The following is a 57671-nucleotide window of genomic DNA, read 5'->3' on the forward strand; positions in this document are numbered from 1 at the left end:
CTTTTTTGGCCACAACTGCCATAATACCTTTTTGTCTCTTTACGGAGGAATTCCAGATCTAAAACCGATGATAGCCTGCGGTAAAAATTGTCCCGCGGAACCCGAGCGCTCAACTGGAAACTGTTGAACAGCTTTTCTTGAAATATCTTGTTGCCTTGCATATGTTAATATACGAAATTTCTGTATATTTACCAAAACGTTGTGCAACAGGCACACCGTGTAAAAATAATTGCTCGGGCAACTGCATATCTGGAAAATTCCTGCGGAATTTTCTCTGGCTCGATTTTGTTTGCTAAATTAGCGGCTTAATCACGCAACTATCATTACACGCGGCTCGTTCTCTGCAAGCTAAAGCCAGCCGCATATTTTAGCACTTTCGGTTTCTGCCAACGCTAAATTCCAACGCTCTAAAAACCAAAAGAGCTAAAATCCCCAACGCTGAAGGAGTAATATGTACTATATTTTCTATTTTATAGTAAATAATTATATATTTGCAACTATAAAATAACGGAAATCTAAAATAATGGATAATTCTGAACTAAAAAAAGACCGTTTTAAACGAGTTGCATCTCGGAGAGTTGATAATATTCTCAAAGGAATAAGAAGTCTTTCTAAATGTTCGAATACTAATAATTACGAATACAACGAAGAGGATTTGAACAAAATGTTAAAAGCTATTAAAGAAGAAATTAAGACTATGGAAACTATCTACAAGAAAAATTTAAGCAACAATAACGACACATTTAATTTCTAAAAACTATGAAGTGGAATTTTAACGAATTAAGACCTGGAGACGAGAAACAAGGAATTAGAGATGGAGATATGTCTGATTTTAGTAAAACGCACTACAAGTCTGTTGTAAGGGAAAGTATTCAAAATTCTCTTGATGCAAGAAGTGATTATAGCAAACCAGTTATTGTAGACTTTTCGTTTAAGACATACCAAAAAGGATTTCTTGAAAACTTTGCAACTATTGAAGAACATATCAAAGAATGTTTTGAATACGCAAATAATGATGATGATTTAGAGTTCCTATCCACTATGATAGAAAGTTTTCAGAACAAAACTGAATATGAATCTATGGAAATTTCCGATTATAATACACTAGGTATGGAAATAGACAGTTCGTATGATTCATTTGCAAATTCAAGAAATATCTCTAGTAAAAATTCAAAAGGCTCAGCAGGTTCAAAAGGGATGGGTAAGGCTGTATATTTTGCTTCTTCCTATTTGCATTCCATTTTGGTTTCTACCAAGTCAGTTCAAAATGACTTTATATTTCAAGGCATATCTAAAATTGCTACTCATAAGTTGGATGGTGTAGAATATTCGCACAAAGGATTTTTTGGAAATGGAATGGAAGCCACACAAAATGAACTTGATATTCCTAAAAAGTTTCAAAGAAGTGAAACGGGTACATCTATTTATATAATCGGACTTAAACCAGACGAAGATAGAACTGAAGAAATGACCAAAGAATTGTTAGCCAATTTTTGGCTTGCAATCTATGAAGATGACCTTATCGTTAAAATAGATGGCAAAGAATTTAATAGCAATACTATTTATGAAGAAATAAAATTGCGTTATGCAGAATTAGATGAATCTGGTCAGTACAATAAATTTCCCAATCCGCGACCATATTTTGAAACTTTTGAAGGTATTCAAAATACGCAGAAAGAATATACCGATAGCATTGATGTATTAGGTCAAGTCCGTTTGATATTGGCAAGAAATGTAAATTACCCTGGACGAATCGCATTTTACAGGAAATCTAAAATGTTAATTTATAAAGATTCCTCATACATCTACAAGGGATACTGTGGTCTTTTTATATGTGATGATGAAGAAGGTAATGAAATTCTTAAAAAATTGGAAAATGCCAAACACAATGAGTGGAATTCTGGAAATTGGGATAACCCTAAAGCAAATCAAGCTATCCGTTCTTATAGAAGTTTTGTACAAAAATGCGTTAGTGATTTCACAGAGGTTGAACAAGGTCTTGACATATCAATTCCTGAACTTGACAGACTTTTGGGAATAATGGAAACTGGCAAAACCAATGGTGGAGCGGCTTTGGATAATGGAAAGGTTAAAACAAAAGAAAAGCCTAAACCAATTAAACAAAAAACCATTCCTTCTGATAGAATTCCCAAAAACTTTAATTGGCTAAGATGTAAAGTTGAACCTATTCAAAACTCATTTGAATATATGGTTTCTATAAATTCAAAAGTGAAAGATAACAATGTCAGTTTTGAAGTGCTTGTTGGTTCAGATGACAAAAAAGGGAAAAACAAGGTTGACCTACTTTCTATATCAGATGGAACTTTTGAAAAGAACATTATTACCTTAAATTTAAAAAAAGGGTTAAACGAATTGTCTCTCATTCTAAAAGACAACTTAAAACACACCATTCGCTTAAAAGAATATAACAATTAGAGCCTATGAAAATTAGTGGTTACAAATTTGGACATCCCGTTTTTGGTCTTGAAGATTATTATGATTTTAGACCTGAAGTAGCTGTTGAACAAAAAATTGAAGATGGACATCTAATTATTACATCTTCAAATTTTGAACTCGGAGACAACCAAAAACTGAAAGAACTTCTAAATAATGATGTTGCAAGTATTGTTACAGAGGTTTTCTGCACTTACACAATGTATAGAAAAAGTTTCTTTTCTAAAGATGGAATTAATGTTCGTGTTCCTTTAGAAAACCTAAAAAACAAACTAGAAATACTCTATTTTATCATTGCAAATGAACAACTTGATAATTATACCAATGATGCTGTAAAGCCAAGTTTAAGAAACCAATCTTTTTTTGTTGAAAAAGGAGATATTCTTGGGTTGCTTGGAGAGGAAATTCTAACATTAGATGTTTCTACATCTATGGATAGCATTGTAAAAATCAGAAAAAGCGATAACAATCAAACACATACTTTTTCTTGGAATGAATCAAGCATCATAATCAATCTTCCACCTAAACAACATACAAAGCTAAACAAGTTCAAAGCAAGTTTAGAGTACCAAAAAATACTGGTTTCCTCAGTTTTACAATCTGCACTTATTCACGCCTGCTACAAATTAAAGGCAGATAGTCAATATTCAGAAAAAAATTGGCATAAAGCACTTTTAATCCATTGGCAGAATTATAATAAACAAAGTGAATCACCTTCAGTAGAAGAAATTCCAGAATTTGTGGAACATTTACTTAAAAAGCCATTTGGGCTTTTAATTGATACCATTGAAGAAGTTGACCATAAAATTAGAAACATCCAAGAATAACAAATGAATTATAAAATATTTAAATCGAGTTTAGTTGGAGAGTTTCTAGATAAATTAAATCAAGAGGAAACTGGTTTTATACAACTATATGATAATCAAGAAGAATTTTTATATCCTTTTGAGGAATCTGATATTCTAGAATCCAACATTCCTGTACATAATGAGAATTTAGGAGAGAAAATGCTAAACACACTTAACTCTCATCAAAACGATAATCAAACAGCAGATTTTGAGTGTGCTAAAATTCTTTATGAAGATTTAAATTTAACACCTGCACAAGCAGGCAATGCAGATTTCTGGAACTACTTGCATCATTTTGATATGTATAAATACATTCATCAAAGATGGAAAAACCAAGGCAATATTCATACACACATTAAACGTCATTGGCTGTTAAACCTTACTTCACAGAAACACTTAATTAACTTCCCTTTAACTACATTGTGGTGGTCAATACACTTAACGATAGATGAAACAAGAGAAGATAAATATGAGTTAAGCAAAGTTTATTTCAGTAATAACCGTTTCAGAACGGTAAGTCTTGGTGGAATGTCTTTTGTACGTCATAAACCAGCAATCTTGAGCGTTTTGGAATTTATGAAAAACCATCGTGAAGAATTAACAAGGACGACTAATTATACTGATTTAGGAGATGAGATTTCAAAGTTTATAAACCTTTTAGGCGGAACAAAACCATTGTCCTTTTTTGATAGAGAGTGGTTTACAGCAAAATTAAAAGAGAGGTTTAAAATGGGAGAGGAGAGCTCTGAAAACGACTATGGAGAATTGATTAGTGAAATCGAACAAAATGAAAAGGTGCTTTGCTATTATTGCCTAAACAATACAGGAAATCCTAACTATATGGTTGCTGACGTTAAAAGAGATGATTTTGATTATTGTATTGAAATAAATGGAGCAAATCGTAACGGTTATCTTTTACATTTTTATGCTGAAGGAAAAATTAAAAAAACAAAAATTGATTCTGCATTACTAGATAAGAGCCGAAATCAAATGTATTCAAACGGTAAATGTAATAATTTAAATTTGGTCGGAGTAAAAATCGTATCAACTGATGTACTGTTTGGTATAGCCTATTCAAAAAATGGTACTACCAAATTTAAGGCTATGGACGGAAGTGATTCATCTATATTCAGAAATGACAATAACAGCCTTCATCAAGAAGGAAAAAAGATATTATATAGCAGAGACTATCAAGAAATAAAATATAAACTTCTTCCCTATTCTATCAAGGAAGATTTAGGAACTTTAGTTCAAGGCCCTTTAGGTAAAGGAGCAGATATTACAAATAACTATCACTCGGACAAATGGACAGTTTTAAAACCTTTTTGGAAACAATTAATGAAAGATGAGCAACAAGAACTCTTTAAATAAAAAATTCTTTTCCCAAATTGTAGATTTATTACAATCTGCGAGAAACAAGGTAGTGCGTACTGTCAACCAAACAATGGTTCTGACCTACTTTGAAATAGGCAGAATGTTAGTGGAAGAAGAACAAGGAGGAAAAGAAAGAGCAGAATACGGTAAAGAGCTTCTTAAAGGACTTTCAAGAGTACTTACACAAGAATTTGGTAAGGGATTTTCGGTAAAGAATCTTGAACGAATGAGAACATTCTATCAGATTTATGGAAAATCGTCAACGCTGTTGTCGAAATCTGAAAATCTCAAAAATACAGTTTCTGAGACAACATTTCAAGAAGTTAAACAAAATGAATTTGTATTAAGCTGGTCGCATTATCTAAAATTGATGCGAATTGATAATGAAAACGAACGCAAATTTTATGAGATAGAATCCTTAAAAAATAATTGGAGTGTTAGAGAACTAAATCGTCAATACGATTCAGCATTATATACAAGGCTTGTTTTGAGCAGAGATAAAGACAAAGTAAAAGAACTTTCGGAAAAAGGACTTATTCTTGAAAAAGCTAAGGATGCTGTAAAAGACCCATACATTTTGGAATTTTTAGGACTTCCAGAACACACAGAGTATTCAGAAAGTCAACTAGAACAAGAAATAATTGACAAACTTGAGCATTTTTTACTGGAGCTTGGTAACGGATTTACCTTTGTAGCAAGACAAAAGAGAATTTCTTTAGACGACACTCATTTTAGGATTGACTTGGTATTCTATAATCGGATTTTGAAATGTTTCGTGCTGATTGACCTAAAAATAGGAGAACTAAAACATCAAGACCTCGGACAGATGCAGATGTATGTGAACTATTACGACAGAGAAATAAAATTGGAAGATGAAAATAACACAATCGGAATCGTACTATGCCAAAACAAAAGGGAATCCGTTGTTGAATATACTTTGCCTGAAAATAACGAACAGATTTTTGCGAGTAAATATCAAACCGTTTTACCGAGTAAAGAAGAATTGAAATTAATAATAACAGAGCGGAATAGCCAACGCTAAAAGCCATACACATTTGCAATTCGCTACAGCCACCACACAAGCCAAAAATTGCAAAAGAGTATGTCTTTTGCCAACGCTACAAACAGAAGGGAAGAAAGCCAGCAGAGAATCGAGTAGACGGCTCTGCCAGTAACTGACAGAGTGCGCCTCTCACACCACCGAGCGTACGGGTCTCGTACTCGGCGGTTCGCAAAAAGATGGGTTGAGTTCTGTGCAAACATCCAACAATGACCGGTAGCCTCGCCGTTTGAAACGTTTGGGCGCGATAGTGGTTATCAAAATGGGAGATTGGGCAACCGCCCAACCGCCTTTCCGAGTTCTGCTCCACGCATAGGCATGGTCTTGGTCAACTCCCAATCGAATCAGGTTTTTCCTTTTGCGTTCCCTCGCGCCAGCTGGCTCATTCACTAAAATAGTCCACCGTACTATTTCTTAACGTTCTGCCCTCCAATGGTGCCATATACAATAGCGTAAGCGATTGCGCAACCAGCCATCCAGTTCTTTGAGTTTGCCGTAGATATTTGTGCCTCGAAAATAGTTTAACCATCCTCGTTGTACTTCTTTTATCTTGGCTATGCGCTCATTAAATGACATGGGTCTGGTTTTGCAGGTTATCGCTTTTACGTTTGCTTTCAAACGTTTCCATGCTTTTTCTCTTACCACCAATTGATATTTTCCCTTATCGCCCTTTTTATACGTTGGAACGAACCCAAAGCCAAGAATAGTGAATTGAACAGGTTTCCTTATGCCACTCTTCTCTCGATTTATCGTGAGCTTGAGTTTTGTTTTCAGGAAGTCCGCAATGATTTTCATCGTAGTTTCTGCTTCACTTTTCCCTTTCGTATAAATACTAAAATCATCAGCATAACGTACAAACCGAAGCTTTCGCCTTGTTAGTTCCTTATCCAACTCATTGAGAAGGATATTTGATAACAACGGACTGAGTGGAGAGCCTTGTGGCACACCCTTTCTTCGCTTTTGAAGTTTGCCATTGATTTGAATGGGTACGCGGAACCATTTGCGTATAAGGCCAAGCGTGGTTGGGCATTTTACCTTTTGGTAAAGTAAGTTAAGAAGCAAACAGTGGTCTACCTCGTCAAAGAATGTCTTTAGGTCTATATCTATTATAAACGTATAGCCCTCATGGATATATTCCAACGCTTTGCCAACTGCTTGACGGGCGTTTTTATGAGGGCGAAATCCGTAGCTACAAACGCTAAATTCATGCTCGTATTTGGGCATCAGATATTGTGATACCGCTTGTTGGAGTAACCGCTCGGTTACAGTTGGAATTCCTAAAAGTCGGGTTTTACCTTCTCCTTTAGGTATTTCAACACCTAGAATGGGTCCAGGCAAGTACGTGTTTTCCTTTATGGATTGCAGCATGGATAGTTTATGTTCTCGGAAATAATCCGAAAGCCCGTCTGTTCTCTTTCCATCAATCCCTGCGCTGCCCTTATTAGCTATGACTTGCCTAAGTGCTTTTTGCAGGTTGTAAGGATGTAATACCTGTTCTATCATTCTTGGCCTGCTCATAATTTAACCTGTTCTTGTTTCGAGGGGCTATCTACCTAAGTGGGTTCCTTCCCGAATTAAGAACCATTTTACGTTCGGCCCTTCCTCTGTTTGTGGGACCTCCGAGGTTTTTATCGGCTCGTTGCTACAAAGTACTATGACCTCTGCTGACTTCTCCGTTTTGCCAACTCGTGGCTTCGGAGACCTCCCCAGGTAAGAACATCTTCCCCGCCACGCCTTTTGGCGTGGTTTCACTCGATCCCTGCCGTATCTACATAAACGCACTTTTGTAATCTTTGGGCGTTACAATGATCCCGAAAAACGGGACAAGTCGTGCTTGCTTACCCATGCAGTTATGCCTCTTATACGGTTTCTGTTCGTCAGTACCGAGTTTTGTAGTCCTGCTTTCTTCAGTTCCAACCTCACGGTTGACAACCTTGCAGCTTACTAATGGTCCAAGGCGTTACCCATGCCCATAAGGGACTTGCACCCTCTAGATTAATTATTTACCCTTCGGTAAATAAACGATGCCCATAATGGGCACACACAATGGCTATAAGTAATTGCTTGTTCCCGCCTACTTCTGAAAATCCCAGCGGATTTTCAGTTTGGTGTGTACTTGCAAAGTTAAGTGCTAACCCACGCAACTACTCATAGCCGAGACCGTTGGCTTTAATTTAAAGAACAACCATAAGTAAACATTTAAGTTTACTTTTTTATTTTTTTGTAAACTTATATGTTGACTTTTTTATATATTTGTAAACACAAAAGTTTACATTGTTTATGTTTTGTAAACTTAAATATTTACAAAAAATGAGAAATAAGCGAAAACTTTTAATCGAACAATTGGACCAAAAGCTACAACCATTCTCTGAAAGCAGAAAGGTCCTGGTCCCAGAACGTGGATGGATAAATACTATTCGAACTGCACTTAATATGACTATGGCCCAACTTGGTGCTAAACTAAATATTACAAGACAAGGCGTAAAAAGAATTGAGGAAAGTGAGGCTAATGGCACGATAACACTCAATTCTTTAAAAGATGTTGCCATGGCTCTGGATTTAAAATTGGTATATGCCCTGGTCCCAAAAAATGAGACCATAGACGATTTAATACAGAAAAAAGCAGATAAACTGGCCCAAAAAATAGTATTACGGACCAATCAAAATATGAAATTAGAGGACCAAGGGATTGGAGATGACAAGATAGCCAAAACCATAAAGGAACTTGCTAATGAAATAAAACGAGAAATGAGAAAGTCATTATGGGATTAGAATTCGTTTACAAAGATGGACAAACACCTTTAGAAGAAGAAGAAGAAGAAAAGGATGGTCTTAAAATAAAATCAATTACGACTCAAGGAGAGTTGGATGAATTTGAGCAACTGAACATTGAAAAAGCTGTCGAATGGACTATTCACACAAATTTGAAACCTGAAAATATTTTGACAGAAAAGTTTGTTAAAGACTTACATAAAAAAATGTATGGTGATGTATGGAAATGGGCTGGTGAATTTAGAAGAACTGAAAAAAACATCGGAATTCCATGGACAAAAATTGGGCTTGAATTAAAAAATTTACTGGACGACACCAAATATTGGATAAAAAACAAAACCTTTCCACCAGAAGAAATAGCAATTAGATTCAAACATCGAATAGTATCTATTCATTGTTTCCCAAATGGAAATGGAAGACACTCAAGAATGATGGCGGACATAATTATGGAATCAATATTTGGAAATGAAATATTTTCGTGGCATCAGTCTAATATGGTAAAAGCTAACGAAATTAGAAAAGAGTACATTAATGCATTGAAAGAAGCTGACAATGGAAATGTTAAACCACTAATTGAATTTGCAAAGTCGAGTAGGTAAAGGGGAGTCTCACCCCTAAACCTCTCACAGAACCGGATCCCGAAGAAAAATCGGGACAAGCTGTGATAGTCTCCCATCATACGGCTCTTCAAGACCTAAACTTTGTGTGTATCACACAAAATCCGCAGAATTAAGCAAATCTTCCTCCGTAGAGTTGTAAGTATTAATTCTTAAAATGGTCTTGCTAACCCCTTTGCTCGACTAAAGTTTCCTATAGCCTACCTTGGATACTTCTCGCTACTACGGGTTAGTCCGCCACTCCTATTGTGTATTGGTACTCTTGGGCTTGCCCTTCGGGATTATGCCGTTCTTCCTTAACACCACAAAAGAAGTTTCTCCTGTTACGTAATTGAGCCGTAAGCAGAGTTCTTGCCCTCTATATGCCGGTTGCCACTTGACCAATAACCAGGTTACACTCGCCAAGTTTTATCCCGCAAGACCGCCCATCCCTCGATTTTGACAACGCTAAAGTTGTTTACAGCCTGCCCCGTACTTGATACGGGGACACTTCTACAAGGGTTCAATCTCTTCTCTTTCAGCTCCTCTGCTCCCACCATAGCATCCTACTCACAATACAAAAATGGTAGTGCCTTTGACCTTATCGCTCAAGACCAAGCCCTGATAAGCTAAGCACCATAAGGCGGTTTGACCGGTATGCCCATACATCCCAACCGAGAGACCAATTCCCATTCTTTGTCCTTTGCGTGAGACCATCTTGGTTTGCTATACCAAACTCGTTTCTGAACAAAATAATGAGGCCCTCATCTCAATTACAGTTATGTTACTTGTTTGTCAATGAACTTAATCATATCTTGTATCCCCAAGTAACGCAGGACACACAACAGTACAAAACAAACCAATGCAAATCTTGCCCCGTGAGGGACTTGTGCACAACTTCTAAAGTAAATGGAAAGGTGCTACAGCGCAGTGAATTTCAAAAATACATAGAAGAAAATGCGCAACAAGTCTTAAAAAACCCCAAGGCATATAAAAAAAGACAAGCTATTGTAGAGCACCCTTACGGAACCATAAAACGACAATGGGGCTTTAGCTATATCTCAACTAAAAAAACAACCCAAAGAGCAAGTGCAGATGTAGGGTTCATGTTCATAGCATATAACCTGAAAAGAATATGGAACATCCTGAAAACAAAGAAACAAACGCTTTTTAGAGCTATAAATATTCGTATGTTGCCTGTATTAGTTTTTTTAGGAGTTCCAGCTCTTTATTCCAGTCTTTATCAAAAAAAGCAAATTGCTATATAATAGTGTAGTAAAAAAAGTATTTTAGTACAAACTATCAAAAAACACGGAGGTTATTAGACGAACTGACGTTGGCAAACATTTTGAAAAATAAAATTTACAGAAATATTTACCAAAAATAGTGGTTGTGTTTAAAACTATCCATTAGAGAAAACTTTTAATTCCTATAATCAATATTTATTGGCAATCCTTTCTTTAAAGTTTGATATATAATGCAGCTTTTCTTAACAGCATTGACTAACATTTTCAGCCCTTTTGTATCTAAATCGTCAGATTCTAAATTAAAATCGATGTGCATGGACTGAAACTCAACTGGTGTTTCCATATTTAATCTTAGTGTTCCTCTTACATCAACAAAAGCTGATACTTTAACTCGTGTTTTTTTGAGTTTTATATTGTATCGGTTGGCAATCATTCGGGTTGTACTTTCCATACAAGAAGCCAAAGTAGCACAAAGCATATCCCCAGGATTCGGGTAGTCGTGATCGCCACCAACAGCCCTATGAACACCAATTTTAAAAGGCACTTTTAGTTCGGTGTTCATAGTAACAGTAGTTCTGAATGGATCATCAAGATGTTCTCCTAATACTTCGGCAGTATCGGTTATCCACGCTTTTTCTGGGTGCGTTTTATATAAGTCATTTAGCCTTAAATGTCTTTCATTAACCACAGAAGGGTTTTGAATCACCTTCATTTTCCTGAGGATATGCTTTCCAGCAAATTTTACAGTTTTCATTTTAGTTTTTTTTGAATATTTAAATCAATTTAAAATCCTCGTCAAACTTCAAGGTTCTCTTGTTTTTTCCTTTGCAAATCGTCACTTTATAGGATATAGCCGTACCAAAAAACTTAGTATAAGCCACGGTAACTTTGTTGCTTTTAATGATGAATAAAGGATTTTCGTTTAGAATCTTAATTCTAAGTGATAGAGGTAGTTTTATGTTTTTATAAGTCTCTAAGCTTTTGATTACCTCTCCTTTGTTGTTGAAAATAACATTAGCTCGAGAATGTTCTTTTTTGAAAGAGACATCATAGATAGCCTTTTCTGAATTGTCGTAGATGCTGTTTTTAGCAACGTTATATTGGGCAATTTCATTTTGAAGGGCTTTTATTTCTGATGAGAACTTTAGTCCTTTAGTTTCATTTGAATAACTAGCTTCCGGTGTGATATTTTTATCAGTTTCAGAAGAAGGCATAATTGTGTTGAAATCTATGTCACCTATTGTAGCCGTAAAACTTTCCATTTGAGCATTTGTTGTTGTCAATGCTAAGACACTTACGAATGTTAAGATTAAATTTTTCATGATACGTTTTGTTTAATTGTTATATGTCAAAAGTATTGCTAAACAGAGGCTTTGAGTTTTGTTAGAAGTTCAAGTTTTTTGCTTAAAAGTTCAAAGGATTTAAATAGAAGAGACTGTCTGAAAAGTGTCATTCTGAATGAATATGAAGAATCTGTAAAAAGTCAAAATATTGATAATTAGCATATTGAGATTCTTCGCTATCGCTCTGAATGACATTAAAGCCACTTTTCAGACAGCCTCTTTTTTGTAAACAATAGAAAAAATAACTAATTACATACTGTGTTAAAACTTATTTGAGCATCAACATCATCACTCCAAAGCAATGTACTATATGAAGCATCATCTACTTGAATACAAGAGAGTTCTTCATTATTTGTAATAGATAAATGCGTGATATTTTGATTAAATCCGTTTTTAAGATTTAAACTTGTTAACTCATTAAAATCACAATAAATAACTTGTAGATTTGTGTTGTGCGATACATCTATATTGGTTAAAAAGTTTCTATTTACTAGTACATATTTTAGTTCTGGATTATTACTAAAATCAATTGAAGTCAAGCTGTTGTCTTGACAGATAAACTCTTCTAAAAGTGGATTGTTGCTTACATCAACGCTTGATAAATTATTTGAATCCATCTTTATGTATTTAAGCATTGGATTGCCACTAATGTCTATTGTAGAAAGGCTATTATTACCTAGACTTAAATCTTCTAACTTTAGATTATTACTTAAGTCTATGTTGGTTAATTGGTTTTCGTGACAGTATAAAAAGTTTAATTCAGGATTGTTGGAAACATTTATATTGGTTAACTGATTTCCTTTACAATCAAGTTCTTCCAAAAATTCATTTCCAGACAAATCGAGTGTTGTCAAGAGATTGTCGTTACATAACAAGTATTTCAAATTCTTAAATCCTTCTATTCCTTGTAAATTTTCAATACCCTTTTCATCTACGTTTAAGCTTAATACTGCTTCTGCATCAGTTTTAAGAATATTTCCATTTAATCCATTAGTGTCTATACCCAAATCAATTAAGGCTTGTTCAAAATTTGCATCTGGTATTGCAATTTCATTGCTTACCGTTGTGATGTTGTTATCATCATCTTTACTACATGCGCTCATTAATATTGCGCATACCATTAAACCGAATAATTTCACTACTGATTTCATTTTTTTTCTGATTTTTAAATTTAATATTTGAATTTATTAAGAGTAGAAGAAAGCCACCATCATTACAATGATGGCTCTCACAGCTATTAATCGGGCTCTAAAAGCTACTCCATCTTTAAACTAGAGCACTATCTTACAATCAATTTCTTAGTGATTGCTCCTGAATTATTTTGGATATTAACCACATACATTCCTGAAGGAATTTCTTGTATTGAAACTGACTGATTTGGATTAATAGTTTGCCTTTGGATTTGACGACCATTAATATCGTAAACTGTTATTTCGGTGTCTTCTTGAAGTCCTTTTATTTGAAACTGATGTGTTGCGGGATTTGGATACAGCGATACAGAATCAAGTTCAGAAGCTTCACCTATACCGAGCGTAGCTCCACAATCTTCATTGAAGCTTGTTTGAGCGTCAATGTTAACCCAATTGGATTCGCTATAGATAACATCGTCTACAGAGACACAAAATAGCTCTGGATTACTCATAGTGTCAAACGTAGCTATGAGTTCGTTGTTTCCATTTCTAATGTCAAGCTCATTGAGCGAATTGTTTCTACAGTATAAGACTATAAGGTTTGTGTTTTGACTTAAATCCAATGTTTCCAACTGATTATTAGCACAATACAATTCACTCAAATTGTTATTGTTGCTCAAGTCTATGTTAGTTAGTTGATTTGAGGCAAATGATAATGCACTTAAATTAGAATTTTGTGATAGGTCTAAATCTGTTAATTGATTATTGCTACAATTAAGTGCTTGAAGGTTTGTTAAGTTACTTACATCTAACGCGGACAACTGGTTATCTGCACAAAACAAAAGCGTTAGGTTGGTAAAACCTTCAATGCCTTGTAGACTTTGAATGCTATTGGATTCTACATCTAAAACTTCAACAGCTTCAGCATCATATAAACGTATATTGCCTGTTAAACCATTAGTATCGTAGCCCAAGTTTATCAAAGCCTGTTCAAAGTTTACATCTGGTATTGGAATCAATGGTGAACAATCTTCACTAAAACTGGTTTGAACATCAATATTAGTCCAATTGGCTTCGCTATAGGCTACATCATCAACAGTTATACAAGTAAGTTCTGGATTATTTGTGGTGATAAATATATCAATGATGCCATTATTGCCATTACTTACATTGAGCCTGTTAAGTGCATTATTAGAGCATTGTATATTCTGTAAATCTGGATTCTGTACCAAATTAAGTTCGCTCAATTGATTGTTATTACTAACCATTTCAACTAAATCAACACTATCACTTACATCTAAAAATGTCAATAAATTGTTTTGTATATATAATACAAGCAAATTGCTTAGACCGTCAATGTTTACTGAAGTAAGATTGTTACTAGACGCGTGCAACTGTGCTAGACTAGGATTGTTAGAAGCATCTAATGTGCTTAATTGATTGTTATTGCATTCTAAAACGAGTAACAAGGGATTATTTGAAACATCTATATTGGTTAACTGGTTGTTATTTACTCTTAAAAATTCAAGCAAGACATTGTTTTGGTGAACATGCAATGATGTGAGGTTATTATTTTCTGCATTAAGTTCCTTTAGTTTAGGATTGCCAACTAAATTCAAACTCGTTATAGCGTTGAAATTACAATTTAATGTCTCCAAATTTTCAAATGCCTCTATACCTTCTAAGCTTGAAATATTTCTGTTGTTTACAGCTAGATTTATGATGGATTGCGCTTCATAAAGAAACATGTTGCCATTCAGTCCGTTGCTGTCATGACCTAAATCGATTAAAGCTTGTTCAAAATTAACATCTGGAATTGGTACTGTAGAAGTACAATCTTCACTAAAAACGGTTTGCGCATCAATATCTGTCCAGTTGGTTGTACTTGCCGAAACATCATCAACTTCAATACAATGCAAATCTGGATTATTCAACGCACTAAAGAATATCACATTAAAGTTGTTTCCATTCCTTACATTCAATGTGTGCAATTGATTGTCATCGCACAGCAAAGAATCTAATGCACTATTACTACTTAAATCCAGTACTGCAATTTGATTGTTAAAGCAGTTTAAAGATTCTAGTTGAAGATTACTGCTTAAATCCAAACTTGTTAACTGATTGTTACGGCAGTTTAAAGTTATAAGATTTGTATTTGAACTAAGGTCTAAACTAGTTATGTTGTTATCATGACATCGTAAAAGTGTGATATTGATAAATGCTTGGATACCTTCTATACTTGAAATGTTTTTATTGTTTACATCTAACTGAGTGACAGCCTCTGCTTCAAGCCTCAAAATGTTTCCGTTTAAGCCGTTTGTGTCGTAACCTAAATCTATTAAGGCTTGTTCAAAATTTGTATCTGGTATAGGAATAGTGGTACCACAATTTTCACTAAAAAAGGATTGTGTATCAATATTAGCCCAATTGTTATTACTGTATGCTACATCATCGACTTGAATACAGGTTAAATTTGGATTTAAAAGTGCTGTAAAAAACTCAAAATTGCTGTTGTTCCCATTCTGAAGATTCAAATACGTTAATTCATTAGCGTTACAATGTAGTCTGGTAAGTGCGCTATTATTGGCAACACCCAATGTTATAAGATTATTCTCTTGACATTGTAATTCCTCTAGACTTACTACACCATTAACGTTCAATTCTATTAAGTCGTTGTCATAACAATAAAGAACTTCGAGATTAACGTTATTAGTAACATTTAAAGTTGACAACCCATTGCTATGGCAATACAAAGTTTGTAGCTGGATATTATTGCTAACATCTATAGACTCCAAATTATTAAATGGTACTATTAGTGATGTTAATGACAGACAATTGCTTACGTCAATATTTGTTAGTGCATTTGCAGTTGCCAGTATATTAGTTAAGGCAGTATTAAATGTAAGGTCTAAATTTAAAAGTTCGTTGTTTGAAAAATCTAAATATTCTAACAACGTGTTAGCACTTAAATCTATACTCTGCAAATTGTTATTGCTTACTACTAAAGTGTTGAGGTTTACAAACCCTTCAATCCCTGTTAAGTCATTGATGTTTTTGTTATTTAATGATAGATTAATAACGGCTTGAGCCTCGCTTTCAAGAATATTGCCATTAAGTCCGTTAGAGTCAATATTGGCATCAATAAGCGCTTGCTCAAAATTAGTGTCTGGAATGGCAATAGTTTGAGAAAACATATTGCTGATTGATAGTAATAGCACTAAACCTATTAGCGCTGATTTTTTAACTGAATTGTTTTGTAATACTTTTTTCATGACGGAATAGTTTTTAAATTACTCGTCAAAAGTATCTTAGAAATGAAGCTCAGGGTTTTCCTAAAAGTTCAAATAGTTTGTTTAAAAGTTCAAATGTGAAAAGAACTGGTTTTTAGATATTTAAAACCTGCTTTCGGTATTGATTTGGTGGTAATTTATACTTTTCCTTAAAGCTACTATTAAAGTGAGACGCATTTTTAAAACCACTCTCAAAGCATACATCATTAATGTTTAATTCAGGGTTTCCTAATAAGGTTTTGGCGTATTCTAAACGTTTAGTATTTAACCATTTCCCTGGTGTTTCGTTATAAAATTCTTTAAAGTCTCTTTTAAATGTTGAAAGACTTCTACCAGTAAGTCGCGCAAATTCTTCAAGTTTTAAATCACAATGAAAATTTTTCATCATCACAGTATCGAGATTGGATTTTTCAACCTGCTGAAGCGAGCAAAAGTAGTTGATAAGGTCTTTGTTATGAGGGTTCAAAGTAACATTATACAACAGTTCATTGAATTTCATTTCAACTAAACCCTTGGGAATTTCCTTTCCTTGATTCATATAGTTAAATACAGAAATAAACAATGCATTAAGCGAATCGCCAACGTCAATAGTGAAAATCTGGTTTTCCAAAACCTTATCGTTTTGTGGCCTAACAATATGGTCGTGGGTCCTAAAAAATCGTCTGATAAAATCCTCTGTGATAAAAAACAGCATCACGCAATAGTCATCTTCAAAATATTGTTTGGTATTGTAAACCCCTTGCTTAATAAAGAGCGCTTCACCTTGATGGACTGTATATTTTCCCTCAAATGCTGTCCAATCCTTTTTACCACTTATCACATAATTAAGGATTGGTACTTCTGTCCATAACTTAAAATTTTCAACTTCTAGCGGACACTTATATTCAACAAATAAATAATCATCTCCAACAAGTTTGTTATACTTTGGATGTCTACTGAAGTATTTGAATATATCTACTGTCATTCCTCAAATTTAAGAAATTATTAATAATTTAATGAATTGTAAACTTAAGTCGTATATAGCTCATAGCTAATTAGTTGATTGAACGAAGTAAAGGTATATTTGCAAAATAGTCAAATTTTTAAATTTGGCTTGCGCATAACCGAAAAGATAGTATCTTTTTACACGCTACGAGCCATAGACAAGACCGCTGAGCTTAATGTAAAAAAACATTCAGGAAATTGACAGAATTACAGAAATATATTACTTCCTACTTTGGAATTACAAACCAGAATATGGACAAAATCACGTCCTTGTTCACGGAATCTGAACTAAAAAAAGGAGAATATTTTACAAAAACCGGTCAATTTTGCGAAAAGCTGAGTTTTTTACGAAGTGGTTTTATTCGAGTTTTTGCAAACGCTAATGATAAAGAGATAACTCAATGGATTTCTACCAAAGGTTATTTCATAACGGACTTATACAGTTTTACATTCAAACAGAGAGCAAAATGGAATATTCAAGCATTAACGGATTGTGAACTTTATACAATCGATAAAGATAATTACGCACTTCTGAACAATTTAGTTCCAAATTGGTCTGAAATGGAAAAGCAATTTATTGCAGGTTGTTTTGTCCAATTAGAAGATAGGGTTTTCAGCCATTTATCGCTTAGTGCTGAAGAACGTTACGACAAACTTTTTGAGAGTAACAAAGAAATTTTTAATCAAGTTCCTTTGCAATATCTCGCATCAATGCTTGGAATGTCGCCCGAAACGTTTAGCCGAATAAGGAACAAAAAAAAATCTTGATTTTTATCAAGAGCAAAAGCTCAAATTCAAACGAACTTTGTCAAATAAATTAAACATTATGGCAAAGAAAATTAAAACATCGATTACGATAAACGCAAGTAAAGAAAGAATTTGGAAAATATTAACGGACTTTGAGAATTATCCCGAATGGAATTCGTTTATTAAGTCGGTTTCTGGAGATGTAAAAGTTGGAAACAAAATTCGAATAAAGTTACAAGGAATGACCTTTAAACCTGTCGTATTGACCTTGAATGAAAACACAGAATTAAAATGGCTTGGTCATCTTTGGTTCAAAGGTCTTTTTGACGGAGAACATAAATTTAAACTGACTGACAACGGAAACGGAACGACCAATTTCGAGCAAAGTGAAAATTTTAGCGGAATTTTAGTCAAATTCTTTTCTAAGAGTTTGGAAAGGGATACCAAAAATGGATTTGAGCAAATGAACAAGGAATTGAAATTGCATGCGGAAAACACTAAGCAGAACAACGGTAACCGTAGCACAACACCATAGAAACCTGCCGACAGGCAGGAACGCTTCAAAATTGATACAAACCTGACTTTAAGCCCTTTCCGTTTTTAGGGATTTATGTTTTCACTAAAATCAGGGGTGGCTTAAAACCAATTATACGTCTTATTATTTGGCGATTTATGCTACTTTTTAAAACTACAACCTCAGATCCTGGATCTCTGATAAGCTGCTGTAAAAATTGTCCCTCGGGACTCGCGCGCTCAACTGGAAATTGTTGAACAATTTTTCTTGAAATATCTTGTTGCCCTGCAGGTATTAATATACGAAATTTCGGTATATCTAACAAGTGATTGCCCAACAGACACACCGTGTATAATTAATGGCGGTGGCAGTTATGTACTAGGAAAATCTTGGTGTATTTCCCTCTGCTTCGTGATAGTTTACTAACCTTAGCCTGGTCAACGCAACCACCCACAATACGAATACGTTGGCGGTAATTTAAATAACAACGACTAATATTTAGAAATTATGTATCTTTTAACTATCTGCCATTGTTGAGTTAAAGAATAACCTTATAAAAAATAAATCGATGATAAAGCTAGATAATCTCACTTTCCTTATTACTTTATTTGCTTTTTTGATTGTAACGAGTTGTCATAGAGGTCCTGAAAAATCAATCGTTCAATACAGAACCAATCCGTCAAAACTTGAGTGCATAAATTTCATTTTATCACAAGATGATTCTTTGGGTAGAATAAGAAATCACGCTTGTAAAAGCATTTCCTTAAGCAACACCATCGACCAATATGTTGCTTCAATCAATAATCTTGATTTTAAAAATTGTCCGAAAGACTTTTTCCACGCCTTCGAAAATCATATGAATGCCTGGACAGGTATGAAACAAGTAACCGATAATTTTCCAGATTTAAGAGGTGAAATGCACGACTTATTCGATACAATTGCCAAGAGTAAATATAAACAAACATTCGACCCTTTGCTTAAAGATATTTGGGATACTTGGGAATTGGTTGAAGCAGCAGTAAACGATTCAAAAAAATTCAAAATAGCCCATACAATTGATGAGCCAGATTTAATCCCGGAAGGCATTGCGCACAATCCAAAAGACAACTCTTTTTATATTGGAAGTACTTGGAAGAGAAAAATTTTGAAAATTGACTCTGTTGGGAATGTATCAAATTTTGTTCATTCAGGTCAAGATGGTTTATTAGGTGTCATTGGCATGAAAGTAGATGCTAAACGACAAACTCTTTGGGTCTGTACCAGTTCGTCAGGAAGGGGCATGCCAGTTAAAGGCCTAACGGACCCTGTACACAACAAGTCAGGAATATTTAAATATAATTTAAACACAAAAGAACTTACACAACAGTTTTGGCTTGAAACGGATGCTGAGTCATTTTTCTTTAATGATATTACAGTAAGCAGTAAAGGACAAGTGTTCGCCACCGAAATGAGGACAAGAACCATTTATACCATTGTTCCAAATGAAGACACCTTGAGGCCTTTCGCGACACTACCGGAAGAGTATAGAGCAAATGGAATAGATATAGATGAACAAGACAGTAATTTGTATTTGGCTTTATATGCCAAACCCAATGCCTTTGGGAAATTGAATATTGAAACACAGGAGTTAAAGATTATTTCGATTCCGAACGATGAAAAAGTAGGTGCTGATGGACTTTATTTTTACAATAATTCTCTAATTGCAGTACAACCTTTTACGGATAATAGAGTTGTGTGTCAATATGTTTTGAACAATAAATTGGATAGCGTAAAGCAAATAATTGTTTTAGTTCCAGATGATAAAATACTAAACCAACCAACAACTGGTGTGATTTCCAATAATAAATTTTATTTTTTAGCCAACAGCCAATTGCAAAGCTTTTCACAGCTTTGGAAAAAAAATAATGGAGAATTTGACATAAATGATTTACAGCCTGTTAAAATTTTAAAACTTGAGCTAATTGACAATTGATTTGAAAATAAATACCCTTTTTGCTTGGTTTCATTCTCAAGTTCTGCCCACACTTTATAAATCTTCACTTTTTTAGCTTTTTTTGAGCATGTATATGGATACTAAACAAAAGTGTTAAGCATAATAGATGTAGTTATCAATGAGTTGAACGATATTCTGGAGTAATTTACTTGATTTGTTAGAGTTTTGAGTTTTCATGGTTGGTATTTTAAATTGTTAATAGCAAAAGTTTGAACAATACACTCAAATATAATTGCAATTTTTAAAAATCAAATAGATAAACTGTCTGAAAAAGTCAACTATTTTTCTTAATTTTCACAAAATGACTCCCTAACAACTTGTAATTTTTGAAAAAATGCAAGAACGATTCATTAAATTCCTAAAAGAAAAGACTCACGACAACACCTCTTTTGCTGAAGAAATAGCTGGTGTTTTAGATATAGGCTACGATGCCGCTTACAGACGGATTAATTTAAAAACCAGTTTATCTTTAGAAGAAAGTGTAAAACTCGCCAAACATTATAAAATCTCATTAAATAAGTTATTTGAAGTAGGAAATCAAAATACTATTTTAACTGAGTTATCGCCCCAAATTGATAGTCAAGCTGGATTACAAAACTGGCTGATACAATCTTACAAAAACGTATTTCCCTTAACAAAACTAAAGGGCTCTACCATAATTTACTCCGCTAAAGACATTCCTATTTTTCATACGCTTAAAGATTCTTACCTATCCAGGTACAAACTCTATGTTTGGCTAAAAGATATTGATAATACTATGGCGAAAAACAAAGTCTCATTTGAGGAATTTCTAGAAACCATCCCGCCATCTTTATTGGATAGCGCGTTTAATTTAGGAGAAATTTACAAAAATGTCAATACCATAGAAATTTGGAATAACACGACTATTAACGGAACTTTGCAACAGGTTATTTATTATTTCGAATCTGGTTTGCTTACCAAAGAAATGGCACTTCATATTTGTGATGACATTGAACATGTTTTTCAGGATATTGAAAAACAGACTATTCAACAGACCATGATAGGCTCTAAAAATCATGCCTCATATAATTTATACTTAAATGAAATTCATACATTAAGCAATACAATTATGATTAAAACACCTTACCAAAAAGTGTTTTTTGCCCCTTTTACCGTTTTAAGTTATTTTAAAATTGACCATCAGTTAACTTGTGATATCATGTATGAGTTCTTACAGAATTTTATGAGCAATTCCAAACTACTTGTTAATGCTGGCGAAAAGGACAGAACACTCTTTTTTAACAAAATGCATCGAAAAATCCATAGATTAAGGGATCAGATAAATGCGAATGAACCTTTTAGCTTTGAATAGGGCTAACCATCAAATACTGTTAAGTTATTCAACACTACTATTCTATTGGAATTGTGACTACTAAGGCTTTTTTGTGTCTAAAAATCAAAGAAGTTGAAAATAGTTTCGCTTTTTTGTAACAAAATGTAACATTTGAACGTATAACTATTGAGCGCCCTATTTATTCACAATTAAATTCAGGATAACATTAGATGAGACAACTTAAAATTACGAAGCAGGTTACCAATAGAGAAACCGCTTCGTTAGATAAATATCTACAGGAAATTGGTAAGGTTGATTTAATTACAGCCGACGAGGAAGTTGAATTAGCACAACGTATTAAAGCTGGCGATCAAATCGCTTTAGAGAAGTTAACGAAAGCTAATTTACGTTTCGTGGTATCGGTTGCAAAACAATACCAAAACCAAGGACTTACTTTACCCGATTTAATTAACGAAGGTAATTTAGGTTTAATTAAAGCTGCACAACGTTTTGATGAAACACGTGGTTTTAAATTTATATCTTATGCTGTTTGGTGGATTCGTCAATCGATTTTACAAGCTTTGGCTGAACAATCGCGTATTGTACGTTTACCGTTAAACAAAATTGGTTCTATTAACAAGATTAATAAAACATTTGCTTTCTTGGAGCAAAGTCATGAACGTCCGCCTTCAGCAGAAGAAATTGCAAAAGAGTTGGACATGACGATCAACGATGTTAAGGAGTCTATGAAAAACTCTGGACGCCACGTAAGTATGGATGCGCCTTTAGTTGAAGGTGAAGATTCCAACTTATATGATGTATTAAACTCTGGAGAATCTCCAAACCCTGATAAAGAATTATTACACGAATCATTACGTACTGAAATTGAGCGTGCTTTAGAAACATTAACACCTCGTGAGGCTGATGTTATTCGTTTGTACTTTGGTTTAGGAAACCAACACCCAATGACTTTAGAAGAAATTGGAGAAACGTTCGATTTAACTCGTGAGCGTGTAAGACAGATTAAAGAAAAAGCTATTCGTAGATTAAAACATACGTCTAGAAGTAAAATATTGAAAACATATTTAGGATAGTATCGCCTTGGCGTTACGACTAAATTAAGGTAACAACAGTTACAAAACATAACTGTTCGTTTTTTGATTGATGAAAGAACCCTCGGCTGATTACCGGGGGTTCACTTTTTATCCCCACCCTAAAGGAAGGGGCTATTAATATATTCTCTTTATTCTATTCTCTTTTCTCCACCGGTCTCCCGTCTCCCGTCTCCCGTCTCCCGTCTTCTGTCCCCCGTCTTCCGTCTCCCGTCTCCCGTCTTCTCTCTTCTGTCAAAAAAAAACAATTAATCCTCACATTTTAATTACATTTGCAAAAACTTAAAAAACTTTAGATTAATGGCTTCAAAATTAATTGCACCTTCAATGCTTGCTGCCGATTTTGGCAACCTGCAACGCGATACAGAAATGGTTAACAATAGCGATGCGGATTGGTTTCATATCGATGTTATGGATGGTCATTTTGTGCCTAACATTTCATATGGCATGCCAGTAATTCAAGCGATTAAAAAACATGCCACAAAACCTTTGGATGTGCACTTAATGATTGAAAAACCAGAGCGCTATATTGAAGAATTCGCAAAGGTTGGTGCAGACATTATTACTGTTCATCATGAATCTACTGTACATTTGCACCGTACTTTAAGACAAATTAAAGATGCTGGCTGTAAAGCAGGAGTGGTACTTAACTTAACAACGCCTGTATCTGTTTTAGAAGATATTTTACCGGAATGTTTTATGGTATTACTAATGTCTATAAACCCTGGTTTTGGAGGTCAAAAATTTGAGGACATCACTTATAATCGCGTAAAAAAATTGCGAAAAATGATAGATGAGCAAGGCTTGGATACACGCATTGAAATTGATGGTGGTGTTACAGATAAAAACATTAAACAATTGGTTGACGCAGGCGCGGATGTTTTTGTAGCAGGTAGCCATGTGTTTAAAAGTAGCCATCAAACAGAAACGATAAAAAACCTAAAAACAATAGCTAATTCTTAAAGCTGTTTTACCAAGTATTTCAATAAATCCCTGGTTGTAATAATCCCAACTAGTGTACCATTTTCAACGATTGGAAGCGCATGAAACTCTCGGTTTGACAATATTTTTGCTGCTTCTTTGATAGTTGTATCCGTGGTAATTGTAACGATATCTTTTGCCATTACCTGTTCTATGGTATAAGTGTTTTGTACTATGGTATTTATTGTTTTTCCGTTGAAAGTATCAGGAGCCTCTACTTGACTTATTCGCATTAAATCAGTAAAACTCAACAAACCAATAATCGACTCGCCAGAAACTACGGGAATATGCTTGATTTTAAATCTATTGAAAAGAACATTAGCTCTTTCTAAAGAATCCGAACGGGTTAAACCAACTACATTTTTTGTCATTATTGTCGAAACAAGTTCTGGCTCTCTCATGGTTGATAATTTTAAATTATTAAACAAAATTAGTGCTATTTTAAAGTAGATTTTATGATAAAGATCACTTTTAAAAATATTTTGAACACGGAGCTTTATTGGTTAAAATTGAGCAAGCAAGTATTTTATCAAATCTGTAGTGGTAACAATACCTACTAACTTATTATTGTCCACTACAGGCAGCGCATGAAATTCTTTAGTTGCTAATATCTCCGCTACTTCTTTAATAGAACTTGATGAAGATACAGACACTACCCTTCTATTCATAACCTGATTGATAGTAAACATATTATACACCAAAACATCTGTTCCTTTCTCAGTATTATCAGTTAAATCACCAAAACTTAGCCTTAAAAGGTCGGTATAACTTAACATCCCTATAACAACGTTTTCATTAACAACAGGAATATGCCTTATTCTGTGATGCTTGAACAAATGTTCTGCTTTTTCTAAATTGTCGTCTTTTTTTAATGTAATGACATTATGGGTCATTATCATCGAAATTGGTGCTTTTCTTATCATGATGCTAATTCTTTAAGTTTAATTACCCTAAATTTATGAATCAAAAAAAATAAAAATTATGATAAAAGTCATGCCAAAATATTAATATCCTGAAAAGTTGAAATTCAGCATTTGTTTTACTTTACCGTAAATCTCTGGAAATAGTTTTTTAAACGTTTTGGGCGACTCAATAAAAGTTTCTATAATAACCGCCAACAGTTCAGAATCATTGGTAAAGGCATAACTTCTAATGAATTCTGAAGCCACCAAATCTCTTTTTAATTGTTCGTTCGAGGACAGCATAGTTCTTAATTCATTAAATGTATCCACAAATAATATAGCATTAATATCCTCTTGTTTTATGCTATTAAAATGAATGGCGTGCGCAAACTCATGGATGCCTAAATTGAGTTTATCATTTTTAATGCGATGTCCCTCAATGAAATTATCCCATGATAACACCAAGGTTTTAAGTCTGGGGTTAAATTCTCCTTTATGGGATGCTTTAGAAAACCTTGAATAATAAGCCGTAGGGTATATTATGATGGTTTTTATGTACTCAATGATGTAATTTCTAAAACCAAAAGTGAGCATTATGGCCGTAGCCGAAATTAAGACCTTTGCTTCTTCCGTGACCACAAAACCTTCTTTTCCTATAAATTTCTTTCTTTTGATAAACGTTGCGACGCGATGTCTAAAATAGGTTTGGTGCTTTTCATTTAAACGATTGTAAAAAGAAAATTGTGCTTTTAAAATATGAATTTGATATCGGTTTAATTTTCTTTTGAAAAGATAAAAATGAATAAATATGGGACGCTTTGTAAATAGCGCATAACCCATTTCTAAACCATCTAAAATAGTTGTGATAATTTTTCGTATAAATAAAAATATTAGAAAAACAACACCGCTTAAGAGGATCCCAAGAATTATAGTTCCAATATAGGAATAGTCGTTTTCTTGTAATATTAGGGTTAAGGGCATTTGAAGTGTTTTATGAATCAGCAAACTGACAAATCTAGAATTTAATTGAATTGGTATTTAAACAAAGTTTTAATTTATTTTAAATCAACCCGCAATAAATAATCATCACAAGTAATAAAAAGCGTTTTGCCGTTATTTGCAAACTCACAATTCCCTGTGGGCTTATCTAATCTGATAGTTCCTAAATGTTTCCCGTTTGGGTTTATAATTAAAACACCTCCAGGGCCCGCAAAAAATATGTTGCCTTTGCTATCCAACTTCATACCATCGGCTTTTTGCTTATCTATACTTTTATGTAAAGCTTTTGTAGCATCAAATAAGCGTCGTTTGTTTTTCACTTTCCCTTCCGAAATAATATCGAATGCCCAGATAGATGGTCTTTCAGAATTAGAATCTGAAACATAAAGTATCGTTCCGTCATTGGAAACTGCAATGCCATTTGGTTTATCTATAGTTTTATTCACTAAAAGGAGATTTCCATTCTTGCTAAAAAAGTAAACACCGTTGAATCCGATGTCACTCTTCTCCTTACCCAATCCAAAAGAAGGATCTGTAAAATACATATTCCCGTTTCTATCAAAAACAGCATCATTTGGCGAGTTGAACTTTTTACCATTATAATTGGTAACTATTTGTTCAAACTTTGGACTGATTGAATCTTTTAAAGACACTAATTTACTGATAACTCTATCCCCTTGTTGGCAAAGAATTAAATTTCCATTTAAATCTAAGGTTAGTCCATTAGAGCCTATACCTCCAGATTTTGGTGCTTTTCCAGTATATCCTGAAGGCATCATATATAGACTTAAACCGTCTTTTTCACGCCATTGAAAAATCTTATTTTCGGGCACATCAGAGAATATAATTTTTTCTTCTTCCGCCAGCCAAACAGGCCCTTCAGACCAATTAAATCCAGTTGCCAATACTTCTATTTTCGCGTCTGTACTAATTATTTTTTCGAGTGCCGGGTCTAGCTGTTCTATAAATCCATGTGTTGGATATTTACCCGACATTAAACTAGAACGAGAAGAATAGCGTGCTGTACAAGTGGCGTTTGTTAATTTAGTGCCATTTTCAACCAATCTATCTACATTAGGTGTTTGGTACAATTCACTTCCATAGAAAGACAAATCTGTCCGCCCTAAATCGTCCACAACAAAAAGCACACTATTCGGGTTTTCAGTTTTATGGTTTGAATTACAAGCAAAAAAAGCAATACCTACTAATACTAAAAAACACCTCATACAGTCTTATATTTTACCACTCACTAAAATTACCATCTTTACCTCTCCAAATAGGATTAGACCAATAATAACCGATTTTTTGAGCTTCTTTTAATTTATCCTCATTAATTTCAACGCCCAAACCCGGTTTGGCAAATAAGTTAATGTAACCGTCATGAATATCAAAAACTTCTGGGTTTGACACATAATCTAAAAGATCATAGCCATTATTATAATGCATACCGATACTAGTTTCTTGAATAATAGCATTGGCCGAAACGAAATCTACATGTAAAGCAGATGCCAAAGAAATTGGCCCTAACGGACAATGAGGTGCTAAAGTGATATCATAAGCTTCAGCCATGGTTGCAATTCGTCTTACTTCTGAAATCCCACCGGCATGACTTAAATCTGGTTGAATAATATCAACAACGCCTTGATGTAAAATGTTTTTGAAATCCCATCTGGAAAACATACGCTCCCCAGTAGCGATAGGAATGTTGGTGTAATTGTAAATAGGTTTTAAAGCTTCATTATTTTCGCTTAAAACAGGCTCTTCAATAAATAGTGGCTCGTAAGGCGCAAGTTCATCTATTAAGCGCTTTACCATGGGTTTATGCACTCTCCCATGAAAGTCTAATCCGATATCTAAATCGAAACCGAATTCTTCCCTTAACAGTTTTATGTTTTTTGATACTTTTTTGATATCACTTAATGATGCTATCCAATCCATTGCTCCAGTAGCATTCATTTTAACTGCCTTAAAACCAGATGTAACTTTTTCGTGTGCTTGTTCTAGAACCACCTCCGGGTTGTCTCCCCCAATCCAACAATACATTTTCATTTTGTGCCTAACAGCACCTCCTAACAATTCATAAACAGGAACATTTAAATACTTTCCTTTAATATCCCATAAGGCTTGATCTATTCCAGAAATGGCACTCATCAATATAGGGCCGCCGCGATAAAAACCACCGCGATATAAAACTTGCCATATATCTTCAATATCATTGGCATTTCTGCCAATTATAAACTTTTCTAATTCTTTGACACATGCTGCAACTGTATCTGCTTTACCTTCAACTACCGGTTCTCCCCAACCAATAATTCCAGATTCAGTTATTATTTTTAAAAACAACCATCGTGGTGGTACTTTAAATAATTCAATGCCCACAATTTTAAGCTCATTCATTATATGTCTTTTAATAAATTTATAAAGTTATTTGCATTTTTCTCAATAGCGATATAGTCTTCTTCATTTTCAATAGGCTCCTTCAAGACGCTGACAATTCCAATACCATAAGCACCTGCATCCATCCAATCTTTCACACGATGTAACTCTATGCCTCCAACCGCTAATATCTTCACATTATCAAGTGGTCCGCTAATCGACTTAAAATAAGGAATCCCCATGATATCCGCTGGAAAAAGTTTTACAAAATCTGCTCCTGCGTTCCAAGCTTCACAAATCTCAGTTGGTGTTAATGCGCCCATTAAGATGGGAATTCCATGTTGATGTGCTATTGTAACCAATTCAATACTGCAATTGGGACTTACTAAAAATTGTGCTCCAGCTTTTATGGCCTCAATTGCAATTTTCGAGTTAATGACTGTTCCCGCTCCAATTATTACATGTGGATATGATGCGCGTGCTTTTGAAATCTCTTCGGAATAATTTGGGGTATTGGATGTAATCTCCATCACTTTTGCACCTCCTTTAATTAAAGACGCAATAACTAACTGAACTTTTGTTGCATCTTTTAGACGCGTTACAAAAACAACTTTTTCTTGTTCAATTATAGCAACAATTTCCTTTCTTGTCATCTCGTTTTATTAGAAAATTACCAATTAGTCAAAGAACCATCATTTCTTCTTAACCTAGGAATCTCAACAGGCACAAACTTACTCTGCTTAGCCAATTCTTCATTAACTTCTACTCCTAGACCCGGCGTATTTAAAACTGGATATCTTGCGCCTGCAAGTTTAGGTTGTAATGGGTAGAATTTAGGATCGTTTGTAGATACATGAGCCCCAGTATTTACCTCTTCTAACCAACTAAAGTTTGGACTTGCTGCTGCCACATGAATTGAAGCCGCTGTACAAATAGGGCCTAAAGGGTTATGTGGCATGAGATCTATATAATGTGCTTCTGCCATTGAGGCTACTTTCATACTTTCGGTAATACCACCGACGTTACAGACATCAATACGCGCAAACTGCGTAATATTGCGTTCTATAAATGGTAAGAATTGCCATTTACTGGAAAATTCTTCTCCAATAGCAAATGGAATATCAATTAAGCTTCTTAAACTTTCGTAAGCTTCTGGGTTTTCATCCCGTATCGGTTCTTCTATAAAATCTAATGTACCCGGAGGCATTCTCTTCATAAAAGAATAGGTTTCTGCAGCGGTCAATCGCGTATGGTAATCAATTCCAATGGTAACTTTACTACCAACTTCTTGTCGCAAAGCAATCATCCATTCCGCCATTATAGCGATAGATTCCCTAGGTTCAAATCGTGAAATATCTTCTTGATTTTCAAATTCGGCGGGTGCTAACCTGATCATGTTCCAACCTTCACTTATCAGCTTTTTAGATTGGTTTAACAATGCTTCTAAAGTTGAAAACCGTACAGAAGCGAAACACTCCACAAAATCGCGTTGTTTTCCTCCCAATAATTCGTAAACTGGAACGCCGAGCGCCTTTCCTTTAATATCGTGAAGCGCAATATCAATAGCCGATATGGCGGCTGTTAACACACGGCCTCCTTCAAAATACTGTCCGCGATATAAATCTTGCCAAATAGCGCCGATTTGCATCGGATTTCTTCCAATAATTAGTGGTTCAAAATGTTTAAGAGCACCAACAACAGCTAGTTCTCTTCCTGACAAGCCAGAAGCGCCCCATCCGTAAATACCAGAATCTGTTTCAACCTTAACAACTAACTGACTGCCAGAACCGACATTGATTGGATATGGTTTTACCGCCGTTATCTTCATTTTATATCATGTTTATTATTATGTCTTCGGAATGATGCGTTCTACCTTGCCAACTAGAAAGGTATATGAGAAAAAGCCCAAAAAGGCTATTGCCGCAATACATATAAGTGCGGGACTAAAATCCCCATCTCTCACCAAATAACCAATAACTATTGGAATTACAATACCTGATAAACCACCTATAAAATTAAAAGCGCCTCCTACGAGTCCTAAATTTTCTTTAGGTGCTATTAAAGATACAAATACCCAGGCTATACTGGCTAAACCTGTACCAAAAAAAGCGATAGCCAAAAACAGAATAATAAAAAAAGTATCATCTGTATAGTTAGCTCCAATAATACATGTTGATAGCAACATTCCTGTAATGATAGGTGCTTTTCGAGAAATTTCGTTTGAAACGCCTTTCTTAATTAAAAAATCTGATGTAAAACCAGATAATAAAACCCCAACAAAAGCTGCTAAAAAAGGAACTGATGCCAAAAATCCAGATTTTATAAAATCTAGACCTCTAAATTCTACGAGATATGTTGGAAACCATGTTAGGAAGAACATTGTAGTAGCTCCTAAACAAAATTGCCCTATGTAAATACCCCAAAGTTTTCTGTAAATGAATGCTTGTTTAAAATCAGACCATTCAAATTTTTTCATAAGCTCATCCTTTTTTTTAGAGCCAACCAAGCCACCTCCGTCTTCAATGTATTGTAATTCTGAATCACTCACACTTTTATGATCTCTTGGATCTCTGTAAAAGAAATACCAAACTCCAGCCCAAATAAGCCCAATAACACCTGAAACGACAAAAAGTCCGCGCCACCCCAAAGCATCTTGAATTAATGCTAAAACTGGCATTAAAAATGCTAAACCAAGAAACTGACCAGAAGTATAAATCCCAATTGCCGATGCTCTCTCATGTTCTGGAAACCATCTACTTACGACTAAATTATTGATGGGATACGAAGGTGCCTCAAACGCTCCTATACTTGCCCTAAGTCCTAATAAAGCTGTAAAAGAATTTACAACGCCCTGTAATAACGTTGCAACAGACCATAATGCTAAAATAACAGTGTAAAGTATTCTAGATTTTACTTTATCCGCAACTATGCCGCCTGGAATTTGTAAAAGTGCATAAAACCATCCGAAAGCTGAAAACACATATCCCATTTGTACGGTGTCTATTCCCAACTCTTTTCTAAGAGCAAAAGCTGCTACCGATATATTTGTTCTATCCAAATAATTTATTACAACCGTAATAAATATCATTGTAAGAATGTTGTAACGTTTTCTAGTCTTGGGTTTAGTAATTTTAATGCTCACTTAGTTTATATATGGTGGTTTAGAATTTAAATATATCATATTTAGAACTAACATGCTATCCACCTATCAAACAAAACTTGACATTGACCTGAAATTACTGTAAAGTCGAGTTATAATCAAGTTGTTTTGAAAATCAATATCAATTAGAAAAAAACTAATTTGGTAGCTGAAGTTAATTTCTGAATTATTAAATCTTACAGAAAAAAATACTACCAAAATGAAACGAAATATCTTTTAAGACAACACTTTAAAATCAAGAAAAAGGCTATCGCTATGTTTTATTCTGTAATAGTGATTCTAGATTTTAAGGTGTCTTTTGAATTACCTCCAATGAAAATATCAAAATCACCGGGCTCCACTTCCCATTTTTTATTTGCCGTATAAAACTGAAGCATTTTAGCATCAATAGTAAACGAAACGGTTTTAGTTTCTCCAGATTTCAACATGATTTTTTCAAAGGCTTTAAGTTCTTTTATAGGCCGTACCAAACTACCCACCAAATCTCTGATATATAACTGAACCACTTCTTCCCCGTCTCTATCGCCAGTATTTAAAACGGCAACGGACACTTTAATACTTCCATTTTTATCAATTTCAGTTTTATCAAAATTCAAATTATTATATTTAAATGATGTATAGCTCAAACCAAAACCAAAAGGATATAATGCAGATTTTGGCGCATCTCTATACCCAGAATACGTAACATGTTTGCTGCTCCAAGGACGTCCCGTATTTTTTTGATTGTAATATAATGGCTCTTGTCCCACATGATGAGGAAACGACACAGGCAGTTTTCCAGAAGGATTATAATCTCCAAAAACAACATCGGCAATAGCATTTCCAGATTCTGAGCCTAAGTGCCAACATTCCAATATGGCAGGAGAGATTTCCGAAACACGACTTAAATCCATTGGCCTGCCATTCATCAACACAATCACAATATTTTTGTTCACTTTATAAACAGCTTCCAACAATTCATTTTGAAGTCCTAAAAACCCAATATTTGTTTGACTTCGCCCTTCTCCTGTTTGGTACGCATTTTCTCCGATAGCCAATAACACAACATCCGATTTTTTTGCCATGGCAACAGCTTCCGCAATCCCAGAATTATCGGTTGTATTAAATTTTAAAGGATATAAAAATTGGTTTTTACCGGGTTCTAAAGTAGGTATGGTCAAATCTACACCTTTTGCATAGTTTATTTTAGTGGATGTTCCAACGGCCGATGTCACACCTTCCAAAAGAGAAACCGCCGAATTATAGTCTCCCTTTCCTCTCCAATTTCCTAGTGGAGAATCTTTATCATCCGCCAAAGGCCCAATAACAGCAATACTTTTTAGCGATTTTGAAAGTGGTAGAACATCATTTTCATTTTTCAACAAAACAATGGATTTTTTTGCAACATCTCTGGCTATAGCTAAATGTTCATCAGTATAAATCTCCTCTTTTTCACGTTGTTCATTGCAATATTTAAACGGATCATCAAATAATCCCAATTCAAATTTAATTCTTAAAATACGCTTAACTGCTTCATCTATTTGGGCGATATCAACTTTGTTTTCTTCAACCAGTTTTTCTAAATAGGCTTCGTATGCATAAGATTCCATGTCCATATCACTACCTGCATTCATAGCGATTTGGGCAGCATGTTTTTTATCTTCGGCATAACCGTGGGCAATCATTTCGCCTATGGAACCCCAATCTGAAACTACAAATCCGTTCCATCCCCATTTACCTTTTAAAATATCTCTTTGCAAAACTTTATGCCCTGTTGCAGGAATACCATCAATATCGTTGAACGAATTCATAAATGTGGCAACACCTGCTTTGGCAGCGGCTTTAAAAGGTGGCAATATCGTATTGTGCAACTCATTATCGCCTATATTTACGGTATTATAATCCCTTCCCGCTTCTCCAAAACCATAACCTGCGAAATGTTTAGCACAAGCTGCAATGGTATAAATATGAGATAAATCATCGCCTTGAAATCCTTTTATTCGAGCCACACCAACAACAGAATTTAAGTAGGGGTCTTCACCAGCGCCTTCCATAACCCTACCCCAACGTGCATCTCTAGAGACATCTACCATGGGCGCAAACGTCCAGTTTAAACCAGAAGCAGCACTTTCCTTAGCCGCGATTGCTGCCGATTGTTTGATGACATCTAAATCCCAACTAGCCGTTTCCCCTAAAGGAATTGGGAAAATGGTTTTATAGCCATGAATAACATCATACGCAAAAATCAATGGGATTTTTAACCGTGAATGTTCCATCACAATTTTTTGGGTTTCACGAATCGACGCCACAGAAGTAACGTTCAACATAGAACCTACTTCCCCTTTTTTAAGTTTGTCCAATTTATGCTGATCGCCATTTGAAGATGAAGGTCCCGTTGCGTTCCATTTACCACTATACTGCACTAATTGTCCTATTTTTTCATTAAGATGCATTAAGCTTAAAACCGAATCTACCTTGGTTTCAATATCCTCATTCAAATTTAATTGCCTGGTATCAGGTGCTTCATTTGAAATGGTATTGAAAGCAAAAGCAGTTAGCAATACTACTAAAATGGCACCGTATGTTAAAAGTATGGTAGATATTCGCTTCGTCATAAAATTAATTACAGTTTAATTCAACATATACTGGAAAATGGTCTGATGGATATTTTAAATCTATCGAACTGGAAAGCACGCCATATTTTTCAACTTCCAAATTTGGAGATTTAGAAAGCATGATGTAATCAATTCTTCTGGTAACACGCTCATGAAACTTAAAACCATTAAACGTCCCGTTTGAACCAAATGTTATTTTTGCGTGCTCTTTGGAGTCGTTCATCTGTTCTTTAAGGTTTGTAATTAATTGACTATCTGGCTCTACATTAAAATCGCCCATCACAATTACTGGATGGTTTTCGGTATTTAAAGATTTTATTTTTTTGAGGATTAATTCCATGCCTTGTAATTTTGCCTCTTCGCCAACATGGTCTAAATGTGTATTGAATACCCAAATTTTCTGATTGTTTTCTAAAATAGTAAACAACCCATAGGTGCAAATTCTCGGGTAAGCTGCATCCCAACCTTTGGAGATTTCATTTGGGGTTTCCGATAGCCAAAAGGTATTTTCATTTTCAACTTTTACTTTTTTTGAATTGTAAAAAATAGCTGAAAACTCGCCCTTATTTTCGCCATCCCGTCCTATTCCGATAGTTTTATAATCTTTAAGGGCAGATTTTAAATCTTCCATTTGATTTGGACGCGCTTCTTGAACACCCATAATATCCGGACTGTAAAATTGCACCTGTGAACTTAAAAAATCTTTTCTATGAGACCATGCGTTTTCACCATCTGAAGCTACATCCAACCGAATGTTGTAGGTCATGACTTTTAGGTTGCTATTCGCTTTTGATATTTTATTATCGGTTTTAGTCTCGTTATTACAACTTGTAAAAACCAAACTTAATAGTAAAAATAGTGTTGAAAACTGTTTCATTCTTTATTTTTTTTCTGAAAAACCCTAACGTAATCTATCAACATTTTCTGAGGAAAAACGGAGTCGTCAATTCCCTTTCTTCCCCCAAGCATACCACCAACAGCTATATTTATTTTTAAATGGAAATCTTGATCAAATGGCCATTCGTGAGTCGTTTTATGTTCGTTTTCTATATGGTTATAAACTACATCATCTAAAATAAAATCCATCTTTTCCGGCGTCCATTCCAGAGAAAAAACATGAAACGTATCGTATGGTTTATCTATATATATACTTTTGCCTTTTTGAGTACCTCTCATGTGGTTGTATGCTTTTGTATGAATGGTTCCAAATATGGAATCTGGATCAAAACCTACATGTTCCATGATATCTATTTCACCACACTCTGGCCAACCCACTTCGCTGTAATTTTCCCCTATCATCCAAAATGCTGGCCATAGACCAACACCTCTTGGTAATTTCGCTCTAATATCGATGCGTCCATAGGTCCATGCTGCTTTACCTTTTGTGGACAAACTCGGTGCTGTATAGTCGGCATATTCCCATTTTTTTCTCCAATTTTTAGCATCTTTAGAAACAAAAGCTTTATTTTTTATTTTTTCTTTATGGGTTTCTAAAACAAGGAATCCATTTTCTACTCTAGCATTTTTTAAGCTATCGCTATAATATTGTTTTTCTTGATTTCTTTTTAAACCGAGTTCAAAAGTCCATTTGGTGCTATCGGGTTTACCCTTATAATTGAATTCATCGCTCCACACTAATTCATAACCATTTTTAATAGGGCTTTTTTCTATTTGTTGAAAAACAAGTTCGGGTTTATCTGTCGTGATATAATCAAAATCATGAGCCAATAACCAGTCTATATCTTCTACTTTATCGGCCACCCATGCATTTAATATCAAGCCATTTTCTTTTGCTTCCGTAATCCATTCAGGTTTTCTTTTGTATCTGAACAATGCGTAATCCAATCCTGAAATACCATCTTCTTTTAAGCGTTCCGGTGACTTAGACCCGTCCAAATATTGTGTTTTTGCATTCGGATCTAATTCTTTAATTCGCTTTAAAATGTCATAACTAAAACTGAGGTATGATAGAATATAAGGTTCTGCTTTTAATTCTTTTATCTGATTTATGACTTCCTCTGCAATAATGATATTTCTTCCTTCTGTTTTTGAAGGTTTTATTTCACATACCAAACCCGTGGAATCGTTATTTTTTAATCCAGCTAAAATGTAATCTTTTAATGTGGGCAGGGTTTCTCCGTTAGGTAATTTTAATTTCGACAATTCTGAATAGGTAGATTGATCAACCTCCAATCCATTATATTTTGCATCGTGGGTTACAATAAGTACGTTATCTGATGTCATTCTTACATCAAATTCAGAGCCTGTGCAGTTGAGTGTTATTGCCTGATTTAATGAAGCTATGGAATTTTCTGGAAGGTTATTTTTTTTCCATGCGCCACGGTGTGCGATTACAGGGTTATCTGCAAAAGATATCTTATTTTGTGTATTGAAATTACAAGCACAAAAACTGATAATTATAAAAGCTAAAAATAAGTAACGTATATAAATTGGCATCAACGGTAATTAAGATTTTTAAGGTTTAAAGTTATAACTTCTAAAAGTTAATCAATTTCTGTTAAAAACCTAAGGGCAAAAATTTGCCCCTAGGTCATAAATAAACAAACTAAACTAATTTAAAAAAATGCTATTAATCAAATTCCTAGCTTGTGTTATTCAGGGTAGCCATCGTTTTGGGGGTAATCTGGACCTAAGAGCAATAATTCTGCAATTGGAATTGGCCAATTTTCGAGATGTGGCTCCACTCTACTTCTCGCTTGGTTATTCGATTTATCGTTACCAGCATAATTTTTAATTTGTTCGAAATATTTACCAATACGTTTTATAAAGTAAAAACGCTGCCCCTCAAAAGCTAATTCTCTAGCACGCTCATCCATAATGGCCTGCATATCTACAGCAGCTGTTCTAGGTGCTGCTTTAGCTCTCGTTCTTATAGCGTTCAAGTAACCCAGTGATTTTCCTGGATTAGTCAACATATAAGCTTCGGCCGCAATTAAATAGGTTTCTGCCAATCTATAAACCATAATATTAGAAATCATGCTGGCTTGAGTTGGGTCGCCATCTTCTTGGCGAAACTTAATACATCCAGGATTCAAATTTCTGTAAAATTCATTCCTTTCTTTGGTTGGACCAAATTCGCTTGGAGAATCTACAGGATCTCCTACGTTTTTTCCTGGTGGTAAATTATCGACATCATTATATCTGTAAGTTGTAATGTAGTAGTTACCATCGTCTCTATCGTCGTTAGGATCTTCTTTTAGTAAATTACGTAAGTACTCATTCATCACTAATGTTGAAAGCCCTCTTCCTCCGTTTTCAATGGAGAGCTTAACACCATCCACATCATTATACCTAGGTAGTAAAGCAAAATTCATTAAATTTCTATCCCCACCTCCAATGGCATCTTCTTCAAACTGTACAACAAAAAGACTTTCTGTATGGTTTAAATCGCCGTCAAATACAATACTCGTATTTGGTACTAACTCATAGTTTGAATTATTAATGACCGCATCAGCGTGAATAGCTGCAATATCTGGTTTTTTCTCCCAAATTGCTACTTTCGCTTTTAAATGGTGAGCAGAAGCTTTTGTCCATCTACCAAATTGATTTGTAGTCCAATCTAAACTTGCTATAGCATCATCTAAATCGCTATTTAAAAGTCCAAATATTTCAGCTTCCGAAGATTTGTCATTTGGTTTATCGAAAGCATTTTCAGGAGTGGTTGGAGTTGTGGTTACAAAAATATTGTTGAACATGCGGTATAGTGTAAAGTAAGCGTGCGCTCTCCAGCACTTAGCCTCACCCACTATTCTTTTTTTAGTAGCTTCATCACTAAATTCTACATTATCTGCAGCGGCTATAATAGCATTACTACGATCTATTAAGCGGTAATAATTCTGCCAGTAGTGATCTGTTCTTCTAGTCCCAAAACTAGTTTGAAGCACTCCCCAGCCTAATCTTGCAAAAAATGAAAGATGCCCACTAGTAAAACCTAAAACTAATTCTGATCTTGCTTGTGGTACTAATGCCAAAGCATCATTTTCTAATGGTCCTTTTGTATATATATCTCTGTTTATGGTATATAATCCAACCACGGCATTCTCCAAACCCTCTTGAGAGCTATAAAGAAAATCTACAGAAATATCGGATAGTAATTCATCTTGAAGATATTCTTCACAAGACGACACAGTCATGAACAGTGCGAACATGAACACCGTTGCATATCTTATTTTTAATAACTTTTTTATATTTTTCATAATCTCTATTTTTTGTTTTTAAATACCAATTTTTATACCTACGGTTAAACCTTTAGTATCGGGAAAAGATCCTGGATTAGTCTCTGGACTATAAGATTTATAGTCTGTTGAAGTAATTAGATTTGTACCAGTAGCATAAACATTTAAACTTCTTAAACCCAATCTTGTTAAAACATCTGATGAAAAGCTATAGCCTAAAGACAATGTTCGTAATCTTACATAAGAAGCATCAGCAACACCTAAAACACGTAAGAAGGGATCTGCAGTTACATTTGGTCTAGGGAACTGATTTGATGGATTTTCGGGAGTATAATAATCTACCTTAATACCATTTGCATTCCCTTGAAGTCCTGCTCCGCTATTCGACTCCCCCTGATAAGGATTAAATCGAGTTGAGCCATGATCAATATAAACATCTGCAAACAATTCAAATCCTTTATATTCAAAGGTTGTATTTATTGAGCCATACCAATCTGGATTTTGATCAATTATTATTAAATCTTCTTGACCAATATTTGGAACTTCAGGATCTTCATCTGTTATATTAACAACTCTAATTTCACCTGGCATTGCGTCAGGTTGTGCGGAGTTCGCTATGTCATCTCCTTCTTGCCAAATGCCATCAAAAATCTGAGTTCTTATAATATCTATAGATTCACCAATAAATAAACCATCATTAACAAAATCTATAGGATTGCCGTCTTGATCTAAAGTTCCATCTAGGGATAAAATCTCATTGCTGTTTGTAGACCAGTTAACTCCAACAGTCCACCTAAAATCTTCATTTCTAATAATTTTAGCATTTAAAGATACTTCAAAACCTCTATTTTCTACCTCTCCAATATTAAATCGGGTTACTGTATAACCAGAAGTACCACTTAAATCCCTATCAAAAAGCAAATCTGTGGTATTCGTTTTATAATATTCTAATGTACCTGTAAGCCTGTTTTTTATAACACCAAAATCCAAACCTACATTTAAAGCTCTAGTCGTTTCCCATTTAAGGTTGGGATTTGGTAATCGTTCAATACCTGCAAAACCCCCTGTGGAAACGCCCCCAAAAACATAAGGTAAAGCACCTGCAACACCTAAAGATTGTCTTGGGTCTATGCCTTCATTACCAGTATCACCATAACTTAATCTAAATTTCATTTGATTTATAACTTGGGAATCCTTTAAAAATGATTCTTCATGCATTTTCCAAGCAAAAGCTGCGGCTGGAAAGTAACCCCATTTGTTATTTTCAGCAAATACCGTAGAGCCATCTGCTCTTGCTGTAAGTGTAAATAAATATTTATCAAGTAGGTTATATCTAACCCGACCCATAAAAGAAACCAGTTTACGTTCTTCTACATCCCTGGTAGGCTCTCCAACTACAGCTGTAGCATCTCCATTAAAACTTAATGCATCATTTGCAAAACCAGACTTAGTTATTTCTGTTTCCTCTGTTCTTCTTTCGTTTATCGCATGGACAAAAGTGAAGTCCAGTCCATGATCCTCATTAATTTTTGGTTTATAATTTATAATGTTTTCAATAAGTTGTTCTCTATAGTTTTTAGTCCCTAATGTTGCCAAACCATTAACATCGCCATCTCCAGAGCTGTGCAGTCGTGTTCTATATATTCCTTGATCTGCATTTCTATGTCTTAAAAATGTATTTAATTTATAAGAAAGTGCCGATGTAATTTGATAATTACCTACAAGGTTAATATCTGTTAATCGTGTTTTTATTTCGTTCACAGACTCTCTAATATTCCACAACGGATTAAAACGTGTTGTAGTAGGTCCAAATGGAAGTTGAAGTAAATCTCCATTATCGTCAAAAGCTTTAGCCAAAGGAGAAATATTAATAAAATCTATATTGTTGCTTTCTCGATCTTGATTGCTAGTCTGAAAATTAATATTGGCCTGTACACTAAATTTATCAGTAATCTTTTGATCGATATTTGTTCTAAAAGTACCTCTATCAAAACCCGAAGACGGAATTAAACCATCTTGCGTAAAATAACTTATGGAAGAAAACACCTTAGTGTTTTCACCACCACCAGAAACATTTAATGAATGACTGGTTAGTAATGCATCACGCAACACTATATCTTCCCAATCTGTATAATTCCCAGTTTGAATACTTTCCAATTCTAAAGGCTCAAAAATCACATCGTCATCTAAATAGACGTTATTGTTTCCTGTTCTTTGTGCTTCTCTTCTTAATTGTGCAAATTCTGCGCCGTCATAAATCTCAAAATTTCGAGTTAAGGTTTGCACCGTAGTATAGCCGTGATAATTTACATTTATTTTACCTTCTTTACCACGTTTGGTCGTAATTAAAATCACACCATTAGAGGCTCTAGAACCATAAATAGCTTGAGAAGAAGCATCTTTTAATATTTCAATAGATGTAATATCTTCTGGAGCAACATCATTAATACTATCGTAAGGAATGCCATCTACGATGATTAGTGGGTCATTCCCAGCGTCTAACGAAGCTTTACCTCTAATAATAATGTTAGAACTTCCGCCCGGTCTGGCATCAGCCAGATTTACTTGAACACCTGCCGCTCTACCTCTAAGCATTTCAGAAACGTTAGTAGTTGGAATAGCGACTGCTTCTTCAACATCTACACTAGCTACAGAGCCTACAACATCGCTCTTTTTTATGGATCCATAACCTACTACTACTACTTCATCAAGTACATTCTCATCTACTTTCAATAATACGGTCATTGGAGCACTTGAAATTGCAAGTTCCTGAGTTACATATCCTATATAAGATACAATTAGTGTAGTTGCACCACTATTTACAGTCAAGGAGAAATTCCCATCAAAATCTGTTGATGTTCCGTTTGTAGTTCCTTTTTCTATTACAGTTGCTCCGGGCAGAGGCATATTATCTGCCGCTGATAGCACAGTTCCGGTAACTGTTTTTTGAGATTGTGCCATTACTGTAATTGATAGAAACAAAAACAGAAGTGAAAACACAACCTTCATTTTTTGATAATGTTGTTTTACTTTCATAAAGTGTCGTTTTAAGTTTAGTTTAAAATAATTGAGTTTAGTTTCAAAAGCATCATTGAGTTTACGTATTGAAAAGACTTCAAATCAAGTATATGTAAATTTACCCTCTAATTTTGAGAATTCCATAATTTTTATGCCGATAAAAAACGAACATCGCATATATAGCACAAAAAAACTAGCAATAATTAGCTACAAACCCTGTAAACACTATAAAATAAATTCAATACAAAAGTTCGCACTTTCTCATTAAAGCATTAGGAATTTTGCCGTTGTCGTGGTAATGTCGTGGTAAAAAAGCCCTTTGTCGTGTTGCTAAAACTTTAAGATGTAGTCAACAAGTCCACTATCATGCTCCAAACCTAATTTCTTGCGCAACCTGTAACGCTTAGTTTCGACACTTTTTACAGATATATTAAGGAGCGGGGCCATTTCTTTTGATGATAAATTCAACCTTAAGTAGGCACAAAAACGCAGATCGTTGGGTGTTAAATCTGGATGGGACAACTTGATTTTTTCTAAAAAATCCTTATCTGCATTGTTAAAAGCTTGCTCGAAGAAAGACCAATCTTTGGAATCATTTAAATTATTATCAATTAATTTTAAAGCGACACTATTATTGGTGCTTTTATTTTTTTTGAGCTCCTTTTTAATTTTATTTAAAACTCTATTTTTCTTTATGATACTCATAGTTGAGATGGCCAATTCTCGATTTTTATTTTCTATATCCTGATTTAGTTTTTCATTATTAATTTGCATTAGCGCCTGTTCACTCTCCAATTGATCGCGAGAAAACTTTTTTACATAATGGCGCTTATATGCCCTATGGGTGATTAGTATGATTATCAAAAGTAGCAACGCATAAAAAAACAGGGCTGCATTGGAAATATACCATGGCCTCTGGACATAAAAGCTATAAGACGCTATGTTTTCGGATAATTTATCGCCAACCTTTGCTCTTACATTAAAGGTGTAATCCCCAAAAGACAAATTTTCGAAGGTAACCTGTGATTTCTCAGTCCATTTACTCCATTTATCTAAACCCCCTTCGAGTTTGTACTGGTATTTTACATCTAAATAATTATCATATTCCGGAACGGAATACTCAAACAATAAGATCCCAGCCTTATGGTCAAAAGCACCCTCATCACTAATTGCATATTTTAAAATTTCGTCATCATCATTTTTTAAAGACACCGAGTTTAGATAAATTGAATACGTTTCTTCCTTGTGTATTTTAGATACATCTAAGGTAATATAGCCATTTGCAGTACCTAAAACATAAGTGCTATTTTTTATAAGCGAAATATTTTCATACCCTAGAACACCCTTCCTTAATTTTGAAGGAATTGGAATATTATTAATGACAAGCTTGTTGGTAATAGCGTCATTATTTATATAGCTTATGTAGTCTTTTGAAAAGGTCCACAATTTTTCTTTTTTATCGACAACAAGTTTACCTGAAATATAATCGCCGTTTTTAACGGTCTTACTTAAAACAGAATCTCTCTTAAAACTCTTATACGCTTCATTATATTTAAAAACACCTCCCTCAGAGGCATAAATTATGGCATCTTTATATTTAATTAAACTGGAGTTTTTCCCTAAGGGCAAACTTGTTTCTATTTCAAGTTTTTCTACTTTAGCAAAGCTATCGTTTAGTTTCAATTTAAAAACTCCTTTGTATTCATGACTTACCCAGGTTTCGTATTTACTATTAATTTCGACGTATCTCGATGAATTATTAAAACCTTCAATTTTGTTTCTAACTTTCCATAATCCATTTTTGTTTTCCAGGATGAATAAACCCGAATAATTTCCTTGTAATAATAAGTTTTCTTGCTTCGGAATTTCTTTAAACGTCCAAGCACCTAATTCATCACTTATTTTATTGGCTTTCTTTCCATCAATTACAAATGTCCCTAAATGATGTCCGCAAAATAGATTTTCATCTTTATAATTGAACAAATCCCACACCTGACCTGCCGTACCTTCTATAAACTCAAACGATTCATTTCCTCCATTTAAAGTTCTGTAAAACAAACCTTGATTAGAACCAATGTACAAAACATCTTTAAAAACCTGTGTGGTATAGACCGTTCCCAAAACACCTTCGTAATCAAAAAAAGTTTTTATGGGGGATGTTACATTTATACAGTTTATGCCATTATCCAACCCTAGCCACACATTGTTGGCTTCATCCTCAAAAAGTGATAAAACCGTGTTATTGCTCAATCCTTTTTTTTGAGTAATTTGATATTTAATGTTGCCTTGTTGGTCTAGATGTATTACACCGTCCGAGATAGTACCTACAACAAAACTGCCATCCTTAAGCTGAATACCACTAAACACATTTGTTGCTTTTAATACAGTATCTGCTGGTATCTGCCATGGTTCTATTTTGTTATTTTGAAATTTATAAAACCCATAATTTCGAGTAAGAACGATGAGGCTTTCCTCATTTTCAAAAAGACTGATGACCCTACCTGATTTTACAACTGGACTATCTATAATTAATTTAGGCTCTCCATTTTCAATAACATACAACCCCTGGTTTGCAACATGATAATAAATACGGTTTTTTACCTTGAAAATTTTATAAATATTATCCGAAGCTGGAATAATTTTGAAGTTTTCAGTTTTGGTATTGTAGAAATAAATTTTATGGCTCGACTGAAATATAACCCACTCATTATAATCTATGATATTCCAAATTTGCTCATCTTCTATAATCTTTTTGTCCTGTTTTGATGGCAATGAAACGTATTCCAAAACACCCAATTCGTTTTTTATCCAATACCCAAATTCGGCATAACAACCGGTGTAAATTTTATTATCGATCACATTTACGGCTCTAATAATTGTATTGTTTGGCGAAGTATAGGTTGTCCATTTTGCACCATTATATTCTAACAGCCCCCTATTATTTGCAACATAAACGTACTTATCTAGATTTTGGGAAATCATCCAGTTTTGGTTGTCTGCTTGATAATCTTCGGGGGTAAATTTTTCAATAGGCGGCAGTTCCTGACAAAAGGATATCAGGCACGAAAGCATGAAAAAAAGTGGTATTAAAAATTTCATTTTCTAATTATAATTGAAACAAATGCACATTTGCACAACATGACACTAAAGATAGTTTTAGAAAATGATTAAACAAAATGAACTGCTTCTCTTATTAAAACCTGAAAAAATTTAAGACAATGAAAGCATTAACAATGCAGCTAAACACCCTCCAACAATAGGTCCTAATACAGGAATCCAAGCATAGCTCCAATCACTTGATGTTTTATTTTTTATAGGTAAAATAGCATGCATAATTCTAGGTCCTAAATCACGAGCAGGATTAATAGCATAACCAGTAGTACCTCCAAGTGACAAACCAATAGACCATACTAGAAAAGCGACGGGTAACGCACCTAAAGAACCCAAACCAATTACGGTATCTGTATCGTTTATTGTGGCGTTCGTAAAATATAAAATAGTAAATATAAGAACGAATGTCCCCATGGCCTCACTAAAAAAATTGGAAAAGGCATGTCTTATAGCAGGAGCAGTACAAAACACCGCTTTTTTACTATCCGCATCTTCGGTAACATCAAAGTGGTTTTTATAGACTAGCCAAACCGTTGACGCTCCTAACATAGCTCCTATCATTTGCGCTAAAACATACATTGGCACATCATTCCAAGGGAATTTACCAGCAACAGCTAAACTAACACTAACAGCAGGGTTGATATGCGCACCGCTATAAGGCCCTGCTATAACTACACCCACATAAACCGCCAAGGCCCAACCTGTGGTAATCACTATCCAACCGCTATTATTACCAATAGTTTTGTTTAACACTACGTTTGCAACAACACCTCCACCTAATAAAATAAGCATGGCTGTCCCTATAATTTCTGCTATAAATGGTGTCATAATGATTTACTATTTTAGATTTACGATTTACGGTTTTTGATTGAAAGATTTAGGACCCTGCCTGCCGGCCAGGCACTTCGCTTTATGCAAAAGAGGTATTTGGGACTAATTTATAATTTATTTCTTTCGATCTAATCTAGATCCGTGGTTTTTGTTATAATTCATAGGTGTTCGATTGTAAGTTACCTCTCTTTCGGAGAGGGTGGAAATAGGGACTTAATCGTCTTTCGACCAATATTCCAATGCATCAATGGCTTTGTACCAACCTTTGATGTTTTCTTCAATTGTTTTTCTGTCTTCCGTTGGTTTAAAATGTGTATCGGTTTGCCAGATTTCTTGAATTTCTTCAGGACTTTCCCAATATCCTACCGCTAATCCTGCTAAAAATGCTGCTCCCATCGCAGTCGTTTCTACAACTTTAGGACGTACGGTTACCGTGTTTAATACATCGGCTTGAAATTGCATGAGCATATTATTTACAGTAGCCCCACCGTCCACACGCAATTCTTTAATGGAAACTCCAGAATCGGCTTCCATAGCTTTTAAAATATCCATAGTTTGATATGCAATGGATTCTAAAGCAGCCCTAGCAATGTGTGCATCTGTACTTCCTCTTGTTAATCCGAAAATAGTCCCTTGCGCCTGTTGGTTCCAATGTGGCGCTCCCAATCCTGCAAACGCAGGTACAAAATAAACACCTTCTGAATCTTTAATGGAATTAGCAAGAGCTTCAACTTCCGAAGAATTTCTTATAATTTTTAAACCATCTCTCAACCATTGCACTACCGCTCCTGCAATAAAGATACTGCCTTCAAAAGCATAGATAGTTTTTCCGTTTATTTTCCAAGCTACCGTGGTCAACAAATTATTTTTAGAAACGATAGGTTTATCGCCTATGTTCATCAACATAAAACAGCCTGTTCCGTAGGTGTTTTTAACCATACCCTTCTTGGTACACATCTGTCCAAATAGTGCTGCCTGTTGATCTCCAGCAATTCCAGAAATAGGAATATTGGCATCGTAAAACGTGGATTTTGTGTTTCCGTAAACTTCGCTAGATTGTTTTACTTCTGGCAGCATACTTTTAGGAATAGTCAATAATTCGAGAAGCTCCTCATCCCAATCCATAGTATTTATATTGAACATCAAGGTTCTTGAAGCGTTTGTTGCATCGGTTACATGTGTTTTTCCCTTTGTGAAATTCCATATTAACCAGGTATCGATGGTGCCTAGAATTAAATCGCCACTTTCAGCTTTTTCCCTAGCACCTTCAACATGGTCTAAAATCCATTTTACCTTTGTTCCCGAAAAATAGGAATCTATAACCAATCCTGTTTTTTCCCTGATACTTTTTTCGTGGCCTTGTTTTTTGAGTGCATCACAATAAGAAGCTGTTCTTTTATCTTGCCAAACAATCGCATTATAAATAGGTTTTCCTGTGTTTTTATCCCAAACAACAACTGTTTCACGTTGATTTGTAATACCAATTGCCGCAATGTTTTCTACATTCAAACTTTTATTTGCAATGGCTTCGGCAGCAACACCTGCTTGCGTTGACCAAATCTCAATAGGATCGTGTTCTACCCATCCTGGTTTTGGAAAATACTGTGTAAACTCTTTTTGGGCTACAGATATGATACTGCCTTTTTTATTGAAAACAATGGCCCTGGAACTTGTCGTTCCTTGGTCTAATGCTAAGATGTATTTTTCCATGATAGAAGCCCCCTCTAACTCCCCCAATCCAGATAACTATCGGGAAGGAGAACACTTACTCGGGGTTGTTTTTAGTTAAACATTAATTTTTAATGACATAGTGATTAGCAATTTCTATAAAATCAGAAATTTGTCGCTGTGTCCAATCTTCATTTTTATTGAGTTCATTAGCCAATATTGTGGCTACCGTTGGTGCAGCTTCTATCGCAGCTTTAGCGTCTAAAAAAAGCATTCTAACGCGTCTTGCTAAAACATCTTCAATAGTTCTTGCCATTTCGTGTTTTACTGCCCAAACCACTTCGGCTTTTAAAAACTCTAATCTAGGGTGCAATTTTTCTCCCAGTTCAGGAGAGTCCTCAATAAGTGCCTTTATCGCTTTTTTATCGGTGCCATAAATATATAAATGATTTGATGTATCTACCGTACCATTGGCCCCGTGAATTAACAAATCTTTTGTTTTACAAGATGTATTTGGCAGTTTTCCTAATTCAATAACTTTACCTAAAGTATCCTGTGCCATACGTCGGTATGTGGTCCATTTACCTCCAGTAATAGTAATCAACCCAGAATCTGACACTATAATTTTATGACTTCTGGAAATCTCTTTTGTCTTTTCCGATTTGTCTTTTGGAGCTGCCAATGGGCGTAATCCAGCGAAAATGCTTAATACATCATTTTTGGTTACGGTTTTTGTTAAATATCTGTTGGCAGTTGACAAAATAAAATCTACTTCTTTATCCAATGCTTTAGGCTCTAAACTATGACTATCTAAAAGCGTATCTGTAGTTCCAACGACTACTCGATTATGCCAAGGCACTAGAAACAACACCCTGCCATCGTCTGTTTTGGGAATCATAATCGCATCTTTTCCCGGTAAAAATGATTGATCTAAAACCAAATGCACACCTTGACTGGGGCGAATTATATTTTTAGCAGCTGCATTATCCATTTTTAAAACTTCATCTGTAAAAACACCAGTTGCATTGATTACTACTTTAGCGTTAATAGTGTAAGTTGAATTGGTTTCTTCATCTTTCGCAACTACACCACTTACAGCCCCATCATCGCTTTTCAGCAATCGTTCTACCTTAAAATGATTTAAAACCGTAGCACCCTGTTCAATTGAAGTCTGTGCAATATTTACAGCCAATCTTGAATCATCAAACTGACCATCTTGATACACAACACCTCCTTTAAGACTTTCATCCTTTATAGTTTCTAATCGTGATTTTGTTTCGTTTTTGGATATTCTGGTAGATTTACCAAAACTTAATTTACCGGCAAGTATATCATATATTTTTAAGCCTACTGTGTAGAACAAGTTATCCCACCATTTGTAATTCGGAATAATAAATGACTGATTACTCACTAAGTGAGAAGCATTTTTCAGCATTAAACCTCTTTCATATAAGGCTTCTTTAACTAAATCGATATTCCCTTGCGCCAGATACCTTACACCACCATGCACCAATTTTGTACTTCGACTCGACGTTCCTTTGGCAAAATCTACCTGTTCCAGAAGCAATGTTTTATAACCTCTAGTTGCACTATCCAATGCAATACCTAAACCAGTGGCACCTCCACCAACAATGACAACATCCCAATATAGTTGGGCCTTCAACTGTTTAACTAATGTGTTTCTATCGAACAAATGAACTTTTATTTAGTTTTGATTAATTTTATTTCTCTTCAAATCTACAAAATATTATTTTAAAAACGAAACTAAATGAAACTAAATTATATTTTAGTAGTGATAAATTGCTTTTTTTACACTTCATTTTCTTTCATTTAACTATATTTGTTTTTATGCAAAGACATGAAACCATCTTAAATATTTTGGCAAAAGAAAAACACGTTGAAGTTTTAGACTTGTGCGAACAGCTTGACGTCTCCGCAGTTACCATTCGAAAGGATTTAAAGTTTTTAGAGGAAAAAGGTCTGCTTTTCAGAACTCACGGAGGTGCTTCTTTAGAGAACCCCTACATCAATGAAAAAGCTGTTGTTGAAAAAGAAAAGATTTCAGTTGAAGAAAAAAACGGTATCGCACAAGCAGCCGCAAAACGCATCAAGGAAAATGACTCTATAATGATAGCCTCCGGAACTACTGTCCAAGCATTTTCAAAATTTATAAAACCGAAAAACAAGTTAACGGTTATCACATCGTCCCTTTATGCGGTGTTACATTTAATTCACGATAAAAATATTGAGATTTTGCAATTAGGCGGTTATATTCGTCATAGCTCTGCTTCTGTAATAGGGTCTTATGCGGCTCATATTTTAGAAAATGTATCTTGCAGCAAGCTTTTTCTGGGTGTTGACGGCATTGATTTAGATTATGGTTTATCAACCACAAACTTAGAAGAAGCCCAATTAAACCAAAAAATGCTGGCATCGGCTCAAAAGACAATTGTTTTAGCCGATTCTTCAAAATTTGGCAAAAAGAGTTTTGCCAAAATTTGTGATTTAAGTGCGATTCATGAAATTATTACAGACAATAATATCTCTGCATCTTATAAGCAAAAACTAGAAGAAAAAGGCGTTAAAGTTACTATTGTGTAACACCCAAAATTTCTTATTTTCTAACATTTAAATCTATCCAATTTTTATAGCTCGCCTCAAGTTCTTTTACTTTTTCTGGATGTTGTTCAGCTAGATCGATACGTTCCCCTGGGTCTTTTGAAATATTAAATAGCTTTAATTCCATATTGTCAACTATTGGCGCGATATACTGTGCAGATGGTTCGCTTTTCCAATGATTTTCTTTAGCGTTGGTTAATTTCCAATCGCCTTGTCTAACTGCCCAAGTTTTTTGCCATTTCCACACTAACAATCTATCAGCTTCTGGCTTTAAAAGATTTTCCCCGTCAATAGTTGTATCGGCAACTTCAACACCAGCTATATTCGTCAATGTCGGCAAAATATCGGTTGCTGAAACATATCTGGTTTCTACTTTACCAGCGTCTATATTCCCGGACCAACTTATAGCTAAAGGCACACGAATACCGCCTTCCCAAAGGGAATATTTACCACCCGTTAATGGTGCATTATTTGCTCCTGTAAGCGGGGACCCCCCATTATCTGAAATGAACACAATTATCGTATTTTCATCGAGATCATTCTCTTTCAAGGCATCTAGAACACGTCCGATATTATCATCCAAACAATTAAGATTCGCCAAATAGTATTTCCGTAAATCTTCATGCTGAATGGCGCCCACACGAGAATATTTGTCATAATAAGCAGAATATGTCCCTGGTTTATGCTTGCCATAAGCCAACATAGCATCTGGATCATAATTAGGGATTTCCTTGACATCATATTTATCTAAATACTTTTTAGGAACTTCATGAATTAAATGATGAACCGCACTATAGGCTAGCGTTAAAAAGAAAGGCTTCTCTCTATCCCTCTTCAAATAATCGACAGATTCATCGGTTAAAATATCGGTAAGATAACCTTCATCATAACTCTTTTCCCCCATGTTATGCATGAGCGGCCCTAAAAGCGCACTTGTACCGTACGGATCTGGAGTACGGTCTTTAATGTCCTGGGAATTCAACCAATAATCATGGGCATGTGCACTAAACCCTAAAAACTCATCGTAACCATGATTTAGCGGATATTCACGGACATCGTTTTTATGAAAATTTCGTCCTAAATCATTTTTACCAATACGTGCGGTTTCGTAACCCGCTTCCTTTAAATATTCAGGTAAAGTTTTCACATTATCAGGAAGTCCAGGCCCCCAACTTGCTGGCTTGTCCCATCTAAATTGATTTTTCCCTGTTAAAATTCCAGCTCTCGACGGACTACAAACTGGTGCCGTGACATAAGCCTGCGTAAATACTGTACCAGATTTTCCTAAACGTGTGATGTTTGGCGTAGAAACACTAGTGTCATAGTTTTCAAAGGGTGAAAAATCGGCATAACCCAGGTCGTCTATAACTATTAGTAGAATATTTGGTTTTTTATCAACCTCTTTGGAATTTGATTTAGCGTCTGATTTGCAGGATACCGCCAACAAAGACAAGAATAATACAATGAGATATTTCATAAATAAGAATTTAGTAATTATCATTTTGAATTAAAAACAACTTACACATCATTTAGCTTTAGTTGTTTTTATCTTCAAATATACTAATTTTTTATTAAACCGAAATAAAATGAAACTAAGTGAAATAATACTGCACTCTTTTACAGAAATGCTAACAAATGTTTATTAGTGCAATTATAGAGGAATTAACAACAATATAGAAAATAACATATTCCTTATAAAACAAAAAAATCCCTTACACCAAATTCAATTGCTTGAATTCAACATAAGAGATTTTGTTTTTTTTGTGACCGCGAAGGGATTCGAACCCCCAACCCTCAGAGCCGAAATCTGATATTCTATCCAGTTGAACTACGCAGCCTTATTCAGTATTCAGTATTCAGTATTCAGTATTCAGTATTCAGTATTCAGTATTCAGTATTCAGTATTCAGTATTCAGTATTCAAAGTTAATTTTTTGAATTTAAAATCCTTAAAAAACATTAAGACAATTTCGCCTTCACAATATTAGAAATGGTTTTACCATCTGCTTGTCCCGCTAATTCCTTACTGACCATTCCCATGACTTTACCCATATCCTTCATACCTTCTGCACCAGTTTGTTCAATAACAGCAACTACTACTTTTTCAATTTCCTCATCTGTTAATGCTTCTGGTAAAAACTGACTTATCACTTCTGCTTCAGCTAATTCTGGGGCTGCTAAATCCTCACGTCCTTGCTCTAAATATATCGCTGCACTATCTTTGCGCTGCTTCACCTGCTTTTGAAGTATTTTAAGCTCTTGCTCTTCAGTTAAGTCTTCTTTTGCGCCACTTTCTGTTTGCGCTAATAGAATAGCAGATTTCACAGCACGTAATGCGGTTAAAGCTGTTTGATCTTTAGATTTCATCGCTTCTTTTAAAGCCGACATAATATCTTGTTGTAAACTCATAATCTATAGTTTGAAAAGAAGTGCGAAGATAGGAAAAAGTTGGAAGCGTGAAGTTAGAAGTTAGGAGAAAAAAAAATCCCGAAAAGAATGAGGGTTGCTTTTCGGGACATCACTAAAGTACGGTTAAGCACAGAAGTATTTTTACTAATCTACATTATCGTGCAAAAAAGAATTATTTGTTCTTAATTGAATATCATCATTATCATCCACCCCAACACTTGTTCTTGACAAATCAGTCTCTGATGAATGTCTGCTTTGTTCCAAACTTACGCCTTGACGTTTGTACGCAGGTATTTTTTCTATATCATCAATTTTTGAGGTATTGAATTTATAATTGAAATCTTTCATTTTAAGGCGACGTTCTGCGGTGCGTTGTTTCAAAATTTCAGAAATAGGCAAATCCATAGGATCAAATTCCTCATCAACAGACTGTTCAGCCACATCTTCTTTGATCACTTTCTTTTCAAACACTAAATCCTCTGGAATCTCCTCTACTAATTCATCCGTATTTGTTTGTGATTTATTCATAGATGATTCTGCTTCGATATAATCATCTAGTGCATAGCGAATATCGCCACCTTCTTCACTCGTTTCCGTTACAGGAATAAGCTCTACATAATCATTTACAGGGATATCTTTTGCTTCATCATCATCCAAATTAAAAGTAACGGTATCTTCCTCTTTTTCTTCTTCATCTTGTGAAAATAAAGGCAAATCAAAAGTCAAGGTAATTTGTTGTTCTTCCTCAGTTTCTTCAATCGCTGGATTCTGAACTTCCATTTTAGTTACTGGCTTAATGATAAAGTCATCTTCTTCCTTTATATTGCCCCTAACATTTTCATAAACAACATCGATATTTTTTATTAATTCTGACGTTGGAATTAAGGTAATATCATTAGGCAGCTGTCCTGTTTTTGGCTTTTCAACAACAATTTTTTCAGAAGAAATCACTTCTTCTTCAACCTCTTCAATATCTAAAGTATGTCTTACAACTGGAGTTTCTTCTTTTTTCTCCAACTCAACAATTGGCTCAATAATTTCTGGTTCTTTAGCTTTTGTTTCAGCAGCTTCTCCTAATGCATGAACTACTTTCTTCGTTTCCGTATTAGAAATTTCATCTTGCTGTTCGATATTAAATCCAGTTGCTATAATTGTAACGGAAATCGATTCTTCCAATGTTTCATCCTCACCAACACCCATGATGATATTTGCACCATGACCTGCCTCCGTTTGAATATGATCGTTAATTTCCCCTATTTCATCAATGGTAATTTCTTGTGAACCAGAAACGATAAGCAGCAACACATTTTTGGCTCCTGTAATTTTATTATCGTTTAATAACGGAGAATCTAAAGCTTTGCGAATGGCATCTTGAGCTCTATCTTGACCTGAAGCCAACGACGATCCCATAATTGCGGTGCCACTATTACTCAACACCGTTTTAGCATCTCGTAAATCTATATTTTGTGTGTAATGATGCGTAATAACTTCTGCTATTCCGCGAGCAGCAGTAGATAGCACTTCATCAGCTTTAGAGAAACCAGCTTTAAAACCAAGGTTTCCATACACTTCACGAAGTTTGTTATTATTTATTACGATTAGAGAATCTACAACACTTCTTAGTCTTTCAATGCCTTTTTGAGATTGTTGTAATCTCATTTTTCCTTCAAACTGAAAAGGCATGGTTACAATCCCAACGGTTAGAATATCCTTGTCCTTAGACATTTTTGCAATAATTGGTGCAGCACCTGTACCAGTACCACCGCCCATTCCTGCGGTAATAAAAACCATTTTGGTATTACTATCCAGCATTTGGGAAATCTCATCAAAACTCTCAACAGCAGATTGCTCACCAATTTCTGGGTTTGCGCCTGCTCCTAAACCTTCTGTTAAGTTTAGTCCTAGTTGTATTTTGTTAGGCACACCACTACTTTGAAGCGCCTGAGCATCGGTATTACACACATAAAAATCCACACCTTTAATACCTTGCTGGAACATATGGTTGATGGCATTGCTACCACCGCCACCAACGCCGATGACTTTTATAACATTTGATTGATTTTTAGGCAAATCAAATGCAATGCTTTCGAATTCGTTTTTACTGCTCATAAATCCTTTTTTTTGGGGTTCTAAATTTTACTTTTAATTCAATGGTTAATTTTTCAACTACTCGGCGTTATCTAAAAAATCCTTAACGCGTTCAGTTAATTTGTCTAGAAAAGATTTGCGTTCTTTTACAGGCTTTTCTATGTGTTCTTCGCTAACAGTTTCGTCTTTTATTTGTTCTTCATAGACTTCTTGCTCTTGCGCCTCAAACTTTTTACGCTCATTGCGTTTTAGTCCGTCAAGCACCAATCCAACAGCTGTTGCATACAATGGGCTCGTAACATCACTATCACTATCACCGGCTAAATGTTCGTTAGGGTAGCCAATTCTAGTATCCATTCCTGTGATGTATTCCACCAATTGTTTCAGGTGTTTTAACTGGCTTCCACCACCAGTTAATACAATACCTGCAATTAATTTTTTCTTTTGCTCTTCGTGACCATAATTTTTAATCTCTGCAAAAATTTGCTCCACAATTTCAACCACACGGGCGTGGATAATCCGCGATAGGTTTTTAAGCGTTATTTCCTTTGGCTCTCTTCCTCTTAATCCGGGAATTGAAACAATTTCATTTTCTTTATTTTCTCCTGGCCATGCAGAACCAAACTTTATCTTCAACAATTCAGCTTGTTTTTCTATAATCGAGCAGCCTTCTTTGATATCTTCTGTAATCACGTTTCCTCCAAAAGGAATGACTGCGGTATGACGGATAATACCATCTCTAAAAATGGCCAAATCGGTTGTGCCGCCACCTATATCAATCAATGCAACACCTGCTTCTTTTTCTTCCTGACTTAAAACAGCATTTGCCGATGCCAGAGGTTCAAGCGTGATACCTTCCAAATTTAAGCCTGAACTTTGAACACAACGCCCAATATTCCTGATAGACGACACTTGCCCAACCACTACATGGAAATTGGCTTCTAAACGTCCACCATACATGCCAATAGGCTCTTTTATTTCGGCTTGCCCATCAATTTTATATTCTTGAGGCAACACATGGATAATTTCTTCACCGGGCAGCATTACCAGTTTATGCACTTGATTGATGAGTCTATCTATATCATCTTCATCTATAACCGTTTCAGAATTTGGTCTAGTGATATAATCGCTATGTTGTAAACTACGGATATGTTGACCTGCAATACCAACGGTAACTTCTTCAATTTTAAGTTCGGCAGTAGCTTCTGCTTCTTGAACAGCTTGCTGGATAGATTGAATTGTTTGCGTAATATTATTAACAACGCCACGGTGCACTCCTAAACTTTTAGATTTACCAATACCTAAAATTTCAAGTTTGTCGTACTCATTTTTACGACCAATCATCGCCACAATCTTTGTGGTTCCTATGTCTAAGCCTACTGCTAAATTATGTTCCATTTGTTACGTTTTGGTACACACCACTTGATTATCAAATTGCAAATTCACTTTACTATACTTGTCCAACGTTTTTTCTTTTAAACTCTTTTTATAAAACGCTTTCAAGTTATTTATCTTTTTATCCAACAACTTTAAACTTCCCAAATTCACAGTAAAACTGCATTGCCTCAATTTTAAGGCAATGCCTCCATTTTCACTTTGATGAATCTCTACAACATGTTGCTTTAAAAAATCATCCGTTTCTATTTTACGTGCAACCTTAAAAAGGTGTTGCAAATTATTTTTTTCAACATAACCCGTAACCAAAGGCACCCTAGCGGTATAATTAGACGACAACGGCATGAAATTACCCTTATCATCTATATAATAAGATGCGTTTGTGCTTACTCTCGCAACAGGTCTTTTTTGTTTAATTTCGGCGTTAAGTGTTCCATTTACAGCAACATACACTTCAGCCGATTTTATCATGGGATTAGATTTCAGGGCAGATTCTAATTCGTTCAAATCTAAAGTTTCTTTAGGCATTTTTTTAACACTCCCCTGATTTTGTATTAACAATTTACTAACAGCCTCATGGGTTATAAAAAGATTGTTATCGCCTAAAAACGAAATATTAGGTTTTGATATTTCCCGCGCTTTATTTTTAACAGAAGTAAACGCATACAAAACCACCACAAATAGTAGCAAACCCAACATTTTTATATAATTCCAATTAACTCGCACTACTTAATTCTTTTTTAATATGTTTTACTTCTTCGCCTATATCTCCAGCCCCTATGGTTAAAATAGCTTGAGCTTCACTTTTATGTATTTCTGAAATTAAATCAGATTTATTGACTAATTTTTTATTAGGATTCTCAATTTTATTTAACAACCAAGTTGATGTCACGCCTTCAATTGGCAGTTCTCTTGCTGGATAAATATCTAACAGTAACAATTCATCAAACTGTGATAAACTTTTAGCAAAATCATCTATAAAATCTCGTGTTCTACTGTATAAATGAGGTTGAAATATGGCTAGTACTTTTTTATCTGGATACATTTCCCGAACCGCACCGTGAACTGCATTAATTTCTTCAGGATGATGTGCATAATCATCAATAAAAACCAAATCATCCGTTTTAATATGATACGTAAAGCGACGTTTTACACCTTTATAAGTTTCTAATGCTTCGGAAAGTTGTTGATAAGAGCACCCAAATTCTGAAGCCATTGCAAAAGCGATTAATGCGTTAGACAAATTGTGTCTTCCTGGTAAATTAAATTTTAAATTCTGGAGAACTGTTTTCGGCGTTTTAATATCAAAAATATAACTCCCATTTTCTATTTTTATATTTTGAATTGAATAATCTGCATCATCTTCAATACCATAAGTAATGCCTTTTAAAGGCAAACCATTTTTAACAAATAGCTTTCCGTTAGGTTTTATTTTTTTAGAAAAGTCTTCAAATGATCTTTTTAATTCCGAAGCATCTCCATAAATATCCAAATGGTCTGCATCCATTGAAGTGATGCATGCCAAATTTGGGGATAATGTCAAGAATGACCTATCGAATTCATCGGCTTCAACTACTGAAACCTCATCGCCATTCAATATTAAATTAGAATTGTAATTTTCACTTATGCCACCTAAAAAAGCGGTTAGCTTCACATTACATGCATACATTATATGTCCTAATATACTTGTCGTTGTCGTTTTGCCATGCGTTCCTGCAACTGCTAAACAAAAAGTGTTTTCTGTAATTAAGCCTAAAATTTGAGAACGTTTCATCACCTTAAAACCATGCGACATAAAATAGTTTAACTCTGAATGTTGCTTTGGAATTGCTGGCGTGTAAATGATTAAGGTTTCATCACTATTTAGAAACGCACTATCAACCTTATCAATATCATCTTCAAAATGAACCGAAATACCAAATTCTTCTAACCCTTTGGTTATTTCGGTTGAAGTTTTATCATAACCCGAAACGTTTTTGCCAATAGATTTAAAATAGCGCGCCAAAGCACTCATACCGATACCACCGATACCCACGAAAAAGACGTTATGTACACTATTCAAATTCATTTATTAAGCAATATTTCTACTTCTTCAACTATATCTTTTGTTGCATTTACCAATGCTAATTTTTTAATATTTGCTCCTAATTCTTTTTGCTTTTCCCGTGACGCGATTAATTGTGAAAATTTGTTTTCAAAATCCACATCCAAATCACTTTCCCTAATCAATAACGCTGCGTCTCTATTTACAATTGCCATTGCGTTTTTGGTTTGATGATCTTCAGCTACGTTTGGCGATGGCACAAAAATAACCGGCTTACCAACGATGCATAATTCCGACACCGAACTTGCTCCGGCTCTCGAAATAATAATATCTGCGGCTGCATAAGCTAAATCCATTCTATTTAAAAACTGGTGCACTTGAACATTTTTGGTATTGCCATATAATTTATACTGCTCATAGTAAAGCTTACCACATTGCCAAATGATTTGCACATTTTGAGTATCAAAATAATCGAGTTCTTTTTCAATCAATTGATTGATACGTCTTGAACCCAAACTTCCGC

The 57671-nt window shown here is 34.8% G+C and carries 43 protein-coding genes, 1 tRNA gene and 1 pseudogene (1 of these 45 running past the window's edge); 14 read left to right on the forward strand and 31 right to left on the reverse strand.

The window, feature by feature from the left end; genetic code table 11:
• Positions 1-759: 759 nt before the first annotated feature.
• Genes ABXQ82_RS07820 through ABXQ82_RS07835 form a run of 4 tightly spaced genes read left to right on the forward strand, consistent with a single transcriptional unit; the run spans position 760 to position 5718 of the window.
• Positions 760-2436 (forward strand): hypothetical protein, encoded by a 1677-nt coding sequence (locus ABXQ82_RS07820; protein WP_367057419.1) that lies wholly within the window; start codon positions 760-762, stop codon positions 2434-2436.
• Between the two features lie 5 nt (positions 2437-2441).
• A complete protein-coding gene (locus ABXQ82_RS07825) occupies positions 2442-3281 on the forward strand; it encodes a hypothetical protein (RefSeq protein ID WP_367057422.1) in 840 nt (279 codons plus the stop codon).
• Between the two features lie 3 nt (positions 3282-3284).
• Entirely contained in the window at positions 3285-4673 is a 1389-nt protein-coding gene (locus ABXQ82_RS07830; RefSeq protein WP_367057425.1) for a DUF6339 family protein, read from the forward strand.
• Positions 4648-5718, forward strand: coding sequence for a PDDEXK nuclease domain-containing protein (locus ABXQ82_RS07835; RefSeq protein WP_367057428.1), 1071 nt, complete (start codon positions 4648-4650; stop codon positions 5716-5718). Before ABXQ82_RS07830 ends, ABXQ82_RS07835 begins: the two co-directional genes overlap by 26 nt.
• A gap of 150 nt (positions 5719-5868) precedes the next feature.
• Here the strand turns inward: ABXQ82_RS07835 and ltrA are convergent.
• Positions 5869-7239, reverse strand: a pseudogene (gene ltrA, locus ABXQ82_RS07840) (group II intron reverse transcriptase/maturase).
• 807 nt (positions 7240-8046) lie between these two features.
• Here ltrA and ABXQ82_RS07845 point away from each other — a divergent pair.
• From ABXQ82_RS07845 to ABXQ82_RS07855, 3 genes are all read left to right on the forward strand, one after another.
• The gene (locus tag ABXQ82_RS07845) at positions 8047-8508 is read left to right on the forward strand and encodes a mobile mystery protein A (protein ID WP_144118200.1); all 462 of its coding nucleotides are present in this window, start codon (positions 8047-8049) and stop codon (positions 8506-8508) included.
• A complete protein-coding gene (locus ABXQ82_RS07850; RefSeq protein WP_367057432.1) occupies positions 8499-9107 on the forward strand; it encodes a mobile mystery protein B in 609 nt (202 codons plus the stop codon). The genes ABXQ82_RS07845 and ABXQ82_RS07850 overlap by 10 nt, the downstream gene beginning before the upstream one ends.
• 752 nt (positions 9108-9859) lie before the next feature.
• Positions 9860-10372: a transposase gene (locus ABXQ82_RS07855; protein ID WP_367057435.1), complete on the forward strand. Its 513-nt coding sequence runs from the start codon at positions 9860-9862 to the stop codon at positions 10370-10372.
• 154 nt (positions 10373-10526) lie between these two features.
• Here ABXQ82_RS07855 and ABXQ82_RS07860 read toward each other — a convergent pair whose 3' ends face one another.
• The 5 genes from ABXQ82_RS07860 to ABXQ82_RS07880 all read right to left on the reverse strand — a co-directional run bounded on the left by ABXQ82_RS07860 (position 10527) and on the right by ABXQ82_RS07880 (position 17078).
• The gene (locus ABXQ82_RS07860) at positions 10527-11105 is read right to left on the reverse strand and encodes an OsmC family protein (protein ID WP_367057438.1); all 579 of its coding nucleotides are present in this window, start codon (positions 11103-11105) and stop codon (positions 10527-10529) included.
• Positions 11106-11124: 19 nt separating this feature from the next.
• On the reverse strand, positions 11125-11673 hold the full coding sequence (locus ABXQ82_RS07865; protein WP_367057440.1) for a hypothetical protein: 549 nt from the start codon (positions 11671-11673) through the stop codon (positions 11125-11127).
• Positions 11674-11939: 266 nt separating this feature from the next.
• A complete protein-coding gene (locus ABXQ82_RS07870) occupies positions 11940-12845 on the reverse strand; it encodes a hypothetical protein (RefSeq protein WP_367057442.1) in 906 nt (301 codons plus the stop codon).
• Between the two features lie 128 nt (positions 12846-12973).
• On the reverse strand, positions 12974-16096 hold the full coding sequence (locus ABXQ82_RS07875; RefSeq protein WP_367057444.1) for a T9SS type A sorting domain-containing protein: 3123 nt from the start codon (positions 16094-16096) through the stop codon (positions 12974-12976).
• A gap of 112 nt (positions 16097-16208) precedes the next feature.
• Positions 16209-17078: an AraC family transcriptional regulator gene (locus tag ABXQ82_RS07880; protein ID WP_367057447.1), complete on the reverse strand. Its 870-nt coding sequence runs from the start codon at positions 17076-17078 to the stop codon at positions 16209-16211.
• Between the two features lie 218 nt (positions 17079-17296).
• On the opposite strand from ABXQ82_RS07880, the gene ABXQ82_RS07885 reads away from it, so the two are divergent.
• From ABXQ82_RS07885 to rpe, 6 genes are all read left to right on the forward strand, one after another.
• Complete coding sequence (locus ABXQ82_RS07885; protein ID WP_367057449.1) at positions 17297-17866, forward strand: Crp/Fnr family transcriptional regulator; 570 nt, start codon at positions 17297-17299, stop codon at positions 17864-17866.
• A 58-nt stretch (positions 17867-17924) separates the two neighbouring features.
• On the forward strand, positions 17925-18380 hold the full coding sequence (locus ABXQ82_RS07890) for an SRPBCC domain-containing protein (protein WP_367057452.1): 456 nt from the start codon (positions 17925-17927) through the stop codon (positions 18378-18380).
• Positions 18381-18927: 547 nt separating this feature from the next.
• Positions 18928-20331, forward strand: a complete 1404-nt coding sequence (locus ABXQ82_RS07895; RefSeq protein ID WP_367057454.1) for a hypothetical protein — start codon at positions 18928-18930, stop codon at positions 20329-20331.
• A gap of 355 nt (positions 20332-20686) precedes the next feature.
• A complete protein-coding gene (locus ABXQ82_RS07900; protein WP_367057457.1) occupies positions 20687-21685 on the forward strand; it encodes a hypothetical protein in 999 nt (332 codons plus the stop codon).
• A gap of 191 nt (positions 21686-21876) precedes the next feature.
• Positions 21877-22740, forward strand: a complete 864-nt coding sequence (locus ABXQ82_RS07905; RefSeq protein WP_019387909.1) for a sigma-70 family RNA polymerase sigma factor — start codon at positions 21877-21879, stop codon at positions 22738-22740.
• Positions 22741-23058: 318 nt separating this feature from the next.
• Entirely contained in the window at positions 23059-23721 is a 663-nt protein-coding gene (rpe, locus tag ABXQ82_RS07910; RefSeq protein WP_367057460.1) for a ribulose-phosphate 3-epimerase, read from the forward strand.
• Here rpe and ABXQ82_RS07915 read toward each other — a convergent pair.
• The 17 genes from ABXQ82_RS07915 to ABXQ82_RS07995 form a co-directional block, all read right to left on the reverse strand.
• Positions 23718-24140, reverse strand: a complete 423-nt coding sequence (locus ABXQ82_RS07915) for a CBS domain-containing protein (RefSeq protein WP_367057462.1) — start codon at positions 24138-24140, stop codon at positions 23718-23720. The genes rpe and ABXQ82_RS07915 overlap by 4 nt on opposite strands.
• A gap of 102 nt (positions 24141-24242) precedes the next feature.
• Positions 24243-24662, reverse strand: coding sequence for a CBS domain-containing protein (locus tag ABXQ82_RS07920; protein WP_367057465.1), 420 nt, complete (start codon positions 24660-24662; stop codon positions 24243-24245).
• An 81-nt stretch (positions 24663-24743) separates the two neighbouring features.
• Positions 24744-25622: a zinc-dependent peptidase gene (locus tag ABXQ82_RS07925; RefSeq protein WP_367057467.1), complete on the reverse strand. Its 879-nt coding sequence runs from the start codon at positions 25620-25622 to the stop codon at positions 24744-24746.
• A 74-nt stretch (positions 25623-25696) separates the two neighbouring features.
• Positions 25697-26866, reverse strand: coding sequence for an SMP-30/gluconolactonase/LRE family protein (locus ABXQ82_RS07930; RefSeq protein WP_367057469.1), 1170 nt, complete (start codon positions 26864-26866; stop codon positions 25697-25699).
• Between the two features lie 13 nt (positions 26867-26879).
• Positions 26880-28037, reverse strand: a complete 1158-nt coding sequence (dgoD, locus tag ABXQ82_RS07935; RefSeq protein ID WP_367057472.1) for a galactonate dehydratase — start codon at positions 28035-28037, stop codon at positions 26880-26882.
• Positions 28037-28669, reverse strand: a complete 633-nt coding sequence (locus tag ABXQ82_RS07940; protein ID WP_367057474.1) for a bifunctional 4-hydroxy-2-oxoglutarate aldolase/2-dehydro-3-deoxy-phosphogluconate aldolase — start codon at positions 28667-28669, stop codon at positions 28037-28039. The genes dgoD and ABXQ82_RS07940 overlap by 1 nt, the downstream gene beginning before the upstream one ends.
• Before the next feature lie 17 nt (positions 28670-28686).
• On the reverse strand, positions 28687-29844 hold the full coding sequence (locus ABXQ82_RS07945; RefSeq protein ID WP_367057476.1) for a mandelate racemase/muconate lactonizing enzyme family protein: 1158 nt from the start codon (positions 29842-29844) through the stop codon (positions 28687-28689).
• An 18-nt stretch (positions 29845-29862) separates the two neighbouring features.
• Complete coding sequence (locus ABXQ82_RS07950) at positions 29863-31104, reverse strand: MFS transporter (protein ID WP_367057479.1); 1242 nt, start codon at positions 31102-31104, stop codon at positions 29863-29865.
• 332 nt (positions 31105-31436) lie between these two features.
• Positions 31437-33770, reverse strand: coding sequence for a beta-glucosidase BglX (gene bglX, locus ABXQ82_RS07955; RefSeq protein WP_367057481.1), 2334 nt, complete (start codon positions 33768-33770; stop codon positions 31437-31439).
• 4 nt (positions 33771-33774) lie between these two features.
• Positions 33775-34647 (reverse strand): endonuclease/exonuclease/phosphatase family protein, encoded by an 873-nt coding sequence (locus tag ABXQ82_RS07960; protein ID WP_367057484.1) that lies wholly within the window; start codon positions 34645-34647, stop codon positions 33775-33777.
• On the reverse strand, positions 34644-36227 hold the full coding sequence (locus ABXQ82_RS07965) for a family 16 glycosylhydrolase (protein WP_367057486.1): 1584 nt from the start codon (positions 36225-36227) through the stop codon (positions 34644-34646). Before ABXQ82_RS07965 ends, ABXQ82_RS07960 begins: the two co-directional genes overlap by 4 nt.
• 155 nt (positions 36228-36382) lie before the next feature.
• Positions 36383-37987, reverse strand: a complete 1605-nt coding sequence (locus ABXQ82_RS07970; protein WP_367057489.1) for a RagB/SusD family nutrient uptake outer membrane protein — start codon at positions 37985-37987, stop codon at positions 36383-36385.
• 18 nt (positions 37988-38005) lie between these two features.
• Complete coding sequence (locus ABXQ82_RS07975) at positions 38006-41002, reverse strand: TonB-dependent receptor (protein ID WP_367057491.1); 2997 nt, start codon at positions 41000-41002, stop codon at positions 38006-38008.
• A 312-nt stretch (positions 41003-41314) separates the two neighbouring features.
• Positions 41315-44083 (reverse strand): triple tyrosine motif-containing protein, encoded by a 2769-nt coding sequence (locus ABXQ82_RS07980; RefSeq protein WP_367057494.1) that lies wholly within the window; start codon positions 44081-44083, stop codon positions 41315-41317.
• A 111-nt stretch (positions 44084-44194) separates the two neighbouring features.
• Positions 44195-44923: an MIP/aquaporin family protein gene (locus ABXQ82_RS07985; RefSeq protein ID WP_367057496.1), complete on the reverse strand. Its 729-nt coding sequence runs from the start codon at positions 44921-44923 to the stop codon at positions 44195-44197.
• Positions 44924-45139: 216 nt separating this feature from the next.
• Positions 45140-46636 carry a glycerol kinase GlpK gene (gene glpK / locus ABXQ82_RS07990; RefSeq protein WP_367057499.1) on the reverse strand — a complete coding sequence of 499 codons (1497 nt, stop codon included), beginning with the start codon at positions 46634-46636 and terminating at the stop codon, positions 45140-45142.
• An 82-nt stretch (positions 46637-46718) separates the two neighbouring features.
• Complete coding sequence (locus tag ABXQ82_RS07995; protein ID WP_367058014.1) at positions 46719-48299, reverse strand: glycerol-3-phosphate dehydrogenase/oxidase; 1581 nt, start codon at positions 48297-48299, stop codon at positions 46719-46721.
• A gap of 143 nt (positions 48300-48442) precedes the next feature.
• Between ABXQ82_RS07995 and ABXQ82_RS08000 the strand changes: the two genes are divergently transcribed.
• Complete coding sequence (locus ABXQ82_RS08000; RefSeq protein ID WP_367057501.1) at positions 48443-49195, forward strand: DeoR/GlpR family DNA-binding transcription regulator; 753 nt, start codon at positions 48443-48445, stop codon at positions 49193-49195.
• A 13-nt stretch (positions 49196-49208) separates the two neighbouring features.
• Here the strand turns inward: ABXQ82_RS08000 and ABXQ82_RS08005 are convergent, their stop codons facing one another.
• The 8 genes from ABXQ82_RS08005 to murG all read right to left on the reverse strand — a co-directional run.
• Entirely contained in the window at positions 49209-50690 is a 1482-nt protein-coding gene (locus ABXQ82_RS08005) for a sulfatase-like hydrolase/transferase (protein WP_367057504.1), read from the reverse strand.
• Positions 50691-50977: 287 nt separating this feature from the next.
• Positions 50978-51051: transfer RNA gene (locus tag ABXQ82_RS08010), tRNA-Arg, on the reverse strand.
• Positions 51052-51171: 120 nt separating this feature from the next.
• The gene (locus tag ABXQ82_RS08015) at positions 51172-51621 is read right to left on the reverse strand and encodes a GatB/YqeY domain-containing protein (RefSeq protein ID WP_367057507.1); all 450 of its coding nucleotides are present in this window, start codon (positions 51619-51621) and stop codon (positions 51172-51174) included.
• Between the two features lie 144 nt (positions 51622-51765).
• Complete coding sequence (ftsZ, locus tag ABXQ82_RS08020) at positions 51766-53730, reverse strand: cell division protein FtsZ (protein ID WP_367057509.1); 1965 nt, start codon at positions 53728-53730, stop codon at positions 51766-51768.
• A gap of 57 nt (positions 53731-53787) precedes the next feature.
• A complete protein-coding gene (gene ftsA / locus ABXQ82_RS08025) occupies positions 53788-55107 on the reverse strand; it encodes a cell division protein FtsA (RefSeq protein ID WP_367057512.1) in 1320 nt (439 codons plus the stop codon).
• Between the two features lie 3 nt (positions 55108-55110).
• Positions 55111-55803, reverse strand: a complete 693-nt coding sequence (locus ABXQ82_RS08030; protein WP_367058017.1) for a hypothetical protein — start codon at positions 55801-55803, stop codon at positions 55111-55113.
• Between the two features lie 16 nt (positions 55804-55819).
• Positions 55820-57172 carry a UDP-N-acetylmuramate--L-alanine ligase gene (gene murC, locus ABXQ82_RS08035; protein ID WP_367057515.1) on the reverse strand — a complete coding sequence of 451 codons (1353 nt, stop codon included), beginning with the start codon at positions 57170-57172 and terminating at the stop codon, positions 55820-55822.
• Positions 57169-57671, reverse strand: the 3' end of a protein-coding gene (gene murG, locus ABXQ82_RS08040) for an undecaprenyldiphospho-muramoylpentapeptide beta-N-acetylglucosaminyltransferase (RefSeq protein WP_367057518.1). 601 nt of this gene lie beyond the right edge of the window; only the last 503 of its 1104 coding nucleotides appear in the window; the start codon falls outside the window, past its right edge; its stop codon occupies positions 57169-57171. Before murG ends, murC begins: the two co-directional genes overlap by 4 nt.

Origin of the sequence: Algibacter sp. 2305UL17-15, assembly GCF_040720935.1 — a bacterium.
Classification (GTDB): domain Bacteria; phylum Bacteroidota; class Bacteroidia; order Flavobacteriales; family Flavobacteriaceae; genus Jejuia.

What these genes read in the sequence shown, in the direction of transcription:
- ABXQ82_RS07820 (WP_367057419.1), top strand. Translation starts at nt 760, where the DNA reads ATGAAGTGGAATTTTAACGAATTAAGACCTGGAGACGAGAAACAAGGA.
- ABXQ82_RS07825 (WP_367057422.1), top strand. Translation starts at nt 2,442, where the DNA reads ATGAAAATTAGTGGTTACAAATTTGGACATCCCGTTTTTGGTCTTGAA.
- ABXQ82_RS07830 (WP_367057425.1), top strand. Translation starts at nt 3,285, where the DNA reads ATGAATTATAAAATATTTAAATCGAGTTTAGTTGGAGAGTTTCTAGAT.
- ABXQ82_RS07835 (WP_367057428.1), top strand. Translation starts at nt 4,648, where the DNA reads ATGAGCAACAAGAACTCTTTAAATAAAAAATTCTTTTCCCAAATTGTA.
- ABXQ82_RS07845 (WP_144118200.1), top strand. Translation starts at nt 8,047, where the DNA reads ATGAGAAATAAGCGAAAACTTTTAATCGAACAATTGGACCAAAAGCTA.
- ABXQ82_RS07850 (WP_367057432.1), top strand. Translation starts at nt 8,499, where the DNA reads ATGGGATTAGAATTCGTTTACAAAGATGGACAAACACCTTTAGAAGAA.
- ABXQ82_RS07855 (WP_367057435.1), top strand. Translation starts at nt 9,860, where the DNA reads ATGAGGCCCTCATCTCAATTACAGTTATGTTACTTGTTTGTCAATGAA.
- ABXQ82_RS07860 (WP_367057438.1), bottom strand. Translation starts at nt 11,105, where the DNA reads ATGAAAACTGTAAAATTTGCTGGAAAGCATATCCTCAGGAAAATGAAG.
- ABXQ82_RS07865 (WP_367057440.1), bottom strand. Translation starts at nt 11,673, where the DNA reads ATGAAAAATTTAATCTTAACATTCGTAAGTGTCTTAGCATTGACAACA.
- ABXQ82_RS07870 (WP_367057442.1), bottom strand. Translation starts at nt 12,845, where the DNA reads ATGAAATCAGTAGTGAAATTATTCGGTTTAATGGTATGCGCAATATTA.
- ABXQ82_RS07875 (WP_367057444.1), bottom strand. Translation starts at nt 16,096, where the DNA reads ATGAAAAAAGTATTACAAAACAATTCAGTTAAAAAATCAGCGCTAATA.
- ABXQ82_RS07880 (WP_367057447.1), bottom strand. Translation starts at nt 17,078, where the DNA reads ATGACAGTAGATATATTCAAATACTTCAGTAGACATCCAAAGTATAAC.
- ABXQ82_RS07890 (WP_367057452.1), top strand. Translation starts at nt 17,925, where the DNA reads ATGGCAAAGAAAATTAAAACATCGATTACGATAAACGCAAGTAAAGAA.
- ABXQ82_RS07895 (WP_367057454.1), top strand. Translation starts at nt 18,928, where the DNA reads ATGATAAAGCTAGATAATCTCACTTTCCTTATTACTTTATTTGCTTTT.
- ABXQ82_RS07900 (WP_367057457.1), top strand. Translation starts at nt 20,687, where the DNA reads ATGCAAGAACGATTCATTAAATTCCTAAAAGAAAAGACTCACGACAAC.
- ABXQ82_RS07905 (WP_019387909.1), top strand. Translation starts at nt 21,877, where the DNA reads ATGAGACAACTTAAAATTACGAAGCAGGTTACCAATAGAGAAACCGCT.
- rpe (WP_367057460.1), top strand. Translation starts at nt 23,059, where the DNA reads ATGGCTTCAAAATTAATTGCACCTTCAATGCTTGCTGCCGATTTTGGC.
- ABXQ82_RS07915 (WP_367057462.1), bottom strand. Translation starts at nt 24,140, where the DNA reads ATGAGAGAGCCAGAACTTGTTTCGACAATAATGACAAAAAATGTAGTT.
- ABXQ82_RS07920 (WP_367057465.1), bottom strand. Translation starts at nt 24,662, where the DNA reads ATGATAAGAAAAGCACCAATTTCGATGATAATGACCCATAATGTCATT.
- ABXQ82_RS07925 (WP_367057467.1), bottom strand. Translation starts at nt 25,622, where the DNA reads ATGCCCTTAACCCTAATATTACAAGAAAACGACTATTCCTATATTGGA.
- ABXQ82_RS07930 (WP_367057469.1), bottom strand. Translation starts at nt 26,866, where the DNA reads ATGAGGTGTTTTTTAGTATTAGTAGGTATTGCTTTTTTTGCTTGTAAT.
- dgoD (WP_367057472.1), bottom strand. Translation starts at nt 28,037, where the DNA reads ATGAATGAGCTTAAAATTGTGGGCATTGAATTATTTAAAGTACCACCA.
- ABXQ82_RS07940 (WP_367057474.1), bottom strand. Translation starts at nt 28,669, where the DNA reads ATGACAAGAAAGGAAATTGTTGCTATAATTGAACAAGAAAAAGTTGTT.
- ABXQ82_RS07945 (WP_367057476.1), bottom strand. Translation starts at nt 29,844, where the DNA reads ATGAAGATAACGGCGGTAAAACCATATCCAATCAATGTCGGTTCTGGC.
- ABXQ82_RS07950 (WP_367057479.1), bottom strand. Translation starts at nt 31,104, where the DNA reads ATGATATTTATTACGGTTGTAATAAATTATTTGGATAGAACAAATATA.
- bglX (WP_367057481.1), bottom strand. Translation starts at nt 33,770, where the DNA reads ATGACGAAGCGAATATCTACCATACTTTTAACATACGGTGCCATTTTA.
- ABXQ82_RS07960 (WP_367057484.1), bottom strand. Translation starts at nt 34,647, where the DNA reads ATGAAACAGTTTTCAACACTATTTTTACTATTAAGTTTGGTTTTTACA.
- ABXQ82_RS07965 (WP_367057486.1), bottom strand. Translation starts at nt 36,227, where the DNA reads ATGCCAATTTATATACGTTACTTATTTTTAGCTTTTATAATTATCAGT.
- ABXQ82_RS07970 (WP_367057489.1), bottom strand. Translation starts at nt 37,987, where the DNA reads ATGAAAAATATAAAAAAGTTATTAAAAATAAGATATGCAACGGTGTTC.
- ABXQ82_RS07975 (WP_367057491.1), bottom strand. Translation starts at nt 41,002, where the DNA reads ATGAAAGTAAAACAACATTATCAAAAAATGAAGGTTGTGTTTTCACTT.
- ABXQ82_RS07980 (WP_367057494.1), bottom strand. Translation starts at nt 44,083, where the DNA reads ATGAAATTTTTAATACCACTTTTTTTCATGCTTTCGTGCCTGATATCC.
- ABXQ82_RS07985 (WP_367057496.1), bottom strand. Translation starts at nt 44,923, where the DNA reads ATGACACCATTTATAGCAGAAATTATAGGGACAGCCATGCTTATTTTA.
- glpK (WP_367057499.1), bottom strand. Translation starts at nt 46,636, where the DNA reads ATGGAAAAATACATCTTAGCATTAGACCAAGGAACGACAAGTTCCAGG.
- ABXQ82_RS08000 (WP_367057501.1), top strand. Translation starts at nt 48,443, where the DNA reads ATGCAAAGACATGAAACCATCTTAAATATTTTGGCAAAAGAAAAACAC.
- ABXQ82_RS08005 (WP_367057504.1), bottom strand. Translation starts at nt 50,690, where the DNA reads ATGAAATATCTCATTGTATTATTCTTGTCTTTGTTGGCGGTATCCTGC.
- ABXQ82_RS08015 (WP_367057507.1), bottom strand. Translation starts at nt 51,621, where the DNA reads ATGAGTTTACAACAAGATATTATGTCGGCTTTAAAAGAAGCGATGAAA.
- ftsZ (WP_367057509.1), bottom strand. Translation starts at nt 53,730, where the DNA reads ATGAGCAGTAAAAACGAATTCGAAAGCATTGCATTTGATTTGCCTAAA.
- ftsA (WP_367057512.1), bottom strand. Translation starts at nt 55,107, where the DNA reads ATGGAACATAATTTAGCAGTAGGCTTAGACATAGGAACCACAAAGATT.
- ABXQ82_RS08030 (WP_367058017.1), bottom strand. Translation starts at nt 55,803, where the DNA reads ATGTTGGGTTTGCTACTATTTGTGGTGGTTTTGTATGCGTTTACTTCT.
- murC (WP_367057515.1), bottom strand. Translation starts at nt 57,172, where the DNA reads ATGAATTTGAATAGTGTACATAACGTCTTTTTCGTGGGTATCGGTGGT.